General features: G+C 72.4%; 49 protein-coding genes and 1 riboswitch. Of the genes, 16 read left to right on the forward strand and 33 right to left on the reverse strand.

Annotated features, from left to right (window positions below; all coding sequences use genetic code 11):
- Nucleotides 1-216: 216 nt before the first annotated feature.
- Nucleotides 217-2,316 (reverse strand): DUF1996 domain-containing protein, encoded by a 2,100-nt coding sequence (locus tag ACFYYF_RS14915; RefSeq protein WP_388775453.1) that lies wholly within the window; start codon nt 2,314-2,316, stop codon nt 217-219.
- A 362-nt stretch (nt 2,317-2,678) separates the two neighbouring features.
- Between ACFYYF_RS14915 and ACFYYF_RS14920 the strand changes: the two genes are divergently transcribed.
- Entirely contained in the window at nt 2,679-3,908 is a 1,230-nt protein-coding gene (locus ACFYYF_RS14920; protein ID WP_388775455.1) for a PP2C family protein-serine/threonine phosphatase, read from the forward strand.
- Nucleotides 3,909-3,995: 87 nt separating this feature from the next.
- On the opposite strand, the gene ACFYYF_RS14925 is transcribed toward ACFYYF_RS14920, so the two are convergent.
- From ACFYYF_RS14925 to ACFYYF_RS14940, 4 genes are all read right to left on the reverse strand, one after another.
- Entirely contained in the window at nt 3,996-4,577 is a 582-nt protein-coding gene (locus ACFYYF_RS14925; RefSeq protein ID WP_388775457.1) for a hypothetical protein, read from the reverse strand.
- Nucleotides 4,578-4,846: 269 nt separating this feature from the next.
- Nucleotides 4,847-5,773: a hypothetical protein gene (locus tag ACFYYF_RS14930; RefSeq protein ID WP_388775459.1), complete on the reverse strand. Its 927-nt coding sequence runs from the start codon at nt 5,771-5,773 to the stop codon at nt 4,847-4,849.
- Nucleotides 5,774-5,898: 125 nt separating this feature from the next.
- The gene (locus ACFYYF_RS14935; protein ID WP_388775462.1) at nt 5,899-7,074 is read right to left on the reverse strand and encodes a DUF2306 domain-containing protein; all 1,176 of its coding nucleotides are present in this window, start codon (nt 7,072-7,074) and stop codon (nt 5,899-5,901) included.
- An 84-nt stretch (nt 7,075-7,158) separates the two neighbouring features.
- Nucleotides 7,159-7,689, reverse strand: a complete 531-nt coding sequence (locus tag ACFYYF_RS14940; protein ID WP_361680423.1) for a helix-turn-helix transcriptional regulator — start codon at nt 7,687-7,689, stop codon at nt 7,159-7,161.
- A 210-nt stretch (nt 7,690-7,899) separates the two neighbouring features.
- Between ACFYYF_RS14940 and ACFYYF_RS14945 the strand changes: the two genes are divergently transcribed.
- Nucleotides 7,900-8,217 carry a hypothetical protein gene (locus ACFYYF_RS14945; protein WP_361680426.1) on the forward strand — a complete coding sequence of 106 codons (318 nt, stop codon included), beginning with the start codon at nt 7,900-7,902 and terminating at the stop codon, nt 8,215-8,217.
- Nucleotides 8,218-8,351: 134 nt separating this feature from the next.
- On the opposite strand, the gene ACFYYF_RS14950 is transcribed toward ACFYYF_RS14945, so the two are convergent.
- The 5 genes from ACFYYF_RS14950 to ACFYYF_RS14970 all read right to left on the reverse strand — a co-directional run bounded on the left by ACFYYF_RS14950 (nt 8,352) and on the right by ACFYYF_RS14970 (nt 13,942).
- A complete protein-coding gene (locus tag ACFYYF_RS14950) occupies nt 8,352-10,493 on the reverse strand; it encodes an NlpC/P60 family protein (protein ID WP_388775466.1) in 2,142 nt (713 codons plus the stop codon).
- Between the two features lie 7 nt (nt 10,494-10,500).
- Nucleotides 10,501-10,672, reverse strand: a riboswitch (cyclic di-AMP (ydaO/yuaA leader).
- Nucleotides 10,673-11,452: 780 nt separating this feature from the next.
- Nucleotides 11,453-12,199: an alpha/beta hydrolase gene (locus ACFYYF_RS14955; RefSeq protein WP_388775468.1), complete on the reverse strand. Its 747-nt coding sequence runs from the start codon at nt 12,197-12,199 to the stop codon at nt 11,453-11,455.
- A gap of 85 nt (nt 12,200-12,284) precedes the next feature.
- Nucleotides 12,285-12,458: a hypothetical protein gene (locus ACFYYF_RS14960; RefSeq protein ID WP_361680436.1), complete on the reverse strand. Its 174-nt coding sequence runs from the start codon at nt 12,456-12,458 to the stop codon at nt 12,285-12,287.
- A 127-nt stretch (nt 12,459-12,585) separates the two neighbouring features.
- Nucleotides 12,586-13,290 (reverse strand): beta-glucanase, encoded by a 705-nt coding sequence (locus tag ACFYYF_RS14965; RefSeq protein WP_361680439.1) that lies wholly within the window; start codon nt 13,288-13,290, stop codon nt 12,586-12,588.
- A 277-nt stretch (nt 13,291-13,567) separates the two neighbouring features.
- Nucleotides 13,568-13,942, reverse strand: a complete 375-nt coding sequence (locus ACFYYF_RS14970; RefSeq protein WP_361680442.1) for a VOC family protein — start codon at nt 13,940-13,942, stop codon at nt 13,568-13,570.
- Between the two features lie 231 nt (nt 13,943-14,173).
- Between ACFYYF_RS14970 and ACFYYF_RS14975 the strand changes: the two genes are divergently transcribed.
- A complete protein-coding gene (locus tag ACFYYF_RS14975) occupies nt 14,174-14,767 on the forward strand; it encodes a DinB family protein (protein WP_388775470.1) in 594 nt (197 codons plus the stop codon).
- A gap of 60 nt (nt 14,768-14,827) precedes the next feature.
- Here the strand turns inward: ACFYYF_RS14975 and ACFYYF_RS14980 are convergent, their stop codons facing one another.
- Complete coding sequence (locus tag ACFYYF_RS14980; protein WP_388775473.1) at nt 14,828-15,391, reverse strand: exonuclease domain-containing protein; 564 nt, start codon at nt 15,389-15,391, stop codon at nt 14,828-14,830.
- 103 nt (nt 15,392-15,494) lie between these two features.
- Entirely contained in the window at nt 15,495-15,950 is a 456-nt protein-coding gene (locus tag ACFYYF_RS14985; protein WP_361680451.1) for a MarR family transcriptional regulator, read from the reverse strand.
- A gap of 191 nt (nt 15,951-16,141) precedes the next feature.
- Between ACFYYF_RS14985 and ACFYYF_RS14990 the strand changes: the two genes are divergently transcribed.
- Nucleotides 16,142-17,596: an MFS transporter gene (locus ACFYYF_RS14990; RefSeq protein WP_388775477.1), complete on the forward strand. Its 1,455-nt coding sequence runs from the start codon at nt 16,142-16,144 to the stop codon at nt 17,594-17,596.
- 61 nt (nt 17,597-17,657) lie between these two features.
- On the opposite strand, the gene ACFYYF_RS14995 is transcribed toward ACFYYF_RS14990, so the two are convergent.
- A complete protein-coding gene (locus ACFYYF_RS14995; RefSeq protein ID WP_361680457.1) occupies nt 17,658-18,281 on the reverse strand; it encodes a GNAT family N-acetyltransferase in 624 nt (207 codons plus the stop codon).
- Nucleotides 18,282-18,433: 152 nt separating this feature from the next.
- Between ACFYYF_RS14995 and ACFYYF_RS15000 the strand changes: the two genes are divergently transcribed.
- Nucleotides 18,434-20,707: an FUSC family protein gene (locus ACFYYF_RS15000; protein ID WP_388775479.1), complete on the forward strand. Its 2,274-nt coding sequence runs from the start codon at nt 18,434-18,436 to the stop codon at nt 20,705-20,707.
- Nucleotides 20,708-20,721: 14 nt separating this feature from the next.
- Here ACFYYF_RS15000 and ACFYYF_RS15005 read toward each other — a convergent pair whose 3' ends face one another.
- The 4 genes from ACFYYF_RS15005 to ACFYYF_RS15020 all read right to left on the reverse strand — a co-directional run bounded on the left by ACFYYF_RS15005 (nt 20,722) and on the right by ACFYYF_RS15020 (nt 25,196).
- Nucleotides 20,722-21,162, reverse strand: coding sequence for an Lrp/AsnC family transcriptional regulator (locus tag ACFYYF_RS15005; protein WP_361680460.1), 441 nt, complete (start codon nt 21,160-21,162; stop codon nt 20,722-20,724).
- 44 nt (nt 21,163-21,206) lie between these two features.
- A complete protein-coding gene (locus ACFYYF_RS15010; RefSeq protein ID WP_388775484.1) occupies nt 21,207-22,556 on the reverse strand; it encodes a transaminase in 1,350 nt (449 codons plus the stop codon).
- Nucleotides 22,557-22,767: 211 nt separating this feature from the next.
- The gene (locus ACFYYF_RS15015; protein WP_388775486.1) at nt 22,768-23,847 is read right to left on the reverse strand and encodes a dipeptidase; all 1,080 of its coding nucleotides are present in this window, start codon (nt 23,845-23,847) and stop codon (nt 22,768-22,770) included.
- Entirely contained in the window at nt 23,844-25,196 is a 1,353-nt protein-coding gene (locus ACFYYF_RS15020; RefSeq protein WP_388775488.1) for an amidohydrolase family protein, read from the reverse strand. Before ACFYYF_RS15020 ends, ACFYYF_RS15015 begins: the two co-directional genes overlap by 4 nt.
- 163 nt (nt 25,197-25,359) lie before the next feature.
- On the opposite strand from ACFYYF_RS15020, the gene ACFYYF_RS15025 reads away from it, so the two are divergent.
- From ACFYYF_RS15025 to ACFYYF_RS15045, 5 genes are all read left to right on the forward strand, one after another.
- Complete coding sequence (locus tag ACFYYF_RS15025) at nt 25,360-26,106, forward strand: IclR family transcriptional regulator (protein WP_388775491.1); 747 nt, start codon at nt 25,360-25,362, stop codon at nt 26,104-26,106.
- The gene (locus ACFYYF_RS15030) at nt 26,103-27,053 is read left to right on the forward strand and encodes an ornithine cyclodeaminase family protein (RefSeq protein ID WP_388775493.1); all 951 of its coding nucleotides are present in this window, start codon (nt 26,103-26,105) and stop codon (nt 27,051-27,053) included. Before ACFYYF_RS15025 ends, ACFYYF_RS15030 begins: the two co-directional genes overlap by 4 nt.
- Nucleotides 27,054-27,340: 287 nt before the next feature.
- Nucleotides 27,341-28,225 carry an oxygenase MpaB family protein gene (locus ACFYYF_RS15035; protein WP_388775495.1) on the forward strand — a complete coding sequence of 295 codons (885 nt, stop codon included), beginning with the start codon at nt 27,341-27,343 and terminating at the stop codon, nt 28,223-28,225.
- A 100-nt stretch (nt 28,226-28,325) separates the two neighbouring features.
- The gene (locus ACFYYF_RS15040; protein ID WP_388775498.1) at nt 28,326-30,353 is read left to right on the forward strand and encodes an ATP-binding protein; all 2,028 of its coding nucleotides are present in this window, start codon (nt 28,326-28,328) and stop codon (nt 30,351-30,353) included.
- A 234-nt stretch (nt 30,354-30,587) separates the two neighbouring features.
- Nucleotides 30,588-31,727 carry a MerR family transcriptional regulator gene (locus ACFYYF_RS15045; protein ID WP_388775500.1) on the forward strand — a complete coding sequence of 380 codons (1,140 nt, stop codon included), beginning with the start codon at nt 30,588-30,590 and terminating at the stop codon, nt 31,725-31,727.
- Nucleotides 31,728-31,805: 78 nt separating this feature from the next.
- On the opposite strand, the gene ACFYYF_RS15050 is transcribed toward ACFYYF_RS15045, so the two are convergent.
- From ACFYYF_RS15050 to ACFYYF_RS15095, 10 genes are all read right to left on the reverse strand, one after another.
- Entirely contained in the window at nt 31,806-33,014 is a 1,209-nt protein-coding gene (locus tag ACFYYF_RS15050) for a cysteine desulfurase-like protein (RefSeq protein ID WP_388775503.1), read from the reverse strand.
- A gap of 247 nt (nt 33,015-33,261) precedes the next feature.
- The gene (locus ACFYYF_RS15055) at nt 33,262-33,540 is read right to left on the reverse strand and encodes a GlsB/YeaQ/YmgE family stress response membrane protein (RefSeq protein WP_355773918.1); all 279 of its coding nucleotides are present in this window, start codon (nt 33,538-33,540) and stop codon (nt 33,262-33,264) included.
- Between the two features lie 78 nt (nt 33,541-33,618).
- Nucleotides 33,619-34,524 (reverse strand): YihY/virulence factor BrkB family protein, encoded by a 906-nt coding sequence (locus tag ACFYYF_RS15060; protein WP_388775505.1) that lies wholly within the window; start codon nt 34,522-34,524, stop codon nt 33,619-33,621.
- Nucleotides 34,525-34,664: 140 nt separating this feature from the next.
- The gene (locus ACFYYF_RS15065; RefSeq protein WP_388775508.1) at nt 34,665-35,096 is read right to left on the reverse strand and encodes an ATP-binding protein; all 432 of its coding nucleotides are present in this window, start codon (nt 35,094-35,096) and stop codon (nt 34,665-34,667) included.
- Entirely contained in the window at nt 35,093-35,464 is a 372-nt protein-coding gene (locus ACFYYF_RS15070) for an STAS domain-containing protein (RefSeq protein WP_388775511.1), read from the reverse strand. The genes ACFYYF_RS15065 and ACFYYF_RS15070 overlap by 4 nt, the downstream gene beginning before the upstream one ends.
- Before the next feature lie 100 nt (nt 35,465-35,564).
- On the reverse strand, nt 35,565-35,930 hold the full coding sequence (locus tag ACFYYF_RS15075; RefSeq protein WP_361680500.1) for a PRC-barrel domain-containing protein: 366 nt from the start codon (nt 35,928-35,930) through the stop codon (nt 35,565-35,567).
- Between the two features lie 138 nt (nt 35,931-36,068).
- Complete coding sequence (locus ACFYYF_RS15080; protein ID WP_388775514.1) at nt 36,069-36,452, reverse strand: STAS domain-containing protein; 384 nt, start codon at nt 36,450-36,452, stop codon at nt 36,069-36,071.
- Complete coding sequence (locus ACFYYF_RS15085; protein ID WP_388775517.1) at nt 36,449-37,558, reverse strand: B12-binding domain-containing protein; 1,110 nt, start codon at nt 37,556-37,558, stop codon at nt 36,449-36,451. The genes ACFYYF_RS15080 and ACFYYF_RS15085 overlap by 4 nt, the downstream gene beginning before the upstream one ends.
- Nucleotides 37,555-39,222: a PP2C family protein-serine/threonine phosphatase gene (locus ACFYYF_RS15090; RefSeq protein ID WP_388775743.1), complete on the reverse strand. Its 1,668-nt coding sequence runs from the start codon at nt 39,220-39,222 to the stop codon at nt 37,555-37,557. Before ACFYYF_RS15090 ends, ACFYYF_RS15085 begins: the two co-directional genes overlap by 4 nt.
- 144 nt (nt 39,223-39,366) lie before the next feature.
- Entirely contained in the window at nt 39,367-39,543 is a 177-nt protein-coding gene (locus tag ACFYYF_RS15095; protein WP_192582574.1) for a hypothetical protein, read from the reverse strand.
- 209 nt (nt 39,544-39,752) lie between these two features.
- On the opposite strand from ACFYYF_RS15095, the gene ACFYYF_RS15100 reads away from it, so the two are divergent.
- On the forward strand, nt 39,753-40,346 hold the full coding sequence (locus tag ACFYYF_RS15100) for a DUF4383 domain-containing protein (protein ID WP_388775520.1): 594 nt from the start codon (nt 39,753-39,755) through the stop codon (nt 40,344-40,346).
- Here the strand turns inward: ACFYYF_RS15100 and ACFYYF_RS15105 are convergent.
- Together ACFYYF_RS15105 and ACFYYF_RS15110 are read right to left on the reverse strand one after the other, a co-directional pair.
- Complete coding sequence (locus ACFYYF_RS15105) at nt 40,343-40,792, reverse strand: hypothetical protein (RefSeq protein ID WP_388775523.1); 450 nt, start codon at nt 40,790-40,792, stop codon at nt 40,343-40,345. The genes ACFYYF_RS15100 and ACFYYF_RS15105 overlap by 4 nt on opposite strands.
- A 98-nt stretch (nt 40,793-40,890) precedes the next feature.
- Complete coding sequence (locus ACFYYF_RS15110; RefSeq protein WP_388775525.1) at nt 40,891-41,244, reverse strand: DUF5133 domain-containing protein; 354 nt, start codon at nt 41,242-41,244, stop codon at nt 40,891-40,893.
- A 201-nt stretch (nt 41,245-41,445) separates the two neighbouring features.
- Here ACFYYF_RS15110 and ACFYYF_RS15115 point away from each other — a divergent pair, with 201 nt between their 5' ends.
- Nucleotides 41,446-42,015: a Dps family protein gene (locus tag ACFYYF_RS15115; protein WP_388775528.1), complete on the forward strand. Its 570-nt coding sequence runs from the start codon at nt 41,446-41,448 to the stop codon at nt 42,013-42,015.
- Between the two features lie 85 nt (nt 42,016-42,100).
- On the opposite strand, the gene ACFYYF_RS15120 is transcribed toward ACFYYF_RS15115, so the two are convergent.
- On the reverse strand, nt 42,101-43,036 hold the full coding sequence (locus ACFYYF_RS15120; protein ID WP_388775531.1) for an anti-sigma factor RsbA family regulatory protein: 936 nt from the start codon (nt 43,034-43,036) through the stop codon (nt 42,101-42,103).
- Between the two features lie 302 nt (nt 43,037-43,338).
- On the opposite strand from ACFYYF_RS15120, the gene ACFYYF_RS15125 reads away from it, so the two are divergent.
- The 3 genes from ACFYYF_RS15125 to ACFYYF_RS15135 all read left to right on the forward strand — a co-directional run bounded on the left by ACFYYF_RS15125 (nt 43,339) and on the right by ACFYYF_RS15135 (nt 51,372).
- Nucleotides 43,339-44,220: an RNA polymerase sigma factor SigF gene (locus tag ACFYYF_RS15125; RefSeq protein WP_388775534.1), complete on the forward strand. Its 882-nt coding sequence runs from the start codon at nt 43,339-43,341 to the stop codon at nt 44,218-44,220.
- 354 nt (nt 44,221-44,574) lie between these two features.
- Complete coding sequence (locus ACFYYF_RS15130; RefSeq protein ID WP_388775537.1) at nt 44,575-48,852, forward strand: HAMP domain-containing protein; 4,278 nt, start codon at nt 44,575-44,577, stop codon at nt 48,850-48,852.
- 102 nt (nt 48,853-48,954) lie between these two features.
- Nucleotides 48,955-51,372: a SpoIIE family protein phosphatase gene (locus tag ACFYYF_RS15135; RefSeq protein ID WP_388775539.1), complete on the forward strand. Its 2,418-nt coding sequence runs from the start codon at nt 48,955-48,957 to the stop codon at nt 51,370-51,372.
- 193 nt (nt 51,373-51,565) lie between these two features.
- Here the strand turns inward: ACFYYF_RS15135 and ACFYYF_RS15140 are convergent, their stop codons facing one another.
- Both ACFYYF_RS15140 and ACFYYF_RS15145 read right to left on the reverse strand, forming a co-directional pair.
- Entirely contained in the window at nt 51,566-52,282 is a 717-nt protein-coding gene (locus ACFYYF_RS15140) for an HAD family hydrolase (protein WP_388775541.1), read from the reverse strand.
- A gap of 121 nt (nt 52,283-52,403) precedes the next feature.
- Complete coding sequence (locus ACFYYF_RS15145) at nt 52,404-53,261, reverse strand: DMT family transporter (protein WP_388775544.1); 858 nt, start codon at nt 53,259-53,261, stop codon at nt 52,404-52,406.
- Between the two features lie 215 nt (nt 53,262-53,476).
- Here ACFYYF_RS15145 and ACFYYF_RS15150 point away from each other — a divergent pair, with 215 nt between their 5' ends.
- Nucleotides 53,477-54,649: a PP2C family protein-serine/threonine phosphatase gene (locus ACFYYF_RS15150; protein WP_388775547.1), complete on the forward strand. Its 1,173-nt coding sequence runs from the start codon at nt 53,477-53,479 to the stop codon at nt 54,647-54,649.
- Between the two features lie 10 nt (nt 54,650-54,659).
- Here the strand turns inward: ACFYYF_RS15150 and kstD are convergent, their stop codons facing one another.
- Nucleotides 54,660-56,471, reverse strand: a complete 1,812-nt coding sequence (gene kstD, locus ACFYYF_RS15155) for a 3-oxosteroid 1-dehydrogenase (protein ID WP_388775550.1) — start codon at nt 56,469-56,471, stop codon at nt 54,660-54,662.
- Between the last annotated feature and the right edge of the window lie 119 nt (nt 56,472-56,590).

Consider the following 56,590-nt stretch of genomic DNA (forward strand, 5'->3'; position numbering starts at 1 on the left):
ATATTCCGGGTCCAACCCCCTCCTTGTGTTTATGGGGCCCCCCCCGCGGGGCGGGGGGGCCGGCCGGCCCCCGCCGGGGGGGGGCGGCGCCCCCCCCCCCCCCCCCCCCCCCCCCCTCGAACTCGTCGTTCCCCACTCGTCCGTCAGGACGCGTCCGGCGGGTTTAGTCCGTCAGGACTCGACCGTCAGGGCGCCTCCCGTGGCGGACGGTCCGTGTCACCCGTAGGTGCGACGGATCCGGTAGAGCACGAAGATGCCGGCCAGGACGAAGATCCCGCCGATCACGCCCGGCCACAGGTTCGCGCCGGTCTCGGCGAGCCCCCCGGTCCCGACCGCCTGCGGCTCGATCCCCGAAGTGGCCGGCGGGTAGGACTCGGCCGGGGGCTGCGTCTGCGCGGGCGTCCCCACCTCTCCGCCCTGGTCGTCGCCCGAGGTCTCCCGCGGCGAGGACGTCACGTCGGACTTGGGCTCCACCGTGGCGGCGGGCGCGTCGTCCCCGGCCGGCTCGGTGGGCTCGGCGGTCTGACCGCCGCCGTTGTCCCCGGAGTCGTCTCCGCCCTTGCCGTCGTCACCGGAGTCGTCTCCGCCGTTGCCGTCGGACGGGTCGTCCGCGGTGGGCGCCGGCTCCTCGGAGGGGTTCTCGGACGGGTTCGGGTCAGCCTCCGACGGGTTCGGGTCGACGCTCTCCGACGGGTTCGGGTCCGCCTCGGACGGGTTCGGGTCGGCGGTCTGCGACGGCTCGTCGGTGGCCGGCGGGTCGTCCTGCTGCCCGCCCCCGTTGCCTCCGCCGTTGTTGCCGCCCCCGTCACCGGCACCCGCGCCGCACTTCTTGCCGCTGTTGATGCAGTCGACCACGTTGTTCATGGTGCCTTCGTCGAAGACGTTGATGAAGTCGCCGTGGTCCGTGATCGGCTTGTGCAGGTTCTCGGGGAAGGAGTCCACCGCGAACAGCGGCGAGGTACGGCCACCGTCCTGGAGGCTCGGCGCGTCGATGTCGTAGACGATGCGCTGCACCAACTGCGGAATGGCCTTGAAGTTGCCGGGGCAGTTGCCCTGGGCGTCCGCGAAGGCCACGTGGGTGCGGTGGTTGGCGCTGTCGATGTTCGCGCCGTCCCAGCAGCTCTGGAACTTGAAGGTGCGCACCACGTCGCTGCCCTGCGGGCAGAGCGGGTACTTGTCCTTCAACTGCCGGTCCTCGAAACCGGTGCAGCTCCAGGAGGCGTTGGCGTTCGCGGGCCCGTTGACGAAGGCCTTGGCGTCGCCGGTGATGATGCGCAGCAGCCGGGGCATGGCCGTGACCTTGCTGCGCGGGTTGCCGACGAAGGTCAGCGTGACCTGCTTGGGCGTGACGATCTTGCCGGAGTTGCCCTCGGTCCCGCCTCCGGGGGCGCCCGCGTCGCGCTCCTGGGTCCCGTCCTGGAGGCGCACCACGGGCCAGTAGTACGAGGACTTGTCGCCCTTGTCCGCACAGGAGGTGTCGGCCTTGCTCAGGTCGTCGTCACTGGCGAACGCGGTGTTGGACTGGTTGCCGATGTAGTCGTGGAAGTGGTGGGCGCCGTTGGTGACACCGGGAGCCACGATCACGTTGTCCGAGTTGAACAGGCCGTTCGCGTTCACTCCGCAGCTGGAGGCGAACTCGCCCCGGGAGGCGTCGGCCTGGGGCTGCGGGTTCTGCACGTTGGGCTGGACGGACTTGATGTCCGCGTAGTCGGCGGCGACGGGACCGTTGCCGGCCGGGGCGCCGCCCGCCTGCTGGCCGCCCTGGTTCTGGGGCGCGCCACTGGCGCTCGGCGACGCGCCGCCCTGGTTCGGCGGCGCGGTGTTCTGGCCGGTGTCGGCCCCGGTGCCGGGCTGGTTGCCGGAGGGCCGCAGGGTGCAGGCCGCGAAACCGTCGAGCCCGCTCGGCGGGTCGCCCGCGGCGTCGATGGCGGCCACGATGCGGCCGATCGACTCGGCTCGCTTCTCCTTCAGCGGATTCATGACGGCATCGGCGCCGCTGTCGCCGTTCTGCTGCATCTGGTCGGCCTGGGCCTGGAGTTGCCGGTACGCCTCGGCGATCTGCTGGTCCAGGTCCGCGAGTTCCTTGTCGACGCCCTCCTTCGCGGCGTCCGGGACCGTCTTCAACTGGTCGCCGACGTCGGGGCAGTCGATGGTGGCGGAGCCGGCGGACAGGACGTTCGCCTCCGTCGCGCCGGTCTCGGTCGCCGATGCGTAGACGTTGACTCCTACGAGTCCGCCTCCGCCCAGTATCAGTGCGAAAGCTGCAGAGGTCGCGCGGCGTGCGCCCGTTGGGCGTCTGCGCTTGTTGCGTCCCAAGGTGGTGCTCCTACGCGTCGTGGTCGGCTCGACATGGAAATCCCCCGGCCCTATACGCACACGGGTCGCGTTGTGTTCAGCCGTGTCTCGAATTCACAGAGACCCCGTATGGAGCAACTGCCCCAGGACGCTTCGGTGAAGGCCGGAAAGCGGCTCTCACCGGCGCACCGGGCACGGCGAGGCCGGTCCGAACGCTTCTGCGGTTGCACCGGGCCCGGACCGGTGGCCTGATGGGAACACTGCACCACGGGTGTGCCCTGGGCATGGCCCCGGCCATGCCCAGGGCCGGTGGGACAGGGCAGGGTGCTCCGCCGCTTTCGCCGTGGGCACGGCCAGGGCGGCGGCGTGAGGCGGGTGAACCGATGGCGGGAGCGGAGATCGACTTCCGCGGTGTCTTCCACGCCCTGCCCGGCATGGTCGCCCTGCTCACCCCGGACATGGTCTTCGTGGACGCCAACGACGACTACCTCAGCAACTCCGGGCGCTCCCTGGAGCAGCTGGTCGGCCGGTATCTCTTCGACGTGTTTCCCGACCGGCCGGGCGACCCCGCCGCCACCGGGATGCGGAACCTGGAGGCGTCCCTGCGCCGGGTGGTGGCGTCCGGGGAGCGCGACAGCATGGCCCTGCAGCGCTATGACGTGCAGTCCCCGGACCGGCCGGGTGTCTGGGAGGAGCGGTACTGGAGCCCGGTCAATTCCCCCGTGCTCCGGGAGGACGGCACCGTGGCGCTGGTGGTGCACCGGGTGGAGGAGGTCACCGAGTTCATCCGCGCCCGCGGCGGGATGGAGCAGGGCGACCGGAGCCCGGTGCTGGAGGCCGAGTTGTTCACACGGACCCGTGAACTCCAGGAGCTCAACGACCGCCTGCGGCGCGCCCACGCCCGTGAGCGGGAGGTCGCCGTCGCCCTCCAGGACGCGCTGCTGCCCTCACCGGACCAGACGGGACCGCACCACGCGGCCGTGCGCTACCGGCCGGCCACGCGTTCGCTGAACGTGTGCGGGGACTGGTACGACCTGGTGGCGCTGAGCGACGGGCGGATGGCGGTCGCGGTGGGCGACGTCGTGGGGCACGGGCTCTCCGCCGCCTGTGTCATGGGCCAGTTGCGCAGTGCCCTGAGCGCGGCCTCCCGGGCCGCCGAAGGTCCCGCGCGCGCTCTCGAGGTGCTCGGACTGTACGCGCGTTCCGTCGACGGCGCCGAGTCCACCACGGCGGTGACGGCCTGGATCGACTGGGAGACCCACACCATCAGGTACAGCAGCGCCGGGCATCCCCCGCCGGCCCTCCTGCGCGGCGACGGGAGCGTGGAGTTCCTGGACGGGGCGACGGACCCGCCGCTGGGAGCCCGGCCGGAGCACGTGGAGCGCCCCGAGGCCGCGACGGACTTCGCGGCGGGCGACACCCTGGTCCTGTACACCGACGGTCTGATCGAACGCCGCACCGAGGACATCGACGTGGGCCTCGGACGCCTCGCCGCCGCGCTGACCCGGCACCGGCGGGCCGAGCCCGAGACGCTCGCCGACGCCCTGCTGTCGGACCTGCTCCCGCCCGGTGGCGTCACCGACGACACGGCGCTGGTGATCCTGCCGCTGTGAGCCCGCCCGGCTCCGGAACGGCTGCGGCGCCCCGGGGCCGGGCGACGGCCCCGGCCGCCGACCCGCGGGGACGGCCGCCGGAGGGCGTCACGCGCCGGTGCCCGCCGGGGTGAGGCGGTGGGAGCGGACGACCGCGAGCACACAGCCGGCAAGGAGGGCGAAGGCCAGTGCGGCCAGGGCGCGCAGCGGCCCCGTCGTCACCGGTCCGGTGGCCAGGGCATGGGGCGGCATCCGCCCCTCGGGGTCGTAGACGACCGCGAGGACGTCCCCCGGCCGGGTGGTCCGCCCGCATCCCCGCAGGACACGGACCTTGACCGGTGCGCCGTCCCGGGTCACCACCGAGCAGCGGAAGCGGGTGCGGCCCGCGCCCCCGTTCCCCTCGCCCCCGACGGACGTGACGACCATGGGCGCCACCCGTTCGCCGTCCACCGGCACCAGGTCCGCCGCGGCCTGCGGAGCCTGGAGGGCGAGGCACACGCCGAGGGCCGCGACGATGCCGACCAGCGCCCGCCCCGCCCGCAGGCGGACCAGGTGCAGGACGAGGATCCCGGCGCAGACGAGTCCCGCCTCACCGCTCACCAGGACGGGTGCTCCGGTCCGGTCGCCGGCGACCCCCGCGCCGACGATCGATCCGGCCCCCAGCACCCCGACGAGAAGCCCCTCCCCCATCAGCCTCCGGGGCGGCCATCCGACGAACTCGGCGGGACCCCACACCGTGCTCCGCAGGTACTCCGTCAGGTCTGTCTCCTGGACGGGCGGAGGACGACGCCACCGGCGCATAGCTGTACCACCCCCGGCAACGTTCCTCGTCGGTCGACGCCTCGTATCGTGCCGCCCGCGCGCCGACCGCGGCCCTGCCTCCGTCCGGAACAGATGACGCGGACAACGTTTCCGGGAGTCGGCAGCCAAGCCCGCTCCGTCTCCCGGGCCGTCGCGTCTCAGCTCTCGGCGGCCCGGTCCTGCCGGGGTGGTGCCACCGGGGACCGCGCCAGCAGGACTCGGCCGCTGAGGCCCGCCATCAGGAGTCCCGCCACCATGGCGACGAGGCAAAGGGCGGGCCCCGAGGACCAGTTGACGGCGGAGGCGCGGCAGGCCAGTACGACGGCCAGGGCGACGGCGGTGCCGGGCAGGGCGATCAGGGCCGGGCCGGTGCGGCCGAGGTCGTCCTCGGCGAGCGCTCCGAGGACGCCGACGCCGAGGGCCAGCGCCCACACCCCGAGCGCCTGCGCGTCGGCGCGGCCGACACTCCACGGCACGAAGTCGGCCCAGAAACCGGGCCGTACGAGCAGGCCCGTACCGATGCCGAGCCAGGCCGAACCCAGCACGGCGAGCGCGGGTTTCGACCAGCCGGGCAGCGGAGCACCGCCCGGACCCGGCGGGTGTCCGGGGGTGAGGTACTGCCAGGCCAGCGCGATCAGGGCGCACACGCACAGCGCGCCGAGCACGAAGAGCCAGCCGAGGCTGAACAGCACCGGGACGATGGAGCCGCCCCGGGCGATGTACAGCTGCCCCGCGTTGAGCAGGCTCACCGTGAACAGGCCGACCAGCACCACGGCCAGCGGAAGGACGAGCGAGCGGGCCTCGTGCCAGACGCGGACCCGGTTCAGCGCGAACAGGCCGGGCGCCGTGCCAAGCATGGCCGCGCCGATCAGTCCCGGAGTCAGCGACTCCGGGGAATGCCAGGCGCCGAAGACGTGACCGGTGAGCGCCACGGCCGCCAGCAGGCCGCCGACGAGGACGCTGACCACGGCGACCGCGGTGGCCAGCATCGCCACTCCGGCGGTCAGCGGCCGCCCGCCCGCGGCGAGGGACGTGGGGTGCGCCGGGACGTCGTCGGTCCGGGGCGCGTCGGATGCGTTCGACATGAGGATTCCGTTTCCGGACGAGGGGCGCGACGGGGTGGACGACACGGTGCGGTGCACGGTCGACGCGGTGGACGAGTCGACCCGGGGACGAGTCGACCGCGGGCGAGGAGAAGCCGGAGCAGGGGCTACGGGACCGGTGCCGACAGGCGTCCGGCCGAACCGGGCGCCGGCAGGGCCCTCTTGAGGACCTCCCGTGCGTACATGACGCGGGCGCTCACCATCAGGGTCGCGGCGAACGCCATCACGCCCCAGCCGATCGCCGCCCCCGCGGCCAGCGCCGTGAGCCCGTCGAGCCCCAGCGACCGTTCGAAGAGCGGGGCGGCCCCGACCGACAGCACCGGCGCCAGGCACAGGGCCACCCAGTGCAGACGCCACTCCTCACGCGCCCAGAGGCGGCCCTCACGGCCCGCGTGCCGCGCGCGCAGTGCCGTCACCGCGTACGTGAGGGCGTACGGCAGCAGATAGGCGAGCAGGAGCCTGCGCCCCTGGGTGCCGTGCTCCAGCGTGCCGCGCGCGATCCAGGCCAGCGCGGCCGCCCCGACGACGTGCGCGAGGGCCAGGACGGGCACGGGCGCCCAGGACCCGGAGACCCCGGAGACCTTCGGGCGCCGGTCCAGGGAACGCGAGGCGATCAGGGCGCCGAAGGAGACGACGGAGCCCAGGTGCATGGTGGCGAGCTGGTTGATCTCGGCCATGGACAGTCCGGGCAGGAGCAGCGGCAGGCCACCCCACTCGAACCGGAGCAGTGGCGCGGTCATCAGGAAGCCGTAGCACAGCAGCATCCAGCGCTGGTGCAGGTCGGGGAACCCGCCGACGGCGGCGAGCACGCCGAACGTCACGCTCATCACGGTGCCCACCAGGATGGTCGCGAGCACGATCCAGAACGCGGCGCCGCTGAAGGCGTCCTCGGGTGCCGTGCGCGCCAGATACAGGGCGGCGCCCGCCATCGAGGCGTACACGGTGAGCGCGAAGACGACGCCCAGGGCCCGGTGCAGCCGTACGCGCCGCCGTACGGCGGTGAGCACCTGCGCGGGGCCCAGCAGCATCAGCACACCGCCGAGGACGGAGTGCACGATCATCGGGACGAGGCTGTGGCGGTACGGCCCGATCCGGGTGGCCAGCGCGTCGGCGACGTAACGCGGTGAGACCACGTGGGCCAGGATCCACTCACCGAACGCGGGCGCGCCGGGGCGCGCGTACGGCCACAGCTCGGTCATCGCGATCGGCGCGTAGCCCACGCACACGGCCGACACGGCGACGACGGCGAAGCGGCGCCAGGTGGTGCCCGTTGGACGGCGCACGACGGCTCCCTGCCCATGGCCGCGACCCGGCCATCGATAGTCTCGTTTGGACTATCGAGACGGTAGGGCCGTCCACCGCCGGGGTCAACGGTCCGGCGCGTCCTCGTCCCGGCGCTGCACCCACCGCCAGAAGTCGATCATCATGCGTTCGTACCGGATTCCGAACTCCAGCGCGTCCCGCTGCCCGCGCGTCAGCAATTCGCCCACGGTCTCGGCGAGTTCCTCGTACTCACCGAGGGTCCGGCGGTGCTCGTCGAGCTGTACGGGGCCGAGCACGTCGGGCTCGCCGCCGAACCACAGCTTGAGGATGCCGCGCTCGCGGGCCTCCACCGGGACGAACGCGGGGTCGTCGAGCCAGCCCCGCAGGGCGCTCCGGCCCTGGTCCGTCAGCGTCAGCACCCTGCGGTTGCGGCCGCTCTCCTGGCGTACCTGGGACAGCATCCCGGCGTCGAGGAGACGGTCGCACTGCGCGTACACCTGCGCGTGCGGCACCGACCAGAAGGGCGCGACCGTCCGCGCCGCCTCCCCCTTGACGTCGTACGCGCTGGCCTCGCCCAGCTTGTCGATGATGCCGAGGACGAGGTACGAGGCGGTGGTCAACCTAGCGTCAGCCATGGGCCGACCGTATCGCCACGCGATCACCGCGCGGCAGGGACCGCCGGACCCGGTCACCGCACGGCGGGCGGCGCCGGACGCACGGCCGCCGCACGTCGGGCTCCGTCCGACGCGAAGAAGATCCGGGTGCCCGGCACAATGCGGGGTATACGGGCGATCACACAACCGACCGCACTTCAGGCCCGCGCGCCGGCCGCACTAGGAGCTCCTGTGACCACCTACGTCATCACCGTTCCCGGGACGTTCGTCCACGGCCTCCCGGACGCCTCCCGGGCCGACGTGGAACGCAGGCTTCGCCCCCAGGACCCGCAGAACACGGACCTGGGCGAGAGCGAGGAACTGAGCCTGCTGACCGTCGACGAGGACAACCGGTTCTCCGTACGGCTGGAGGTCGAGGCCGCGGACCGGAAGAGCGCCGAGGCCGAGGCGGTGCGGCTCGTCTCCGGTGCGCTCCTGGACAGCGGTCTGTCCGCGGACGACGCGCCGCTGGGTCCCGCCGCCGTCACGGGGATCGACAGCGAGTTCTGACGGCCGGCGCCGCGGCACCGCTGCGGCGCCTTCACCGAGGACCACCCTCCGGACGGCCGCCGGTACGCCCCGGACGGCCGTACGCCCCGCGGGCCGGGACCGGTCAACGGCCTCCGGGGCATACGGGCGGCGGCTCAGACCGGACGGACGACGCTGTGGATGGCCGCCTGTCCGACGGACTCGACGGACTCCTCGCTGATGCGCGCTCCGGGACTCGGCGCGTGGACCATCATGCCGTCGCCCACGTAGAGACCGACGTGGCTCACGTTGGCGTGGAAGAAGACCAGGTCACCCGGCTGGATGGCGCCGAGGTCGACCGCCGGGCCGGCCTGTGCCTGCTCCTGCGTCGACCGGGGGAGCATGACCCCGGCGCTCTTCCAGGCCGCCTGGGTGAGACCGGAGGGGTCGTACGAACCGGGTCCGGACGCCCCCCACACGCACGGGCTGCCGATCTGAGCGCGGGCGAAGGCCACCGCCTCGGCGGCCCGGCTGTCCGGAGCGGCGGCCGGCGGAGCCACGGCCTGCGGGGCGGCCGCTCCGGCGACGAGGCTGTCGATGTCGAAGCCCGGGTTCGCGTCGACGGTCCCGGGAGCGGCGGGCCACGTCTGCTGCTGGGCCGCCGGCCGCAACGACTGCCGCCAGGCGTCGTCGGCCTGCGGAGGCGCCGGCTGGTTCACCGGAGGCATCGGGGCCGACGCGTACGCGGCCTGGGGCGGCGCGGACTCGTACGCGGGCGCCTGCGGCACCGGCTCAGTGACCGGCGGCATCGGCGGGGCCGCCTGGTACGCGGCGGGACGCGGCGCCGTCTCGTACGCCGGGGGCTGGGGCGCCGGTTCGTTCACCGGCGGCATCGGCGCCGGCTGATACCCGCTGGGGCGGGTCGGCTTGTCGTACGAGAGGGGCAGGAGCACGGACGTGTACTCGGGGGCCGGGGCCGGCGCTTCGTAGCCGGGGGGCAGGATGACCGCCTTGGACTCCACGGCCGGAGGCGGCGCCGACTCGTACACCTGGGGCATGGAGCCCGTGTCGAAGACCTGGGGCGCGGGCGCCGCCTGGAACGCGGCGGCCTGGGGCACCGCCTCGTACGGCGCGGGCTGGGGCGCCGCCTGGAACGCGGGCGCCTGAGCGACCGACGGGAACGAACCGGTCTGGCCGACCGAGGGGAACGAGCCCGTCTGACCCACCGACGGGAATGAACCGGTCTGAGCGGTGGACGGCAACGCGGCGGTCTGAGGAGCCGCCTGGAACGGCGCGGCCTGAGGGACCGACGGGAACGAACCGGTCTGGGCGACCGAGGGGAAGGTGCCCGTCTGAGCGACCGAGGGGAACGAGCCCGACTGGCCCACGGACGGGAACGAGCCCGTCTGACCCACCGACGGGAACGAACCCGAATCGCCCACCGCCGGGAACGAACCCGTCTGACCCACCGACGGGAACGAACCGGTCTGGCCCACCGACGGGAACGAACCCGTCTGAGCGGCCGACGGGAACGCCGCGGCCTGCTGAGGTGGCGGGAAGGACGGCAGCTGGGGCTCCGGCGTCGGCCGGTACTCGATCGCCGGCATCTGCGCGACGGGCATGCCCTGCCGTGCGGCGTGCCGCGCCATCAGCTCCCGCGCGGCGGCGAGCTTGAGCCGGGCACTCTGCTTCTTGAGGTGCGACGAGACCTTCTGGGGCGCGCCCGCCGGGGCGGCTCCGGCACGGAGCGCCGCACGGACCTCCGTGCGGGGGCCCGGTACCGCCGGGGCGCCACCGGCCATGGGCCCGGTCATGGAACCGGTCATGGAACCGGTCATCGGCCCGGCCGTCGGACCCGCGGTCAGCTCCAGCGCGGGGCGCGCGGCCGGCTCCGAGGCCGGACCGGCGGTCAGTTCGAGCACCGGGGCGGCCGTCAACTCGGCCACCGGCCGCACGAGCTGCTCCAGCTCGTAAAGCGTCGGAAGGTCCGACGAGGATCCCTTGGGCCCCTGCGGAACGGCCTTCGGACGGGCACCTCCGCCACCGCGCTCCGACTGCCTGTCGGCCGGGAGCGACGCCGGAGCAGAGGGCCCGAACCGGGACCGCGCCCCGTCGAACCACTGCCGCATCAGATCGTCCTGGGCGGCGTCGGAAACGCCACTCCCCTGACCCGCGCTCCCCCGGCCCGGCCTGCGGGCGGAATTCGCCGAGGCGCGGGTCCCGTTGAAGTTTCCGGTGGCGAGCTCCGCCTGGTCGTAGAGGGACGAGAGCCGTCGGGCGACTTCCTCGCGGCTGGGCGGGGTGCGTTCCGGCGCCATGGAGTGGTGCTCCTTCCGTCGTCCGCCTACCGGGTTAGCTGTCGGGTTCGGGCGGACGATTCCGGAAGGTATGCCCTACGACCCCTGCCCCGAAAGGCAGTTGGCCGATTCACCCCAGGTTCGGTGGGTCCCCGGCTCCCGCTGCCGCGTGGACAGGCAGGACTCGGCGGAGGCCGCGCCGCCCGGCGAGCTTCGCCGGAGGGAGTCGGGCGGCCTGGTCGCCAACTTAGCCATGTTGTGCACCGGATGTGAAGATCCACGTCCCAGATGTCCGATACATTTTCGTGACCTTCATCGCACCACCCCGCAGCGCGACGGTGAGGACACGGGCCGTGCTCGAAAAGGCGGCTGAGCACGGTCGTTGGGGCGATCCGGGCCCGTCCGCAGGTCCGCCGTCGACCCGAACTCCCGCGCGGCGGCCCCGCACCGCTTCGTCCTGATTACGTTCGGAGCGGACGGATCCGACCCTTCCGGGGTCTCGGGCCGGTGGGCCGGCCATCCCGGATGTGTCGGAAGTGTGCACAGAACTGGCTTTCCCTGGCACGTCGTTCAACATCGACGGCGCCCGCTGGTCACACCTTGACCGGTTCTGGCCGAGCTGGCCGGATCACCGCTGCGACCACGTGCCGCCCGTACGGTCGAGGCACGTCAGACCACGCGAGCGAGTCGAGGATCCCCACGTGCACGATGCGCCGATCTATGCCCAACTGATCTCCGAACGCGGCGACATACCGACGCTCGTGCGAAGCGAAGCACGTCGGCTGCAGCGCGACTTCGAGTGGATTCTGAGCTGGGATCCTTCGACGGGCGCCCCGCTACCCTCGTCCGCCTCCCGGCAGGCGTCCTCCGGCACTCGCCGCCCCTTCTCCCCCACCCCCGACCCCGACGACCGTCTCGACACACCCGGCCCCTGACCGACGGCCACCCCGGTGGACAGGGCACGGCGGGCCGGGCAGGTTCTAGAGAACGCCGGGTTCGCCACCGGACCGTTCGGCGGGAAGCGGGTCGAGCCCACCGCCGATCCGGGTGACCAGATCGGCCACCGTCGTACCCGTGGCCCGGTGCCAGGTCCGCGCGCGGCGGAGCATCGCGTGGTCACCTCCCTCGACCCGCACGGCGCTCGCGGAGGAACCCGCCGCCGCGGCCCGGCGCACGAGGGCGAACGACGCCGCCGGGTCGGTGATCCGGTCCCGGTCCCCGTGAAGCACGATCACGCGTTTGTCCCGGAGGTGGGCCACCGGCTCACCCTCCGGGCACCAGGGCGCCAGCGCCACCACGGCCCGGACCTGCGGTGCGGCGGCGGCCCGCAGAGCGGCGCGCCCGCCCATCGAGTGGCCCACGAGCACGACCGGCACCTCGCCGACCAGAGCGGTGAGTTCGTCCAGTGCCCGCAGGACGTCGGCGACGGGGTCGGCGTCCGCGCCGTTCCATCCCCGGTAGCGGTAAAGCACCTGCCCGACGAACGCGCCCTCGTCCGGCAGGGCCCGCGTCACGGAGCGCACGAACGGCCGCATCCGGGCGCGCGCCACGTTCCACGGCCGCAAGGGGGCCTTGCTGTCCGCGGCGCCGCCGTGAAGGATCAGTACGGCGACACGCGCCGGACCCGTCTCGGCAAGGGCGGCGCGACACGGCCGCAGCGCGACGGGAGCTCCCGTCGCTCCGGACCGGGACACGTCGTCGGCGGACATCCCCGCAGAGCCTCGCATGACGCCCCTCCACCTCACGGCGCTCTCCACGCCTCGCACGGACCGTGAGGGGGATCGTCTCATCGGCCGCGGGCCCGCCCCAAGCTCACTCCGGGGGCTCGGGCCGCGCACGGTGGCCGTTGCGCCACTCCTGGTAGTAGCGCCAGAGGCGGGCCGCCTGCGGGCACCGCCCCGCCTCCCGCTGACACGTACGGCAGTTGCCGACGTGACTGACGTAGGCGGTCTCGGGGGCGTCTCGCCCCGGCTGCGGATTCGGCATGACCCTCGGCACCTGTCGGCACGACGCGCACCGGCGCAGCGTCGCTTCTGATGCCGTACTTCCGCTCCAGGGCCCCCGGCGGATGCACCCGCACGGACGCACCTGCCGGGACATCCCCCTTCTGGTGTCAGTCGAGGAGGTCGACCTCGTACTCCTCCGTCGCGGGGAAGGGTCTGCCGACCGGGGGCCTGCGGACTGTCAGCCGGGCCACCTCGTAGTCCATCTCGGAGACCTCGGGAGGCGGCGGCGGGTGGTAACGCCCGGCGCAGACGGAGAGGTTGACGATGAGATAGGCGTGCCAGGACCTGCCCACTCCGCGCCGGTCGTCGAAGGCCCGGATCCCGTTGACCCACCACACGACCCGCAGGGCGCCGAACTCGACCACGAGGTCGACCCAGGCACCCGGCTGGATCGCGGGGTTCCGGTAGTAGCGGTGGGTGTTGCGTACGTGGTTGGAGAGCTCCAGCAGATCGGGGTTGTCGGGGTGATACTCGAAGACGTCGATCTCCTGCCCGCCGTCCCGCCAGGTCCAGATCGCCGGCCAGGCCCCGATCACCGTCGGCAGCTTGACCCGCGCCTCCAGCACGTCGCCCGTACGGACCATGAAGCCGTCCGCGCTGCCCTCGGTGGTGAGGAGGCCCGCGTTCCAGTCGCCGTCCCGGCGCCGAGTGGCCCGGAAACGGCCCGTACGGCAGTAGGCGGGGTCGGTCACCAGATGGTCGAGTTTGCCGTCGTCCGGGTTGACCGGACCGCCGTCGGGATAGGCCCAGGAATGGCCGGCGACCCATTGGCGGGTCGAGGCGAAATCCGCCGTGAAGACGACATCGGACACGCGGCACTCCTCGATGACGGCGTTTCGCGTACGTCCAGGTTCTCCCCAAGCCCCGGACATCAACGCCCTGTTCGCCCCAACCCGCCACAAAACAACCCATCGGGGTGAACCGGCCGTACTCCGGCGCGCGACGCCTTCCGCGCGCGGCGCCCGGACACCCGGCCCCCGCTCCCCTCACAGAGCGCGGCGCGCCCCCACGCACCTGCCCGGCCGACAGCCCGGCCGGGCGCCGCGTCCCGCGGTCCCGACCGGGCTCCCTGCGCCGGCCCTTGTCCTCCTAGAGGTACGGGCGGGTGATCAGCTCGATGGCGTGGCCGGCCGGGTCCTTGAAGTACACGCCTCGGCCGCCGTGTTCGTCGTTGATCTCCCCGGGGCGCCGCATCTGCGGGTCGGCCCAGTGCTCGACGCCGTCGGCGCGGAGCCGTCCGTACGCCCGGTCGAAGAGCTCGTCGTCGATCAGGAACGCGTAGTGCTGCATCTGGATGTCCACCGGAGGCTCGGCGAACTGCAGCAGCACGCCGTCCGTGAGCTGGACATTGATGAACGGCCCCCAGGACGGCGCTTCCGGCAGCTCCAGCAGTTCCCGGAAGAAGCGGGCCGACTCCTGGCGGTCCTTGGCTGCGACGATGGTGTGATTGAAGGTGACTGTCATACGGCTTGACCTCGGCAGTGCTCGGCACGGAAGACGGACTCACGGTGCTCGGGCTCCGGGAGGTCCACGCGCCGGACAGCGGCGGCGCCTTCGGCGCGCCCACCGCGCGATCAGTCGTCCACCGGATTGCCGATCCGTGTATGGCGAGACGCCGGTCCGGTATTCACGCCGGTGACGCTACTTGATCCGACAAGCCGCGACAACGCCCCCGGGGACGGCAGACTGGACCTCATGACGTCACCGGATCCCAAGGCCGACCTCCACCGCTACCTGCAGTCGGCTCGCGACGCCCTGGTCTGGAAGCTCGACGGTCTCTCGGAGTACGACATCCGCCGCCCGTTCACCCCGACCGGGACCAACCTCCTCGGCCTGGTCAAGCACGTGGCCACCATCGAACTCGGCTATCTCGGAGACACCTTCGGACGGCCGTCCGGCGAGCCGCTGCCCTGGCTGGAGGACATCCACGAGACGAACGGGGACATGTGGGCCACCGCCGACGAGACACGCGCGTTCGTCGTCGGGCTCTACCGCCGGGCCTGGGCGCACGCGGACGCGACGATCGCGGCGCTGCCGCTGGAGACGACCGGCACGGTGCCGTGGTGGCCCGCCGGGAAGAACGAGGTGACGTTGCATCACGCGGTCGTCCGCGTGATCGCCGACACCCAGCGGCACGCCGGGCACGCCGACATCATCCGCGAACTCATGGACGGATCGGCCGGGTTGAGCGAGGACAACGACAGCCTGATGCCGGGCGACTCGGCCCGGTGGGAGAACTACCGGGCACGGCTGGAGCAGGCGGCCCGGGACGCCGACAAGAACGGCTGACGCCGCACCCCCGTCCGCCTGGCCGGGATCCGGGTGGCCGGGATCCGGGTGGCCGGGCCGTCAGTCGCCCGGCCAGGCGCCGCGCCCCGCCAGGTCGAGGACGAGTGCGGCGATGTTCCACGCGTCGTCCTCACCCCGGTGGTGCCGCCCTTCCAGGGGCAGTTCGGCGAGGCGCAGGGCCTGTGCCATGCCGGGGCGCCTCCGCAGCCGGTGGGCGTCGGTGAAGACCGCCTTGGCGTTGGTGTGCCGGTGCCCGAAGGGGTAGGCCGTGCCCGTGGCGGCGCACTGGCGGGTGAACTGATGACGGTCGTAGTCGCCCCAGCTCGCCCACGGCCGCTCCCCCGCAGCGTGCTTCGAGGCCAACTCGCGGCAGGCCTCGGCGAATCCGAGTCCCTGCTGGACCTCGTCCTGCGTCAGGCCGGTGAGTTCGGTGCAGAAGGCGCTGACGGTCGACCGCGCGGGCCTGACCAGAAGGCGGTGCTTCTCCACCCTGACGCCCTCGTCCAGGTCGACGACCGTCAGGCCGATCTCGATGATCTCGTTGACCGCTCCGGGCGGAGGCGGTCCCTCCCAGCAGGTCGCCTCGACATCGACGACGTTCAGCAGTCCCCCGGTTTTTTTCATGCGGGCGAGCGTAGAGCGCCGCGCGTGACCCTGTCGCCGGGTTTTCCGCTCCGGCCGGGCCGTCCGGCACGAGGTGCCGGCGCCGCGGCGGCCGGGCCTCGGGTCACGGGCGCGGCCAGGGGCGGCCGCCGATGCGCTCGATGTCCGCGTTGAAGCGCCGCAGATAGGAGGCGAACGCGGCGATGTCCTCCTCGGGCCAGTCGGCCATGACGCGGTCCAGCGAGTCGATGAGCCCCTGCCGCTCCTTGTCGAGGAGCCGCGCTCCTTCGTCGGTGATGCGGAACTTGCGGGCCATGCCGCCGTCGGGGTCGGGGATGCGCTCGACGAGCCCGGCCCGCATCGCCGCGGCGGTCTGCCGGTTGAGGGTGGAGGCGTCGAGGCCGAAGGCGTCGCTCAGCTCACCGATCGACATCGGCCCCTGGATCCGGATCCGGCTGAGGAGGATGTAGGCGCTGCGCTCCAGGACGCCGTCCTTGGTACGGCCGCCCCGGTGGTTCATCCATCCATGGCGGCTGAGCAGCATCTGCTCGTACTCGACCTCGTGTGTGGGCCTGACCATCCGCCTGCCGCCTCCCGCCGTCACCTGGGCCGCGCGTCCCGCGTACATCGGTACGGCCCGCCTCCATGTTCCCACACCGCGTGCACAGGCCACATCACGTGCATAAACCACATCACGTGCGCGATACATAGGACATGTACGATGCACATCCCTTAGCCCGCAGACAGACAGATCCCCCCGAGGAGTCCCTGATGGACGCCCCCCAGCCTTCCGCCCGAGCGGGCGGTGTGGTCGCCACGCTCGCCTTCGCCGGCACCGTGGCGGCGATCATGCAGACGCTGGTCACTCCGCTCATCGCCGAGCTGCCCCAGATCCTGCACACCACCCCCGCGAACTCCGCCTGGGTCATCACCGTCACGCTCCTGGTCGCGGCCGTCTGCGTCCCGGTCTCCGGGCGGCTGGGCGACCTGGTGGGCAAGCGGCGGATGCTGCTCGTCTGCTCCGTCCCGCTCGTGGCCGGCTCGGTCGTGTGCGCGCTCTCCTCGTCCGTCGTCCCGATGATCGTCGGACGAGGTCTGCAGGGCATGGGCATGGGCATGGTGCCGCTGGGCATCGCCCTGCTGCGGGACGTGGTTCCGGCGGAGAGGCTGAGCTCGTCCATCGCGCTGGTCAGCGCCTCGATGGGGATCGGCGGCGGCCTGGGCCTGCCCATTTCCGCCGCGGTCGCCCAGTACGCGAACTGGCGCGTCCTCTTCTGGGGCTCGGCCGCGCTGGCCGTCCTCATCGGGACGCTGATCTGGTTCCTCGTCCCGGACGTGCCGGCCAGCGCCAAGGGTCAGCGCTTCGACATCCTCGGCGCGCTCGGACTCGGTGCCGGCCTCGTCTGCCTGCTCCTCGGCGTCTCCAAGGGCGCCGACTGGGGCTGGGGTTCCGCGACGACGCTCGGGCTGTTCGTCGCGGCCGTCGTGGTCCTGCTCGCCTGGGGCGCGTGGGAGATGCGCACCAAGGACCCGCTGATCGACCTGCGCACCACCGCCCGCCCCCGGGTCCTGCTCACCAACGTCGCCTCGATCTTCGTCGGCTTCGGCATGTACGCGAGCATGCTGATCATCCCGCAGCTTCTGCAGTTCCCCGAGGCCACCGGCTACGGCCTGGGCCAGTCGATGCTCGCGGCGGGTCTGTGGATGGCACCCGGCGGCATCATGATGATGATCGTCTCCCCGCTCGGCGGGAAACTGACGGACGCGCGCGGCCCCAAGTTCACGCTGATCTGCGGCGTCCTCGTCATCGCCCTCGGATACGGACTGTCGCTGGTCCTCATGAGCTCGGCCTGGGGTCTCATGGTGACCTGCATGGTCATCAACAGCGGCGTCGGCCTCGCCTACGGTTCGATGCCGGCCCTGATCATGAGTTCGGTGCCGCTCGCCGAGACCGCCGCCGCGAACGGCTTCAACACGCTGATGCGCTCACTGGGGACCTCGGTCGGCGCGGCGGTCATCGGCGTCGTCCTCGCCCAGATGACGACGAGCATGGCGGGCTACTCCTTCACCTCCGAGGGCGGCTTCCGCACCGGCCTGATCGTCGGTGGCTGCGTCGCCCTGGTGGCCGCGGCCGTCGCCGCCGTCATCCCGGCCGCCCACGCCGCCGCCGGGGACGACAGGACCGGCCCGGCGGCCACGCCCGAAGCGGCCACGGCCACGCGCTGAGACGCAGCACTCCCGCACCGGTTCCGGCGGCTCCCGTCCGCCGCAACCGGTGCGTCGGCGTTCACGCCACCGCGGTCGGCCTGCCCAGGTAGGTGAGCGGTCCCGGGTCGTCGACCGGAATCTCGTGGAAACCGAGCCGGTCGTAGAACGCGCGGGCCGGTTTGTTCTCGGTGACCATGCCCAGGTGGACCGCCGGAACCCCGCGGTCGTGCAGCGCGGTCAGGAAGGTGTTCATCAGCGCCCTGCCGTACCCGCGCCGCTGGTAGCCGGGCAGCAGGTCGATGTGCAGGTGCGCCGGATAGCCGGCGAGTTCGGGCAGGATCATGCGCTCGGGCGTGTGCAGCAGCCCGACCATCACCTCACTGGGCGTGCCGGGCGCCGTCGTGGGTTCGGGATAGCGGTGCGCGACCCGGGGGATCCAGGTGTCGCGGAACCGGGCGACGAAGTCCGCGGTGTCGCCGGTGCCGACGACATAGCCGACGGCCCGGCCGCTCCCGTCGTCGAGTACGAAGGCCAGTCCGGGCTCCAGATGGCAGTAGGGCGCGGCGAAGAGCGTCGGCATCAGCTCCTCGTCGGGATACAGGGCACGGGAATCGCCGCCGAGGTCGGCGGTGCTCACGCACACGTCCGCGACGGCGGCGCGGTCGGCGGGCCGGTAGGAACGAATGGTCGGCACTGGGTTCATGTGCGGCATCCTGACCTCTTGGGAGCGCTCCCACAAGAGGGGGGCGGGCTCGCCTCCGTACCGGGGCGCCCGGGCACCGAACGGCAGGGGGCGCCGCTTGATGCGATGCTGAAGTACCGGATCATGACCTGGGAGCAGGGAACGACGGCAGCGTGAGGACAGTGACACCCCCGAACCGCGCGGCGATCTGGAACCGGTTCGTGGCATCCGACCCGGGCCTGCTGCGGCTCATGGCCGGGCTGCGGACCGTCGGCGCGATCGCCCTCACCCTCGTCGTCCTCGGCATGATGGGATCCGGTCCCAGCCGGATGGTGACCGGGGCGATGACCGCCATGGTCGCCACGTTCTCCATCAAGGAGAAGCACCGGGGCGAACAGGCCGTCACCCTGGCTCTCGGGCTGCCCGTGGCCGTCGTCGCCATGTCGCTGGGCGCGCTGCTGAAGGGCCACACGGTCGCGGGCGACGCGTGTTTCATCGCCCTGATCTTCGCCGCGGTCTACTGCCGCCGGTACGGCGAGCGCGGTACGGCACTCGGGCTGATCGCCTTCCAGATCTACTTCCTGTCCCTGTTCGGCGGAGCGACGTACTCCGCCCTTCCCGAGCTCTGGGCGACGCTGGCCATCGGCTTCGTCTGCAGCGCCGTGGTGCGCTTCGCCGTGATCGCCGAGTCGACCGAACGGGTCCTGAGACGGCTGCGCAAGGCGTTCCGGGCGCGCGTCGCCCGGTTGGTGTCCGTCCAGATCGACCTGCTCGACGCCGGCAACGACGACGTCGAGAAGGCCCTGGACGACGTACGACTGCACACCGCGCGGCTGCACGAGAGCGCGATGATGATCCAGGACCGGCTGGACGAGGGGACCGCCGACCGCGCGACCGCCTCGCTGCTGCAGCGGCGGGTCGCCGAGACCGAGATCGCCGCGGAACGGCTCGGCATCCTCATTCTGACCGCGCGCAGCGCCGAACAGGCCGACACGCTCGCCCTGCATCTGCCGCACGCGCCGCTGCCCGCCGCCGGGGACCGGCTCCGCAAGCAGGACGACACCATCGCCACGCTGCACCGCGATCTCGAAGCACTTCAGGTGCTCGTCGCGGGCCCGGTCTCGGGTGAGCGCGGCGCCGGGGTGGCCCAGCTGCGCAACCGTCTGCTCGGCTACCGGGACGAGAAGAACCTGCCGCAGGCTCCGGCGGCCGTGCAGGACGTGTTCCGCGGCATCGGGGAGGCGACGCGCGCGGCCCTCGGACTGCGGCTGGCGCTCGACGGCCCCCAGGACGAGTCCGACGACTCCCCCGAGACGAAACGCTCCCGCGAGGAACTGGACGCCGAGGACGCCTCCATCGCCGCCGAGGAGGGCGAGGAGGAGGAGCCGAACCCCACGGGTCTCGACCGGCCGACGACCCGGGCGGCCGTGCAGGTCTCGGTGGGGTCGACCCTCGCCATCGTCGGCGGGGAACTGCTCTCCCCGCAGCGGTGGTACTGGGCGGTGCTGACCTGCTGGGTCGTCTTCCTGAACACCGCCTCGACCGGGGAGATCCTGGTCAAGGGCTACCGCCGGCTGTTGGGGACGGTCCTCGGCGTGGTCGCGGGTGTCCTGCTCGCGGGTGTGGTCGGCAGCCACACCTGGACCGCCTTCACGCTGGTCCTGCTGCTCATCTTCGCCATGTACTTCACCGCCCCGGTGTCGTACGTCCTGATGTCCTTCTTCGTGACGGCGATGCTGGGACTGCTGTACACGGTGCTCAACACCTACAGCCCGGCGGTGCTCGTCCTGCGGATCGAGGAGACGGCGCTCGGCGCGATCTGCGGGATGGTCGCGGCCGTCGTGGTCCTGCCGGTGCAGACCGACCGCCGTACGGACGAACTCCTCGCGACCGTGCTCGTCCGGCTCGGGGACGTCAGCGGCGCGGCGGTGGAACAGCTCAGCGGCGGAGTCGCCCTCGATCTGCTGGACAAGGCACGCGAGCTGGACGTGGCCCTGGACAAGCTGCGGGGCTCCACCAAACCGCTGACCCATCCGATCACTCCATGGCGGGCCCGCCGGCAGAACGCCCGCTACATCGTCGCCCTGCTGGAGACGTGCGCCTATCACGCGCGGTCCCTCGCGGCGACGGCCGAACTGCTCCCCTACAGCAGGTCGGTCGCGGCGGACCCCCGGCTCAAACTGGCGGGCCGCCGGATCGGCCACAACATCGACGTCCTCGTGGCCCGGGTGGCGGCGGACGCCGGGGACGGCGTCGCGGAGACCGGGGCGAGCCTCGCGGCCATGCTGGAGCCGGACACGCAGGACTCGCCGCGGCACGACCGCGTCACGGGCCGGGTGCTGCGCCATCTGCAGCGCCTCGACGAGGGCGTGATCGGTCTGGCCCGTCCGCTGGGGGTGCGGATCTCGACACCCGGCAAGAAGCCGGCCCGGAGCGCGGCACGCTAGGACTGTGGCGGTGCTCAGCCCACGTTCCACAGGAACCGGTGCGTGTGGATCCCGAAGTAGGGGAACGACTGCACCTGCCGGACGCCCTCGATCTGCCGTACGACGTCGTTGACGAAGTCCAGCAGATCGCGCGGTCCGGGGCAGACGACCTCGGCGAAGAGATCGAAGCCGCCCGAGGTCAGCACCTGGTAGACGACCTCGGGCCGCTCGGCGAGCGTGTCGGCGACCGCTCGCGGATCACCGTCCACGGCGATGCCGAGCAGGGCCATCGCCTGTCCGCCCATGCCCATGGGGTCGGTGACACCGACGACCTGGACCGCCTGCGAGTCGAGCAGGCGCTGCAGTCGCTGGCGGGCAGCCGAGGCGGACAGCCCCACCTTGGGGCCGAGTTCGGCATAGGCGATACGGCCGTCGATCTGCAGTTCCCGCAGGATGGCCCGGTCGATCTCGTCCATGCTGTTCCTCTCCGCCCGGCAGGGTCCAAGATTATCGGCGCCGCTCAGCCGGCCAGTTCGGCCAGGGCGGCGGCGAAGACCTCGGTGTGCCGGTCCACGTCCTGTTCGGTGGTCACCGGGCACATGAGCGCCATGTTGTGGAACGGGGTCAGCAGGATGCCCCGGTTGGCGAGGTACAGGTGGAGGAAGTCCTCCAGCTCGGTGTCGGCCACCGCGGCCGATTCCGTTCCGGTGCGCGGGGCGGGGTCGGCGAACCGGTATTCCGTACGGGCTCCGAGCCGGCTCACCGACCACGGCAGCCCCCAGGCGTCGATGCCCGCCCGCACCCCGGCCTCGAAGCGTTCGGAGAGCTTCGCCATCGCGCTGAACGCGGCGTCGGTGAGGACGTGTTCCAGGGTGGCGCGCGTCGCCGCCGTGGAGAGGGCGTTTCCGGCGAGGGTGCCGCCGACGCCGCCCATGTCCACCAGGTCCAGATCGGCGCGGCCCAGCAGTTTGTCGGCGAGTTCGGCGGAGAGCCCGTACGCCCCGGCCGGGATGCCTCCGCCGATCGCCTTGCCGATGGTGAGCATGTCCGGCTCCAGGCCCCACGCGGCGGTGCAGCCGCCGGGACCGGCGGAGAAGGTGTGCGTCTCGTCGTTGATGAGCAGGGTTCCGTACTGACGCGTCAGGGCGCGGACGCCTTCCAGGTAGCCCGGCTCGGGCAGCACGATGCCGATGTTGGTGAGCGCGGGCTCCATGAGGACGGCGGCGACGTCGCCGTGGGCGAGCTCGCGTTCCAGCTGCTCCAGGTCGTTGAACTCCGCGACACGGCTGGTGAGGGTGACGTCGCAGGGCGCTCCGACGTTTCCGGGGCGGGCGGCGCCGTGGCCGTCCGGGCCGACGACGATCAGCGACTCGTCGACGCTGCCGTGGTAGCTGTAGCTGTTCACCAGGATCTTCGGGCGTCCGGTGACCGCCCGCGCCAGGCGGATGGACCAGCGGTTGGCGTCGGTCGCGGTGAGCGAGAAGCTCCAGCGCGCGAGTCCGAAGCGGCGGGTCAGTTCGGCGCCCACCCATTCCGCGTCCTCGGTGGGCAGCATCGCGGTCGCGCCGCCGCTGTCGGCGAACCGGGCCCGTACCGCCTCGGCGACCACCTCGGGCGAGTGACCGGCCATGGCGCCGGTGTCGCCGAGACAGAAGTCGATGTACTCGTGACCGTCGATGTCGGTGACGCGGGCGCCGCGGGCGCTGTCCAGATAGCGCGGGAAGGCCCCCGCGGTCTTGTTCATCCAGGTCATCGGGACCCTGCCGAACAGGTGCTCGGCACGCTCGTACGCGGCCCTCGACCGCGGGTTCCGACGCTCGGCCTCGGCGCTCTCACGAGCCAGGAGCTGTGTGAGTCGAGTGCGGTCCATCGAGGGCTCCTCTGTCCGTGGATGCGATCACCGAGCTCGGTCGACGACGTGTCGACGAGCGCGTACGGCGAGCGAATACAGCCAGAGTACGAACGTATGCGGCATCAAATCAAGATCTGACGCTCGATTCGACTGCATGGACAACTGATTCGAGCGCCTAGGGTGCTCGAATCAGTTGTCACCCGTGTCGAATCCACGGGACGGGGTCCCGCTACCGAGGGACCTCCGGGGTCCACACCCGGTCGGCGTAGTCCAGGAAGTTCCTGCCGAGGATCTTCTCGATGCGCTCCGAGGTGTAGCCGCGCCGCTCCAGCAGGCGGACGAGTTCCCGGAACTGGTCCACTCCGCGCAGGTCGAGCACGAAGGGAAGCGTGTCGTCGCGCTCCCCCGTCGCGCCGACCCCCGCCTGGCGACGCAGGGCCACGTGCTCGGCCAGATGCGCGCGGTAGGTGTCGAGGTCGTCGATGGACGTCACGGTCCCGTCGGTGCCGATGCCGACGGCGTCCTCGCCGCACACGTCGACCGCGTGGACGATGTGTTCCACGACGTCGGCGGCCGACGCGTGACCCGACACGTTCAGGTACGGCATGAAGTAGATGCCCACGAAGCCGCCGCGCGAGGCCACCAGACGCAGTTCCTCGTCCGTCTTGTTGCGCGGGAGGTCGGCGATCGCGCGGCAGCCGGTGTGGTTGATCGACACCGGGAGCCGCGCCGCCTTGGCCGCCTCCAGGCAGGTGCGCTCGCCGCTGTGCGAGAGGTCGACCATCAGACGGTGCTCGTCCAGGGCCTCCACGACGCTCCGGCCGAAGTCGGTCAGCCCCCGGTTCTCCGGGGCCATGGAGCCGTCACCGATGTGGTTGGCCTGGTTGTACGTGAGCTGGACGACCCGGACACCGAGATCGGCGAAGGTGCCGACGCGCCCGACGTCGTCGCCCACCGCGACGGCGTTCTGGAAGCCGTAGATGACACCGATCCGGCGCTCCGCGCGGGCCCGGTGGATGTCCGCGACCGTGGTGACCTTCAGGAGGTCGGCCGCGTTGTCCCGGATGATCCCGTCCCAGACGGCGATCTCGTGCAGCGTGTGCTCGTACGGCGGCAGATCGCCCATCGTGTAGCCGAGGGTGATGTTGACGGCGGTGAGTCCGGAGGCGTGGGCGTCGGCCAGCGTGCGGGCGTCGACGGTCATCTGCTCGCTGGAGGGGTTGAGCTGCGCGGCGGCCTCGGCCGACTGGGGGGCGTTCGGATTGTCGAGCTGCCCGAGCGCGTTGATGATCATGGGAAGGTCGGTCATCGGGTCTCCTCGGCGGGGTGGGTCGGGGCGGCGGAGCCGGGGGCGGTGCCGTCGAAGTCCCGGCGCTCGAAGCGCCGGCCGCGCTTGACGGTCAGCGTGAGGCTCCGCAGATGCGCGATGTCCCGCAGCGGATCGTCCTCCAGGACCACGAAGTTCGCGAGCTTGCCCGCCTCGACGGTGCCCATGACGTCCTCGGCCCCGGCACTCCGGGCGCCGATCAGCGTGGCCGAGCGCAGCACCTGCGCGGGCGACATCCCGCAGCGGTCCACGAGGAAGGCCAGCTCGTCGTACAGGGCGGGGAAGGGGTCCTCGGCCGCGGTCTCGTAGTCCGTGCCGGTCGCGATCTCCACCCCGGCGCGGTGGGCCTGGGCGGTGAGCACGGCGGCGAGTTCGGTGTTCGACGCCGCGCGCGCGGCGTCCTCGGGGCCCTCGCCCGCCAGGGCCTCGCTCACCCACATGCCCGCGGTGGCGTCCAGGACGGTGCCCCGCTGCCGCATCAGGGCGAAGAGTTCCTCGACTCGCGGGTCGTCCCCGGCGGCGAACCGCTCGTAGTCGACCTTCGGCTTGGTCTTGTAGCTGGTCAGGGGCTCGTCGGTGCCCTCGAAGGCGAGCAGGGTGACGTGCGAGACGCTGTCCGCGCCGGCTTCGACGATCTCGCCGGGCGCGGCCGGGAAGACGGTGGCGTGGGCCCAGACGGGGATGCCCTGGCGGTGCGCCTCCGCGGTGATCGCGGCGACGGTGGTCCGGTCCAGGTCCGCGTACACCTTGATCGCGGAGGCGTGGGTGCCGCGTGCCAGAGCGACGGCGATCGGCAGGTCGGTGTCCTTCGTGACCGCCTGCATCCACGGAACGGCGCCGGGCGTCTCGCCCTGGGACACCTGGTGGGTGCGCGGGTCGTCGAAGAAGCCCGGTCCCGCCATCAACGCGGCGTAGCGGATGTCGGGGCCGGGGATCTCGCCGACGAGCGTCGCCCTCGCGAGGTCGCCCACCTGGCGCAGGTCGTCGGCCATGTCACGGATGGCCGTGACGCCGCTGTGGACGAGCCGGCGCAGCACCGCCTCGGCGACGGGCCGGTCGGGGGGCGTCGCGATGTGCTGGTGACTGTCGATCAGACCGGGGATGACGAAACGTCCGCCGAGGTCGAAGACCTGGGCGTCCGCGGGCAGGGTCTCGGCGATCACGGCGTCGTCGCCGACGGCGCGGATGACCGGGCCGTCGAGCACGATCGAGGTCGAGCTCCGGGCCGGAGCGCCGGTTCCGTCGAACAGTGTCGCGCCGCGGTAGACCGCGACGGTGCCCTTCACCGCGGGCGCGTGGGGGGCCGGTGCGCCCGAAGTCTCGTCCGTCATCTTCACCTCAGTAGTCGCCGTGTGCGGGCCTCGGCGGTCGCCGCCGCCGGGCCGATGGGCCGCTCGATGGATCTTGTTACGCTCTACGTAACAGACGTATCGTGTCTCGCAACATGCGCTACCGTACGCTCACATCTCACGACGTCACAAGGAGGGGCCGGAATTGCCCGAGGCACCCCGCAGCGCGGTGGACAAGGCCCTGGACCTGGTCGAGGCCGTGGCCCGCGCGTCCCAGCCACCGCGTCTCACCGACCTCGCCGAGGAGGTCGGGCTGCATCGCGCGACCGCCTACCGCGTGCTCGTCGACCTGGTCAGGCGCGGCTGGGTGCTGCGCGCCGGCGACCGCTATCTGCCGGGCACGGCCGTCCTGCACCTCTCGTCCTCGGCGGCCCGGAACTCGCTCGGCGCCCTCGCCGCGCCGGTCCTCACGACGCTGTCCGAGCACACCGGCCTGATGGTCAACCTCCAGGTGCCCGAGGCCGACCGGTCCCGCGTGATCGACGTCGTACGGCCCGACCGGCTGGCGATGATCAGCAGTCTGAACGGCCAGAGCCTGCCCGTTCACCGGTTCGCCGGCCCGCTCGCCCTCGTCGCCGCGCTGGCACCCGCCGACCGGGTCCCGTATCTGCGCGCCGCGGAGGAGTCCGGGCATCCGCTGGACGGACCGGACGGGCTGCTGGCCGACATCGAGGAAGCCGAACGCACCGGGTTCGCGGTCGAGTACGGGCGCAACGAACAGCCGGTCGCCTCGCTCGCCCGGGCCGTGGTCACCCGCCCGGGCGCGCCGGTCTGCGCCCTCACGCTGGTGGGGCTCGGCCCTGACTTCGGCGAGGCCCGGCTGCCCGGTCTGCGGGAGCGGCTGCGCGAGGCGACGGACGAACTGGCACGGATCCTGGAAGGCCCGGCATGAGCGAGATCCTCTTCCTCGACGCGGCGCGGACGCGCTCCGCACTCGACCCGCACCGGGTCCTGGCCGCCGTGACCACGGCCCTCGTCGCCATCGGCCGCGACGAGGTCTCCGTACCGCCGCGGATCGCCGCCCACACCCCGCACGGCCTGCTCGGCGCGATGCCCGGACATGTGCCCGGTCTCGGGCTCGCGGCCAAGCTGGTCTCCGTGTTCGCCGACCCCGCGCGGCCCGGTCGCAGCAGCCACCGGGGGATCGTCGCGCTCTTCGACGAGACCGACGGCCGCCCGCTGGCCCTGATGGACGCGGAGCCGCTGACCGAGATCCGTACCGCGGCGACCGCGACGCTGAGCGCCCGCGCGCTGGCCCGTCCGGACGTCGACCGGGTCGCCGTCGTCGGAACGGGCGCCCAGGCACGGGCCCAGATCGCGCTGCTCGCCGCCCTGGACCCGCAGACCCCCGTCTCCGTCGCGGGCCGTGATCCCGGGCGGGCCGGGAGCGCCGCCGCGCTGCACCCCGCCGGACGGGTCGCGGTGAGCATCGAGGAGGCGGTACGAGGGGCCGGCACGGTGTTCTGCTGCACCGGCGCCGTCCGCCCGGTGATCGACCGGGCCTGGCTCGCCCCCGGCACGCACGTCAGCTCGGTGGGCGGCTCCCACGGACCCGAGCTCGACCCCGGCACGGTCCGGGACGCCACCCTCTTCGCCGAGTGGCACGGCGCCGCCACGACCCGGCCCCCCTCCGGCGCCCACGAACTGCAGGACCTCCCGGCCGGGCGGAGCGTGACGCTGCTGGGCTCGGTCCTCGGCGGCGAACATCCCGGCCGGCGCGACGACGGCGAACTCACCCTGTTCAAGTCGACCGGCCACGCCGCTCTGGACGTCGCGGCCGCCCATGTCGCCGACTCCGTCGCCCGCGCCGAGGCGTGGGGCACCCGCGTCGCCCTGTGAGACGGCGGCGGGTGACGCCGGTCCCGGTCGTCCGGGCCGGCGTCGCGCGCAGGTCCGACGCGGGGCCGGGTCCGACGCGGGCCCGTGGACTTTCCGGCCTCGGTTCGGCCATGCTGAAGGTGTTTCCGCCGGTCCGGAGCGCGGCCCGGATCCCGCGGTCGGCGCCCGAGGTCGCGGCCCGGGGCCGGTCGCGATCCCGGACCCCGCGTTTCGCGGTCCACGACGGACGGCCGGGCCAGGACGGGCCACGGGCGCGACGGAGCACGACGCGGAGGAGGCCGGTGCCCATGAGACGGACCGGAACGGACGGCGGCGTCCGGGAACGGCTGGGCAGCGCTCTGTTCTCCCGGGTCGCGGGCCCGGAGGGACCGAAGAACCGCGCCCTCATCCACGGCACGCCCGGACCCCGCTGGTTCGGCCCGGACCGTCCCATCCGCACCGTGCACGGGGACGCGTCGATGTTCATCGGCGGCCTGTCCGCGCTGCTGCTCCAGTCGCTGCACCCGCTCGCCATGGCCGCCGTCTCCGCGCACTCGGGCTTCCGCGGCGATCCCTGGGGCAGACTCCAGCGCACCAGCACCTTCCTCGCGGTCACGACGTACGGGACGGCCGAGAGCGCCCAGGACGCCTGCGACCGGGTCCGGGCGGTCCACGAGCGGGTGCGCGGCGTGACCCCGGACGGGACGCCGTACCACGCGGCGGATCCCCACCTCCTCGCCTGGGTGCACGTCGCCGAGGTCGACAGCTTCCTGCGCGCGCACCAGCGGTACGGCGCGCGGCCGCTGGACCGGGCCGGGTGCGACGCCTACGTGGCGGACACGGCCCGTGTCGCCGCCGCGCTGGGCGTCCTCGACCCGCCCACGACAGTCGCCGGGCTCACCGACCGCCTGGCCTCCTACCGCGGCGAGGTCCGGGCGACGCCGCAGGCCCGGGACGCGGCGCGGTTCCTGTTGCTGAACCCGCCGGTGCCGCTCGTGGCACGGCTGCCGTACGGAGTGCTCGCCGCGAACGCGGTGTCCCTGCTGCCGCCCTGGGCGGCCGCCGAACTCCGGCTGCTGCGGCTGCCGTTGGTGGACAGCGTCTGCGTGCGCCCCCTCGGCAGCGCCTTCACCTCGGCCGTGCGCTGGGCGATGGCACCCCAGCGCGCTCGGACCGTCCGGGGGGTCGCCTGAGGGGCGCGCCGGCCCCGGCGCGCCTCCGCCCGCCCACGAACGCGGTACGGAGTCGGCGAAGTCGGCACACAGCGGACGTCAAGCCCGAAAGACTGTGCGTGTGCTGAGAAATCTGCCGTCCGTTCCGCCTGGATTCGTCGGTCGCCGGGGCGAACTCGCCCACCTGGAAGAAGCGTTGCGCGAGGAACGTGTCGTGACCCTCACCGGCGCGGGCGGTGTGGGCAAGAGCCGGCTGGCGCTCGAAGCGGCGGACCGGACGCTGGGCTCGGGGGAACGCGGGGTGGCGTGGGCCGATTTGTGGCCGTTGCGGGACGACCGGCTGCTCGTCGCGACCGTGGCCGACGCGGTGGACTTCGCGGACCACACGACCGACAAGGCGCTCGACTCCCTGACCGAATGGCTGGCCGACCGGGACGCGCTGCTCGTCCTGGACTCCTGCGAGCATCTGGTCGCCTCCTGCCGCCGCCTGGTCACCCGTCTCACCTCGGACTGCCCGCGCGTGACCGTTCTCGCGACGAGCCGGGAGCCGCTGGGCGTCACCGCTGAACACGTCGTCGCCGTGGACCCGTTGCCGGCGGCCACCGACGCCGTGGAGATGTTCCGCCTGCGCGCGGCCGCGGCGGGCACCCCGCTGTCCTCCCCGGCGGACCTCGTGGCCGTCGCCCGCCTGTGCGAAAGGCTCGAAGGCATGCCCCTGGCCGTCGAGTTGATCGCGGGCCAGCTCGCGCACCGCGGGGTCGAGGAGGTCGAGCTGGAGCTCGGCCGGCGCCTGGACATCACGGCGGAGGGCCCGCTGCCGGGGCCGCCGCGCCACCGGGCGGTACGGACGACGATCGGCTGGAGCCACGAACTGTGCGCGCCCGCCGAACGCCTCCTGTGGGCACGGATGTCGGTGTTCCGGGAGCCGGTGGACGCGCATACGGCACGCCTCGTGTGCGGCGGGGGCCCGCTGCCCGTGAACGACGTCGACCGGGCGCTGACGGGCCTGCTGCGGAAGTCGGTGCTGTCGAGCGCCGGTTCCGGGTACCGGATGCTCGACACCGTCCGGGAGTACGGCCGTATGTGGCTCGACCAGGTGGGCGAGGGCCAGGAGTCGGCGGACCGGCACGCCTCGCACTTCCTGGCGATGGCCCGCGACGCCCACGCAGGCTGGCTGGGAGACCAGCAGGAGCGGTGGTACGAACGGCTCGGCTCGGCGCACGCGGATCTGTGTGCGGCCCTCGACCACCTGCTCTCCGGGCAGCCGGACGCCGCTCTCGAACTGATCGGTCTGCTCGCGTTCCCGTGGAGCTGTTGCGGACATCTCAGGGAGGCGGCGGAGTACCTGGAGGACGCGCTGGCCCTGTCCGCCGCGTCCGGCCCGGTCAGGACGAGGGCCCTGTGGGCCCTGGGCGTCACCCGTGTCCTGCGCGGCGAACACGAACACGCGGGAGCGCTCGCCGTGTTCTGCCGGGACCGCGCGGCGCTCCAGGAGGACGTCGGGGGCATCCTGCACGCCGCCTACCTCCTGGGCCTGACCCACCTGCTGCGAGGGCGGCCCATGACGGCCAGACACGAGGTCGAGGGCGCTCTGCGGGAAGCAGGCGGGACGGCGTTCACCTCCGCGGGGCACGTTCTGTGCCACCTGGTCCGGGTGTTCGCGCTCACCGCGGAGGGGCTGCTGGACGAGGCACGCCGGGCGGCACAGGAGCTGCGGCGCGGCTGTGTCGAGCGCGGTGAGTGGTGGACGCGCTCGTACACCGACTACCAGCTCGCGCTCATCGCCCTCTTCGAGGACCGCGCGGAGGACGCCACCGCCCACGCCCTGTCGATGCTGGACGGCAAGCGGCACATCGGGGACAGCTTCGGCCTCGCGCTCGGCCTGGATCTGCTGGCTTCCGCCCTCGCCGCCCAGGGCGCGGGCGAAAGGGCGGTCGCCGCCTACGGCGCCGGGGAGACGTACTGGAGCGCGGTCGGCCATCCGCAGCGCGGCACACCCGAACTGGGTCCGGTGCGTGAACGCTACGAGGACACGGCCCGCTCGCTCCTCGGCGACGACCGCTACGAACAGGCCCTGCTGACCTCGGCGCTCAGCGATCCCGAGACGATCCTGCACCGCCTCCTCGACGGTCCCCGCGGGGGTTCCTGAAGGAGGGGCCGGACGGCCCCCGGGTGTCACGGCGGGCCGTTCGCTGCATCCGGGGGGCCTCCCCGGGCCGAAGCAGGGGTGAGCCCGGTGGACCGGCCGGGTCCTCTGCACGGCTCCCGAAAACGAGGCGAGGCCCGTCATGAACTGCCCCCACCGCGCACCGGGCCCCTCCGCCCCCGGGTGGGGCGTCGCCGCCGGGGCGTCGTCGCACCGCGTTCACACGGGAGCCGCGCCGTGGAACTGAGCGCCGAGGGCGAAACGGAGACCTCCGGTGCGGGGGTGACCACCGGATTCCTGGCGCGCAAACTCGGGGTGTCGCCCACGACGCTGCGCTCCTGGGACCGCCGGTACGGTCTGGGACCCGCCGTGCGGGCGGACGGCCGGCACCGCCGCTGGTCGCCAGACGACGTGGCCATGGTCCAGGAGATGTGCCGTCTGACCGCCGCCGGGCTGCCCCCCGCCGAGGCCGCCCGCGCCGCGAAGGAGACGGCCCGCGGCCGGGTCGCCGCGTCGCCGGCCCTCGCGGGCCCCACGCGAACCGCCGCTCGTGCGCGGACCGCGGCCCGTACACGGACACACGCTCCTGCCCGGACCGGTGCCCGGGTTCCGGAGGCGGCGTCGACGGCCGCTCCGGGCACAGGGACACCGGGATCGAAGCCGGGCGCCGGGCCGTCGGGCACCGGGAGCCCGCCGTCGGGGGACGCGGCCCAGGAGAGCCGGGGTCTGGCGCATGCCGCCGTACGGCTGGACGCCCCCGCCGTACAGGAACGGCTGGCGGCGGCGGTCCGCGCGCACGGACTGGCCCGGGCCTGGGAGGACGTGATGGTGCCCGCCCTGCGGGTGGTGGGCCGCAAGTGGGAGTCCTCGGGAGACCGTTACGTCGAGGTCGAGCACCTTCTGACCTGGCACGTCTCCGCCACCCTGCGGCACGCCTACGTGTCCGCGGCGCGGCAGGCACCGCCCGCCTCGGCATCGCCCGTCCTGCTGGCCTGCGTCCCGGGCGAACAGCACACCCTGCCCCTGGAGGCGCTCAACGCGGCGCTCGCGGAACGGGGCGTGCCCGCCGTGACCCTCGGCGGGGCCGTCCCGCCCGAGGCACTCATCGCGGCGGTGCAGCGCGTGGGTCCCCCGGCGGTCGTCCTGTGGTCGCAGTCGTGGTCCACGGCGAACCTGCCGCTCGCCCGGCACATCGCCGCCACGCGCTGGGGCGTACGCGGGGCCCGGACCCGGAGCCGGATCCTGCTGAGCGGTCCCGGATGGAGCACCGAGCCCGACCCGGGACTCCTGCGTCCGCACCACCTCGCCGATGCGCTGCGTCTGATCACCAGCCCGGAGGACGGGCCCGGCGAGGCCGGCGGCCACCCGACCGGGTGACATCACGTCGGACCGGGTGCCGTCGCGTCGGACGGCGCCCGGGACCACGGCCCTCCGGGCACGGACATCGCCCCGGGTCTACGAGCGCAGGAAGGCCGCCAGCCCCTCCAGCAGCCGGTCGACGTCGTTCGCGTCGTTGTACGGCGAGAGCCCGACGCGCAGACCCCCGGTGTCCCCGAGACCGAGGTGCCGGGACGCCTCCAGCGCGTAGAACGATCCGGCGGGCGCGTGCACACCACGGCCGGCCAGGAACACGGAGGCGTCCGCCGCCTTCCGTCCGTCGAACGTGAGCAGCAGGGTGGGGGTGCGCTCGGCCGCCCGGGAGCGGACGGTGACGCCGGGCAGTTCGGAGAGGCCCGCCTCCAGCCGCTCGCACAGCGCTCCTTCATGGCGCTCGACGGCCGCGAAGGCCGTGCGCAGACGGTCCCTGCGCCCGCCCGCCGTCTCGCCCGAGAGTCCGGCGAGAACGTCGATCGCGGCGATGGTGCCGGCGAGCAACTCGTAGGGAAGTGTGCCCAGTTCGAACCGCTCGGGAACCGTGTCGGTGGACGGCAGCAGCTTGTCCGGGTGCAGTCGCTCCAGCAGTTCCGGGGAGGCGGCGAGGACACCGTGGTGCGGGCCGAGGAACTTGTAGGGCGAGCACACGAAGAGGTCGGCGCCGAGCCGGGCGACGTCCACGAAGGCGTGCGCCGCGTAGTGCACCCCGTCCACGTGGAGCAGTGCCCGGGGGTGACGGTGGACCAGGTCGGCGATCGCGGCGACGTCGGGCACGGTCCCCGTCAGGTTCGAGGCGGCGGTGACCGCGACCAGCCGGGTGCGCTCGGTCAGCAGGGCGCCCACCGCCGAGGGCGCGAGTTCGGCCGACTCCGGGTCGAAGTCCGCCCAGCGCACCTGGGCGCCCGCCCGCTCGGCCGCCTGGATCCAGGGCCGGATGTTGGCGTCGTGGTCGAGACGGCTGACGACGACCTCGTCCCCGGGTGCCCAGTCCTTGGCGAGCGCCCGGGCGAGGTCGTACGTGAGCTGGGTGGCGCTGCGGCCGAAGACGACACCGGACGGATGACCGCCCACCAGGTCGGCCACGGCCTGCCGAAACCCCTGGACCAGGTTCTCCGCGTTCACCTCTCCCGGTGTCAGGCTCCCCCGGATCGACAGCGGTCCGGTGAGCGCGTCCGCGATCGCCCCCGCCACCCGGGCCGGGGTCTGGGTTCCGCCCGGCCCGTCGAAGTGCGCGACACCGGAGAGCAGGGCGGGGATCTCGGCACGCAGCGCGCCGACGTCGTACGTCACTCGGACTCCTCACTGGCCGCGTCGCGGTCCGTGCCCTTCGGCCCGGAACGGGTCCGCCGGGCGGGAGCCCGTGACCGGGCCGGCCCGCGCGTTCTCCGGTGATCATGACAGGAGGCCCGCCGCGGTGGGAAGGCGCGGAGCCCCGGGCGCGCCCCGAGGCGTGCCGAACGGCCTGGGGCCGGCACCGGAGTTCCCGGTGCCGGCCCCAGGCCGTGGGTGATGTCGTACCGAACGGGCCAAAGCCCGTTCACGCGTGGCGGTGCGACCGGCTGTTGCCCGTCAGGACCCGGTACAGAACCAGGAGGATCAGCGATCCCGCGATGGCGGCTATCCAGGTCGACAGGTCGAAGAACCCGTCGATCGAGTCGACGCCGAAGATGACCTTGCCCAGCCAGCCGCCGAGCAGACCGCCCGCCACGCCGATCAGCATGGTGATGATGATCCCGCCCGGGTCCTTGCCCGGCAGGAGCAGCTTCGCGATGGCACCGGCAAGCAACCCGATCAGAATCCAAGCGATGATGCCCACAGTTCCTCCATCGTCCGTACGTTCATGTGGCTTCCTCACTCCGTGTGCGCCGTCCCGGCCGGAACAAACCTGTGAACCTCAGACCGTCGCCTGATTCCTCGCCGCCGCGGCCTTGTCCAGTTCGGCCGTGAACTGCGCGCCGGCGAGCAGCGCGAGGTTGGAAAGCCACAGCCACACGAGGAAGACGACGAGGCCCGCGAGAGAGCCGTAGAGCCGGCTGTAGGCGCCGAAGACGGAGGCGTACAGGGCGAATCCGGCCGAGACGGCGAGCCAGAGGACGGCGGCCAGGACACCGCCGGGAAAGCTGTGCCGTCGCCGGCGGGCGGGCGGCGGTCCGGTGTGGAACACGACGAGGACCAGAAGGACCACCAGGCACGTCAACAGGGGCCAGCGGAGCAGGTTCCAGACCAGCGCCACCGTGCCGTCGACACCGAGGACACGGCCGGCAGCCTCGGCCACGGGTCCGGTCAGCAGCAGGAGGAGCGCGCTGACGACGAGCAGGCCGAGGAGCGCCAGCGCGGTCAGCACCAGCCGGGGCGCGGTGCGCCAGGCCGAGCGGTGGTCCGCCGCGTCGTGCATGCGGTGCAGGGCCCGCCGGAACACGGCGAGGTAGCTCGACGCCGACCACAGCGCGCTCGCCGCGCCGGTGACCAGCAGCGTCCAGGCGGCGGACCGCTGCCGCAGCATCTCCCCCAGCGCCCGGTGCAGCTCGGTCCCCGACTGCGCGGGCGCGTACGCCGTGACGTGGGCGATGAACTGCTCCGCGGTGCCCGGACTGATCAGGCCGAAGGCGATGACCATGACCAGCAGGGCCGGGAGCACCGCGAGGATCGCGTAGTAGGTCAGCGCGGCCGCCCAGTCGGACACGTCGTCGTTCCACATGGAGACCGGGGTGCGGCGCAGGGCCGGCCACCAGGAGGTGGGCAGCCGGGGCCCGTACCGGCGCCGCCGCGCGGGGCGGACCGCCTCGATGACACTGTTCATGCCTCACCTCTCCGCGCCGGTCCGGCCGGCGTTCCGGACCCCGTGTCCGGCGGAGTCGGTCGAGGCTCTTCTTCCACGCGCGCGTCCCCTTACGCCCACTGACCTCGCACGCGGCGACCGGCGGGACGCGTGGGACCGCTTCAGGTCAGCGGGACGAAGACGTGGATCGTCTTGCCGCCCCCGGGGCACGGCTCGACGGTGACGGCGGCGGAGAGGCGGATGATCAAGGGCCAGCCGTATCCGCCCGTCCGGTTCGTGTGCGGGATCTCACCGGTGCCCTGGGCCTCGGCCGGCACGACGTCGCTGTTGTCGCGCACGGCGATGCGTATGCCCCCGTCGGCCGGCGTCGCGTCGAATCCGGCGAGCCCGCCGCCGTGCCGGATCGCGTTGGTGACCAGTTCCGAGACGACGAGCAGCAGGTCGACGACGGCGTCCGGGTTCGGTCCGCCCGTCCGGCCGTCCTCGCGCACCAGGGCCCGTACGTGGTCGCGTGCGGTCGCGGCGCTCGTGACCGCGACGACACCCGCTCCCGGACTCGGCCCGGCCTGCGCCCGGTGGTTGACCGGGTTCATCGCCCGGTCGCCGGGTCCGGGAGTTCCAGCGCCGCTCCGACACTGTCCGCGAGGACGAAGAAGGCATCGGTCCCCGTCACGTCGAACAACCTCCGGACGATGTCGCTGAAAGGTCCGCAGACCACCATGAGCGTGCCGCGGGCCCGGTGCGCGCGCTGCGCTTCGAGGAGGACGTGCAGGATCGACGAGTCGGCGAACTCGGTGCCGGACAGATCGACCACCGTGCGTTCCGGGCCCGCCCGGTCCGCCAGGCTCAGGGCCTCTTCCAGCCGGAAGGCGCTCGCGTGGTCGATGTCGCCGCCGACGCGCACGACGAAGGCGTCCTCGGCCGCCCCGAGCGTCACGGTGGCTTCCAACCCGTCGGACATGTGCACACTCTTTCTCGTCCGCTCCCACCAGGGAGCCAGGTCTTCCAGGTGCGGTGGCCGGCCGCCGCACGCACACCACCGTATGTCGTCATGCGAGGGATCATGCGGGCTGCCTCGGCGGGAGGCCCCGGTAGTAGGTCCCCACGCTGGACAGGTACGCGGGGTCCGAGGTCTCGCGGTCGGTCCTGAACACGGGCGCCGACTTGATCTCCTCGCGGGTGCAGGCGACGGTGATCTTCTGGGACTCCGTGTCGATGCCGGCGACGACGCCCACGGGCACGAGCACGCTCTTGCCGAACACCCAGACGCCGGTGTCGACGACCAGGTGACGCATCCCCGAGTCGTCGGCCTGCCGGTCGACATGCCCTATGGTCCCGTCGGTCGCCTCGACGCTGTAGCCGGCCAGTTCGTGCGCCTCGGGGTGGTTGAACTCCGGTGCGTACGCCCAGATTCTGTCGATCGTCATGTCTTCCTCCGTCAGCTCGCCGGGTCGCTCAGGGCCCCCAATACCCCACTATCCGGCGGGCATTCGGCGGAATGCGGCGAATCGACGGGGAGTCCTGTGCCGTTCACCCGCGTGCGTGACGGTTGGGACGGCGCGGTGTCAGCCGGTCCCGGGACTGCGCTCCCCGCCGCTCTCCTCGCGGAGTGCGGTGAGGTGCTCCAGCGTTCCCGTGATCTCCAACAGCCTGTCCATGCCGCGGGGCCGCTGGTCGAGGTACAGGCGCACACCAGCGGCGTCGGTACGGCGACGGATCATCAGCAGGGCGGACAGGCCCATGGAGTCGATGCTGCCGAGACCGGCGAAATCGACGCGCAGCTCGCTGATTTGTCCCTCGGGGTTCCGAGGGGGGACGAGGTACTGGTCGACGGTCCTCGTCAGCTCGTCGCACGTCTCGTGGTCGAGGTCTCCGCCGACGTGGATCACGAGCGCGGAGGGCTGGACGTCGACGGTCAGCGTGAAGGCGGGGGGATGCGAAGTGGTCATGCGGGCTTTCCGGGGCCGGGGATCGTGGATGGCGGCGTTCGGTCTCCGAGCGCCTCCCGCGCGTGGGCCAGTGTGTGGCAGGCGCGCGGGAAGTCCTTCAGTTGCAGGGTCAGCAGGTCCAGGGCGGGGTCCAGGCTCCGCGCGGGGACACCGCGGGCGGTGAGGATGTCCGCGGTCCAGAGGATGAATCGCGTGAACAGTTCCTCGTCGGCGACGTACAGCGACGTGGCCAGGTACTCGACGATGTGCGCGAGGTCCTCGGCGGTGTGCCGCCGCTGCCGTTCGGTGTAACGGCGCATCGGCTCGAACCGGTCCTCCAGGTCCGCCAGTGTCTGCTTGACGAGCTGGTGGGTCGACCCGGCGACGATCGTGTACTCCTGGTCGGCCAGGTGCGGCAGGTCGTCCACGGTGTGGTGGACACCCGGAGGGCCCGGACGGTCGAGGCCCCGTTCCAGGACCTCTGCCGCGCCCCGGGCGTCGGGCGCCCAGCCGTCGGCGCCCAGGGCACGGGCGTACCTGCCGTCGGGGCCGAAGGCGGCGCCGCCCGCGATGACGGGCACGCCGGCCGCCTGGCAGGCCGTGACCGCCATGTGCGCGGTGGGCAGATGGGTGGGGATCGAGGAGGACAGCGCCACCGCACGCGGCCCCGTCCGGTGCAGGTGCGCGATGAGGTGCGGGGTGGGCACGTGCGCTCCGAGGAAGTCCACCCGCCAGCCGCGCAGCCGCAGCACCTCCGCGAGAAGCCTGGCGGGCAGGGCGTGCCACTCGCCGTCGACGCAGGCGACGGTGACCCGGGGACCGCTCGGCGCCACGGCCGGGCGGTCGGGACGGTGGGCGAGGACCGCGATGACCCGCTCGTGGATGGCTGTCGCGGTGTGCTCCTGCGCGACGGTGAGCCGGTTGGCCGCCCACTCCGTGCCGACTCTGGCCTGCACCGGTGCGATCAGGTCGAGCAGCACGGTCTCGGCGTCGGCCGACGCGTCCAGCGCGTCGAGGACGACGGCCGCGGCCCGGCCCTCGTCGCCCTGGAGGACCGCCGACCACAGGTGTTCGCGGGCGGCACCGAGCGACAGGGCGCCGGGGTGCTGTCGGGGAGGTGAGCTCATGCTGTGTACCTGCCCCGAGTGTGGCCGTTCACCGCACTCAGGTGCGCGTGGTGGGGTGCGGTGATCGCGACCGTGGCCATGTCGTCGTGGCCGCCGCGTCCGACCCATTGCGCGGCGAGCATCTGGATGTGCTCCACGACGGCCTCGGCGGGCATGCCGGCACATTCCGCGAGTGCCGTCTCCAGCCGCCGGACGCCGAAGAATTCGTCTCCGAGCGGGCCTCCCCTGGCCTCGGTGATGCCGTCCGTGAAGAAGAGACAGGTCTCGCCGGGCGCCAGTTCCACACCGACCGTGGTGGAACTGACGTCCCAGAACGCGCCGATGAGGGTCCCGCGTGTCCTGGCCTGCTCGACCGCGCCGTCGGCCCGCACGATCAGCGGAGGGGGGTGTCCCGCGCTGGTGACCCGCAGATGGACGATGCCCGCGCGGCGCACCACGGAGGCCATGGCCAGGGTGGCGAAGCGGGTGTGGTGGGAGTTCATGAGCGCGCCGTTGAGCAGTCCGAGCAGCCGCTGGTGGTCCTCGGCGAGCGGCAGGAGCGCCTGCACCGTGTTGCGGATCTTGCCGGTCAGGACGGCGGCCTCGAGTCCCTTGCCGCAGACGTCACCGAGGACGACGAGGGATTCCTGTCCCTCGTCGGCCGCGGGGTGGACGTCGTAGAAGTCGCCGCCGACGCGTTCGGCGTGGCCCGCGGGGCGGTAGCGTCCGGCGAACTCGACTCCGTGCACCGCGTGCAACTGGGGCGGCAGCAGCTCACGCATCAGCGTCGCGGTGATGGCGGCCTGTTCGGCGTACATGCGGGCCGCGGACATGGCGGCTCCGGCGCGTGAGGCGAAGAGCCGGGCGAAGATCTCCTCGCTCTCGGTGAAGGCGGCGTGCCGGCTCGACCGGAGCAGGATCAGGGCGCCGGCGGGCACGCCGTGTCCGGGCAGCGGTGTCACGACGGCCGAGCCGACGGGTTCGGTGAACCCCTCCGGCACGACCCATCCGGGAACCGTGGCCGGGTCGATCCAGCGGGACGGCACGGGAGGGAATCCGCGCAGGGCCTCACCGAGCCCCGGCAGCTGCTGTACGTCGTTCTGCACCGTCCGGTGCACGACGGCGCCGTCGGGTCCGCAGAACGTGAGCTGGACCTTGCGCCCGCGCGGCGGGGCGACGATCACGGCTGCGTCGGCGAGGTGCTCGGCGGCCAGCTCCGCCGTCACCTCCATGCACCGTTCGACGTTCAGCGAGGAGAGCAGGGCGCTGGAGGCACCGGCGAGGAAGGTGGCGCGCTGCCGCTCGGTCCTCAGGGCGTCCTCCGCCAGGCGCCGGTCGGTGTCGTCGACCAGCCACCAGACGACGTCGCCGTCACCGGTGCGGGTGGGGTGCGCCTCGAAGGTACGGTCGCCGACGGCGCCGTGCACGAACGCGACGGGACCGGGGTCCCGGGGGCCGGGCACGACGGCCCGCAACCGTGTGTGGGCGTCGGCGATCCACGCGGGGACCACGTCCTGCAGCCACGCCCCGGCGATCGCCTCGGGGAAGAGCCTGGCCGCGGCGTCGTTGGTGTCGACCACACCGCCGGACCGGTCGGCGACCACCACGGGGTAGGGGGCGGCACCCCACGTGGCGGCCTTGCCGGCGCCCGGCGGGCCGGGGGGAGGTTGCTGGGAAGTGTCCACGAGCAAGGGCCCGCTCCGCGAGCCCACCACCTTTCCGCGCGACAGATTGTTTCCGTCCGACAACCATCTCCCGAGGGAGTGCGTCACGGCAAGTCACCCCCGCGAAGTCACACGAAAAGAGGCCGCTGCGGCCGGTGACGTCCGTCAGCGCCGACGGCTGCGCGTCGTCCAGCCGCCACCGACGCCCGAAAGGTGAAGAGCCAGCAGGGCAAGGCCTATGAGCATGACATTGGTCGACGTGAACACGTGGTTCGTCGAGACGTCGCCGGCGTTGATCAGGAAGGCGATGAACAGCAGGACGGCGGCGGCTATGCCGAGCATGGGGACTCCTTGTGAAGATCCGGTCGTCGAGTGATGGAGTCCGGATGCCCCGATATGGCATTCCGACACCGCGCCGTGCGCGAAATCACCGCAGTCGCCACCCCGAACAGAGTGCAACCGCTCAGCGGCATTTCACGGAAGAGAAGGACGAAAGACGTGAAACGGACACCGTGTGACGGTGTTCCTCCCTGCGTACGAAGGGACGGGCGATGAAGCTCCAGGACGAACTGCCCCTCGACCACCACCTGGCCTCCGTGTACCGGTGGGGCGCCGCCTTCTGCGGGGTGGTCCTGCTCGTCTTCGGCGTCCTCGGCTTCGCCGACGAACTCAGTCCGTTCAACACGAACGGGGACAGCATCGCGGGCATGTCGACCAACGGCGCCCTCAGCCTGATCTCCGTGGTCATGGGCGTGATCCTGATCGCCGGTGCCGTCGTCGGCGGGAACGTCGCCTCCACGCTCAACATGACGGTGGGAACCCTGTTCCTGATCAGTGGATTCGTCCACATCTTCATCCTCGACCGGCCCGCCAACATCCTCGACTTCGGCATGACCAACGTCGTCTTCAGCTTCGTCATGGGGCTGGTGATCCTGACGTTCGGCATGTACGGGCGCGTGTCGAGCAAGCTGCCGCACGACAATCCGTACTGGCAGCGCCGCCACCCGCACGAGGCCGCCCGGGAATCCCTCGCCCGAAGCGGCCCGGCCCCGCAGGGCGCGCTGCCGGCCGGCCCGGGGCACGGCGGGCGGCACTTGACCGGGGCGGATTCGCCCGCCAAGCGCCGCCACGGGCCGCCGTCCTAGGAAACGCTCCCGGCCGAAGCCCCCGCGTCCTCCCGGGCGACCGGACCCTCCGCCGGTCCGGTCGCCCGCCACACGCTCTCGTGGTCCTCGGCCAGTCCGAGTCCGGCCAGGCCCTTGAGATGCCCCAGCACCGTGGAGCGCCGGAAGCCCACGGCCTCGGTGAGCTCGGCGACCTCGACCCCGCCCGCGCCCGCTTCCGCGAGACGCTCCCACGTGCGTACGGCATGACGGCTCAGACCGCTCTCGGTCACCGTCCTGGACACGGCCTCGGCCCGTTCCCCGTTCGTGTCCTGCCCGGGAATGGGAGGCTTGGCACGCGCCGGCCGCGGGTCGGCCGCGGCGGCGCTCACCTGCTCCCGGGCCTCACGCGGCGATCTGCTCGGTCCGACCGGACGCGGCGTCATGTTCACCTTGCGGTGCCTGCGGCCCTTGCTGTGTCGGCTCATCGATTCCTCATCTCCGCCTCGACGATGCTCACAGCAGGAGAACGAGCGGGAGACGACTAGGTAGTTCAGCCGTTCGACGGACAGGAACCGCGCGGTGCTCAGTGGAGCGGACCGGACAGATCCAGCGACCGGCCGTTCAGCGTCCGCACCTCGGTGTGCGGCCGGGCGAGCGGAGGGACGGCCGCGGACACCGCCTTGGGCGCCGGGGACGGCGCGCCGGCCAGCGACGGGGCCTGCCGCGCCTCCCGCCGCTTCTCCCCCGCCGCGAGCAGGGCGTCCGCCGCGGCGACGGCCTCCCGCACTCCGGTCGTTCCCGTCATCACACACAGGGTGTACGTGACGTCCTCCAGGCCGCGGGCCGTCTCGGGGGTCTCCTTCTCTGCATACGCGATCTTCAGGGCCGCGTAGCGGGTCAGCAGCCTCCGGACAACCTTCGGGTCGGGCACGAGCACGGCGAGGGCTCCTCTCTCGAGTTTCCGACCGTGTGCCCGGGTTCGCGACGGTTCATTCGCAACAGCCGCACCGGACAACCTATTTGGCCCAACGCCGTCCCATTGAAGGGATTCCGTCACCCTGCGGTCCGCCGTCCGCGGGAGGGCCCGCCGACCGGGCGGAAGGTGTGGCACGGGGAAACCAGGGCACTTGGAGCCACCATGACGACCTCCACGACTCCGCACTACACGGTCCCCGGCGTCAGCACGCAGGACGGCGGCCGGATCATCGACGTACTGAGCATGCGGCTGCACGCTCTCAACGACCTGTCGCTCACGCTGAAACACATCCACTGGAACGTCGTGGGCCCTCACTTCATCGCCGTGCACGAGATGCTCGACCCGCAGGTGGACCGCGTCCGCGCCATGGCGGACGACACCGCCGAGCGGATCTCCGCCCTCGGCGGGGTTCCGCACGGCACACCGGGCGCGCTCGTCGCCGAACGGACCTGGGACGACTACAGCGTCGGCCGCGCCGACGCCATCGCCCACCTCGGCGCCCTCGATCTCGTCTACACCGGGATCGTCGAGGAGCACCGCGCCGCCGTGGCCGAGGTCGGCAAGATCGACCCGGTGACCGAGGACCTCCTCATCGAGCAGCTGCGCGCGCTCGAACAGTTCCAGTGGTTCGTCAGGGCACATCTGGAGAGTTCGGGCGGTTCCCTGTCGCAGGCCGGGGCCCGCACGGAACGCGAGGCCGCTCGTTCGGCCGAGCGGGGCGCCGCGGGCTAGCGGGCCAGAGGACCGAACACGCGGGCGAGGGGGCCCGGCCCGGAGCACGGTCCGGGCCCCCTCGCCCGCGCTCGTACCGGGCCGGTCAGGCGCGTCCGATGTAGCTGCGCACCGTGGTTCCCGCGGCGTCGGTGTGCACCCGGACGAGGTCCGAGAGGAAGTTCACGAGGAACAGGCCCCGTCCGCCGATCTGGTCGGGACGCACGGGATGCCGGCCGGCCAGGGGATCGCCGATCCGTCCGCCGTCCCGTGTCTCGCACACGATCTGCTCGCCCTCGGCCCAGAGCCTCAGGGTTCCCGAACCGCCCCCGTGCACGACGCTGTTGGTCGTCAGTTCCGAGACGACCAGGTTCAGATCGTGCAGCCGGACCGCCGTCATCCCCAGGCCCCTGGCCTCGGCCAGGGCGAAGTCGCGGGCGACGGGCAGGAGTTCGGCGTCGAAGGCGACCGTCGCCGCACCGGGCGGATGGCTCAGCACGCGGTTGAAGCGGGCCAGTGCGCCGTCCGGGTCGTAGGCCGAGCTGACGCACTGCCGCCCGGCACCGATCACGACGGGGTGGGTGGCGTGGGCGTCGGCGATCACGCCCTGGGCGAGGGCACGGGCGTCGTACGGGCACAGGATGGTCACGTCCCGTCCGGCGAACGCCCTGTTGATCAGCGCTTCGTGCTGGACGCAGGCCGGGTACTCCGCCTCCGTGCGGCCGGCCCAGACGGGCTCGCCGATGATCCGTACATGGACGTCCCGGTGGTCGTCGGCGAACGCCCGCAGGACGGAGGGGATGATCCGGCCGGGGTTCCGGCCGGCCCGCTCCATGTCGATCCAGCGGACGCCGGCGCCGAGCGGTCCCATCGCCTCGCGGACGAGTCCGAGCCGCCGGGCGGGAACGGCCACCGCCACCGGCTCACCCGCGGCTACGCCGTCGGAGACGAACCGTGTCATCTCCTGCACGTACTCGAGGTCGTCGCGGTAGACGAGCGCGGGGTGGACGAAGGGATCGCCGCGGAGTGTCGCCGTCGTCATGCCCCGACCACCGGGCCCCGGGGCCGGATTCCGGCGCGTTGTGCCGCTTCGGGGCACGCCAGGGACGAGCGCGTCTGCGCCCGGCCGACTCCCCGTTCGATGCTCACGGACTCACCCCGGAACTCATTTTACGTCGCCGCATCCGAACGGTGTCCCCGGGACGAAGTAATCGCTGACCCGGGGTCAGGGGGAGGCGGGACGTACGCGTTCCGCGGAATTCCGAAACCGGGTGGCATGAGCGGTGTGAGGCGGGGCAGACGGGCCCTGTCATCAATTCCTTAGGACGATGTGGGGTGGACGGCATGGCAGCCGTGACGGCAGTGCGGGCGACGGACACGGCGCACCAGGCAGTGACGGCCACGGAAGGCGTCCTTCCGCAGATCGACGAGCCGCTGAAGATCAGCCCGAAGGACGCGCGGGAGCTGTCCCGTCAGTTCTTCGACCGGCTGGCCGTCCTGGAGGAGGGCACGCACGAGCACCAGTACGCGCGCAACACCCTCATCGAGATGAACCTCTCCCTCGTCCGGTACGCGGCCGCGCGCTTCCGCAGCCGCAGCCAGGGCGAGATGGAGGACATCGTCCAGGTCGGCACGATCGGGCTCATCAAGGCCATCGACCGTTTCGAGCTGTCCCGCGAGGTCGAGTTCACCTCCTTCGCGGTTCCCTACATCGTCGGTGAGATCAAGCGGTTCTTCCGCGACACGAGCTGGGCCGTGCACGTGCCCCGGCGCCTGCAGGAGGCCCGCGTCGAGCTCGCCAAGGCGACGGAGGAACTGCGCACCCGCCTCGGCCGCACCCCCACGACGCGTGAACTGTCCGCGTTGATGTGCCTGTCCGAGGAAGAGGTCATCGAGGCCCGCAAGGCCTCGAACGGCTACAACTCCTCCTCGCTCGACGCCGCCCTCACGGCCGACGGCGGCGCGGACGGCGAGGCGGTCCTCGCGGACTTCATCGGCGAGGAGGACGCGGCGCTGGAACTCGTCGAGGACTTCAGCTCCCTGGCTCCCCTGATCGCCCAGCTCGACGACCGGCAGCGCCGGATCATTCACCTGCGTTTCGTCGAGGAGCGCACCCAGGCGCAGATCGGCGAGGAGCTCGGCATCTCGCAGATGCACGTCTCCCGGCTGATCACGCGCATCATCAAGCGGCTGCGCGCCGGGCTCCTCGATCCCGCGGTCGCCTGACGTCTCAGCACGTCACGGCCCGTACGCATCTCCCGTGGGCCCGCCCCGGACTCCGGTCCGGGGCGGGCCCACGGGATTTCGCGTACGCGGTCCCCCCGACCGGGAACGAGAGGGTCCTGTGTATCCCGTTCACGCGAGGTTATTCCTGCGACCGGCGACATTTTCGGGCCCCCGGAGAATTCCCTCCCACGCTTTGTTCCGTCCTCGCTCCCTGGGTTAGCCTGCGGCGTATTTTCTTGATGGGATGACCCGTGATCTGCGGGAATCCCACGGGCAGGCACCGGCCGTCCGTGGGCCCGGCGCGGTTCCGAGTTCCGTGACACGGGACTCCAGGGGAGCGGAACGAGGGTGGCCATGACCAGGGCAGCGAGCGGGACGTCCGTACGGACTCCGGGTGAGCAGGAGTTGCGGCAACTGCTGGCCGGCCTCACCGCCGTGCGCGACGGCGACTTCGGCACCCGGCTCCCCGACGAGGCCGGCGGCCTGCTGGGGGACATCGCCACCGTCTTCAACGGCATGGTCGACCAGCTCTCGGTGTTCACCTCGGAAGTGACACGCGTGGCCCGTGAAGTGGGTACGGAGGGGACGCTCGGCGGCCAGGCGGAGGTGCCGGGGGTGTCGGGCACCTGGGCCGACCTCACCGACTCCGTCAACGCCATGGCGGGCAACCTCACCACGCAGGTCCGTGACATCGCGCAGGTCGCCACCGCGGTCGCCAGGGGTGACCTCTCGCAGAAGATCGACGTACCCGCCCGCGGCGAGATCCTGCAGCTCAAGGAGACCGTCAACACGATGGTCGACCAGCTCTCCGCGTTCGCCGACGAGGTCACCCGCGTCGCCCGCGAGGTCGGCACCGACGGACGCCTCGGCGGTCAGGCCCAGGTTCCCGGTGTCGGCGGCGTGTGGCGCGATCTCACCGACTCGGTGAACTTCATGGCCGGCAACCTCACGGCCCAGGTACGCAACGTGGCCCAGGTCACCACGGCGGTGGCCCAGGGCGATCTCTCGCAGAAGATCACCGTGGACGCCCGCGGCGAGATCCTGGAACTGAAGAACACCATCAACACGATGGTCGACCAGCTCTCCGCGTTCGCCGACGAGGTCACCCGCGTCGCCCGCGAGGTCGGCACCGACGGACGCCTCGGCGGCCAGGCCGACGTGAAGGGCGTCAAGGGCACCTGGCGCGATCTCACCGACTCGGTGAACTTCATGGCGGGCAACCTCACCGCCCAGGTCCGCTCGATCGCCCAGGTGGCCACCGCGGTGGCCAAGGGCGACCTGTCGCAGAAGATCACCGTGGACGCCCGGGGCGAGATCCTGGAGCTCAAGGAGACCATCAACACGATGGTCGAGCAGCTCTCCGCGTTCGCCGACGAGGTGACGCGCGTGGCCCGCGAGGTCGGCACGGCGGGCAACCTGGGCGGGCAGGCCACCGTGCGGGGTGTCTCGGGCACCTGGAAGGACCTCACCGACAACGTCAACGTCATGGCGTCGAACCTGACCGGTCAGGTCCGCTCCATCGCGCAGGTGGCGACCGCCGTGGCCCGCGGCGACCTCTCGCAGAAGATCACCGTGGAGGCGAAGGGCGAGGTCGCGGCCCTGGCCGACGTCATCAACACCATGGTCGACACACTGTCCGCGTTCGCCGACGAGGTCACCCGCGTCGCCCGTGAGGTCGGCACCGAGGGGCGCCTCGGCGGCCAGGCGCACGTGCCGAACGTGGCGGGCACCTGGAAGGACCTCACCGACAACGTCAACTCGATGGCCAACAACCTGACCGGCCAGGTGCGCAACATCGCCCTGGTGACGACGGCGGTGGCCAAGGGCGACCTGTCCAAGAAGATCGACGTCGACGCACGCGGCGAGATCCTCGAACTCAAGACGACCATCAACACCATGGTCGACCAGCTCTCCGCCTTCGCCGCCGAGGTCACCCGCGTGGCCCGGGAGGTCGGCAGCGAGGGCAGGCTCGGCGGTCAGGCGGAGGTGGAGGGCGTCTCGGGCACCTGGAAGCGGCTGACCGAGAACGTGAACGAACTGGCCGGCAACCTCACGCGCCAGGTGCGCGCGATCGCCGAGGTCACCAGTGCCGTGGCCGAGGGCGACCTGACGCGGTCCATCACCGTGGAGGCCTCCGGCGAGGTCGCCGACCTGAAGGACAACATCAACTTCATGGTGGAGTCGCTGCGGGAGACCACGCGCGCCAACCAGGAGCAGGACTGGCTCAAGACGAACCTGGCCCGTATCTCCGGTCTGATGCAGGGATACCGCGACCTGGACGTGGTGGCCGACCTCATCATGGACGAGCTCACCCCGCTGGTCGCCGCGCAGTACGGCGCCTTCTACCTCGCCGAGGAGACCGCGAAGGGCACGGAACTCAGGCTGGTCGGCTCGTACGGCTATCCCGACGAGGACGGGCGTCCCACCCGTATCCCGCTCGGCCGCTCGCTCGTCGGGCAGGCCGCGCGCAGCCGGCGGGCGATCACCGTGGACGAGGTGCCGCCGGGGTACGTCACCATCTCCTCGGGTCTCGGGCAGACCGCGCCGACGGCGCTGGTGGTCCTGCCCATCGTCGTCGAGGAGCAGGTGCTCGGCGTCATCGAGCTGGCCTCGGTCACCCGCTTCAAGCAGGGTCACATGACGTTCCTGGAACAGCTCATGGAGACGATCGGCGTCAATGTCAGCACCATCGTGGCCAACGCCCGCACCGATGAGCTGCTGGGCGAGTCGCAGCGCCTGACCGCCGAACTCCAGGCCCGCTCGGAGGAGTTGCAGGTCCAGCAGGACGAACTCCAGCGCTCCAACGCCGAGCTGGAGGACAAGGCCTCCCTGCTCGCGACCCAGAACCGCGACATCGAGGCGAAGAACCTCCAGATCGAACAGGCCCGGCAGGAACTGGAGGCGCGGGCCCAGCAGTTGTCGCTGGCGTCCAAGTACAAGTCCGAGTTCCTCGCCAACATGAGCCACGAGCTGCGGACCCCGCTCAACAGTCTCCTCATCCTGGCCCAGCTGCTGGCGCAGAACCCCTCGCGCAACCTCACGCCGAAGCAGGTCGAGTACGCGGGCATCATCCACTCCGCCGGCTCCGACCTGCTCCAGCTCATCAACGACATCCTGGACCTGTCGAAGGTCGAGGCGGGCAAGATGGACGTGACCCCCGAGCGGGTCCCGTTGCGCCAGCTCCTCGAATACGTCGAGGCCACCTTCCGCCCCATGACCTCGCAGAAGAGCCTGGAGTTCACGGTCAGCACCGCTCCCGGCGCGCCGGTGGACCTGCTCACCGACGACTCACGGCTGCGGCAGGTGCTGCGCAACCTGCTCTCGAACGCGGTCAAGTTCACCGAGCGGGGCCGGGTCGAACTGCGCATCGAACCGGCGTCCGACCAGGAGATCCCCGCGGGCGTCCACCGTGGCGGGACGATCGCCGCCTTCCGGGTCAAGGACACCGGCATCGGCATCCCCGAGCAGCAACTGGAGACGATCTTCGGCGCCTTCCAGCAGGCCGACGGCACCACCAGCCGCAAGTACGGCGGCACCGGTCTCGGTCTGTCCATCACCCGGGAGATCGCCCATCTGCTCGGCGGTGCGGTCACCGTGGACAGCACACCCGGACAGGGCAGTACGTTCACCTTGTTCCTCCCCGTCGCCCGGCCCGAGTTCGAGGAGCTGCTGGCCGGCGGCCGCCTGCCCGAACCGGCGACCGCCGAGGACGCCTCGGCGCACTCCGAGCCCCGGCACACCGCTCCCGGTCCGACGGGCCTGCCCCGCCAGCGACGGCGGCGGCTCCTGGTCGTCGAGGACCGGCCCCGGGGGCTGCTGACGCTGGTGGCCGAGAGCGCGGTGGCGGACGTGGCGCGCAGCCGTGACGAGGGCGACGCCCGGGAGAGCGTCGACGTCGTCACCGTCGTCGGGGCGCAGGAGGCGGCCGGCGCCCTGGCCGCGGAGCCGTGGCACTGCGTCGTGCTCGAACTCGGCATGCCGGAGGGCGAGACGGCCCGGTTCCTCGAAGCGGTGGAGGGCGACTCGGCCCTGGCGACCGTGCCGGTCCTCGTCCACAACGGCAGCCGGGTCGACTTCGCGCAGGAGCGGGCGCTGCAGTCCCGCTCGGGTGCCCGGTCGCTGGAGTTCCTGTCCAGTCTGGACGAGTTGCGCGAGCGGATCGCGCTGCACCTGTCCGCGGACCAGCCCGGCGACGTGGTGCCGCTGGTCCGCGCCGAGGAGGCCAGGAGCCGGCCCGCGCGGCCGATCGACAGCGCCTTCGAGGGCCGTACGGTGCTCGTCGTCGACGACGACGCCCGCAACCTCTTCGCGCTCAGCGGCATTCTGGAACTGCACGGATTCCAGGTGCTGCACGCGGACAACGGCAGGAAGGGCATCGAGACCCTGCTGAGCCGGCCGGAGGTCGCGCTGATCCTGATGGACGTGATGATGCCCGAGATGGACGGCTACACCGCGACCGCCGAGATCCGCAAGATGCCCCAGTACGCCGACCTGCCGATCATCGCGGTGACGGCGAAGGCCATGCCCGGCGACCGGGAGAAGAGCCTGCTGTCGGGCGCCAGCGACCATGTCACCAAGCCGGTCGACACCGACGACCTGATCGCGTGCGTCCGGCGCTGGCTCGGGGCGTGACATGAGACCCGGTCCCCTCCGCCGCGGCCGCGCGGCGGGACACCCTCCGCCGACTCCCCTCCCCCGTGCCCTCCGGGGCCGCCGCCGAGGAGCGGCCGCACGATGAACAGTCCAGAGGAAACCGGCGCGCACGTCCCCGAGCCCACGGAGGACGCCACGGACGCCGGGCGGTCCGTCGAGCTCTCGGGCGTGTCCCGGACATCTCCGGTGGGCAGGCTGGCGGCAACCGTCGAGCGGCTGCGCCGCGAGGTACGGGACGCGCAGGCGGAGGCCGACGGGCGGGCCCTGGTCGAGCTGGCCAAGGGCATCCTGGTCGAGCGGCTGGGCTGCGGACCGGTCCAGGCCGCCCGCCAGCTCGCCGAACTGGCGGAACAGGCCAAGGTGCCGCAGCTCCAGCTCGCCGTCGAGATCATCAACCAGGCGGCGCACGACCGGCTTTCGGAGGTGACCAGCACCTTCCTCTCCGCGACGGCCGAGCGGCCGCCGAAGGACGGCGCCCCCGCGGTGGGGCTGCGCGCGGCCGAGAGCGGAGCGCTCGCGGCGGGTGACACCCAGGCGGTGGCGGACTCCCTGCTCCAGCACGCGCTGACCCCGCTCGGGGCGGTCGCCGTGGCCATCTGGGCGGCGGACACGGACGGTTCGCTGTCCCTGGCGGGCAGCGCCGGTTTCCCGCCGGGCGAGGCCAGGCGCTGGCGGTACGTCCCCCCGGGCGTGGCGACGATGGCACGCCGTGCGCTGTCCGACCGTACGGCGCAGTGGGCCGGCTCCCTGGCGGAGACCGGGCTGCCGTCCATCGGGCACGCCGAACATCCGGACGGCGGACGGGTCGCGGTGCCGGCCGGATCGGGAGGCCGGATCCACGGCGTCCTGGAGATCGCGTGGCCGTCCGCCCTGGGACCGCAGCCACCGCAGGTGGTCCGGCAGGTCGAGGCGCTGGCCGAACTGTGCTCGCACACCCTGGAGACCCACGTGCTGCCGGGCGACTGCGCCCAGGCGCGGGGGACGGCCGACGTCGGTGAACTGATCGACCTGGTGGACGGGTTGCACGATCCCGCGCTGGTCCTGGTGCCCCAGCTCGACGACCAGGGACGGCTCGCCGACTTCCGTATCCGTCATGTGAACGGCCGTTTCCTCGATCCGGCCGGCCGGCCGCGCGGCACCGTTCACGGGGCGCTGCTGCTGGAGGCCTATCCGCTGGCCGCGGGAGACAGCGGTCTCTTCCAGTGCGTCGAGCGCGTCTACGCCACCGGTGAGCCGTTCCGGGCGCGGCGCATGGATCTGACCGCGCTGGTCGACCAGGTGCGGCTGTCCGCCGTGGCCGACATCAACATCAGCCGGCACGGCGGAACCGTCCTGCTCATCTGGCGCATAGAAGACGAGACGGCCCGGCTGGCGAGCCTGCTCCAGCACGCCCAGCGGCTCGGCAGGATCGGCGGTTTCGAGGAGAACCTGCTGACCGGCGAGACGATCTGGAACGAGACGCTCTTCGATCTGTACGGCCGCCCGCCCTCGGACGCCCCCGTGCCGCTTGAGGACCTGGCGGCGCACGCCCACCCGGACGACGCCGTCACCATCGGCCGCTTCCTGCGGACCGTCCTGCACCACCGGCGTCCGGCGTCGGCCGCGTTCCGGCTGCAGCGCCCCGACGGCGTGACCCGGCACATCCGCATGGTGGCCGAGCCGGTTCTCGACGCCGACGACCGGCTGTTCGCGGTCCGCGGTGCCTACCAGGACATCTCGGCGCAGCACTGGACCGAGGTGGCCCTGGCGGTCACCCGCGACCAGCTCGCGCACACCGAACAGCAGGCGCACGAACGCAACCGGCTGACCCTTCAGCTCCAGCACGCGATCATGCCGCCGGACCGGGCGCCGCTGCGCGCTCCGGGTCTCGACGTGGCGGTGCGCTACCGCCCCGCGGAGACCGAGCAGCTCGTCGGAGGCGACTGGTACGACGCCGTCGTGCTGTCCTCCGGTCTGGTCCTGGTGTGTGTCGGTGACGTGGCCGGTCACGGGATAGAGGCGGCGACCAGCATGGTGGTGCTGCGCAACGCCCTGCGCGGGCTCGCCGTGACGGGCGCGGGGCCCGGGCAGCTGCTGTCCTGGCTCAACGTCGTGGCGCACCATCTCACCGGCGGTGTCACGGCCACCGCGGTCGTCGGGCTCTACGATCCGCGCCGCCGCGTCCTGCGCTGGGCGAGGGCCGGGCATCTGCCGCCCGTTCTGGTCCGGGACGCGGACGCGACCCCGCTGCCGCTGCTCAAGGGCATCCTGCTCGGTGCGGTGCCCGAGGCGACGTTCGCGGAGGACGAGGTGCAGCTGGAGGTCCACGACACGCTGCTGATGTACACGGACGGTCTGGTCGAGAGGCGTGACCGCTCGGTGGAGGTGTCGCTGCGCCAGCTGCTCAGCGCGGCCCGTACGACGTCCGGAACCCTCGACCACCAGCTCGACCGGCTCCTGACGTACAGCAGGTCCGACACCGACGACGACACCTGCATCGTCGGTATCCGGGTGGAGTAGGGGCGAACGAATGCGGCCCCGCCGGCAGCCGGGGGGAGTGACTGCCTGCGGGGCCGTGCAGCCCGGGTTTCGCCAGGGGGGTAGCTTCCCGAGCTGTCTCAGGATGTCTGGTGCCCCGCTCCCGGCGATGCATGCACACGAGTTTCCGGCGGCTTTCCCCTCGTATGGCGCAGTGATCGGCGCGGTGACCGGCTCAGGGGAGTTCGCGCAGGCCGCGCAGCAGGGGTTCCAGGGAGTCCGTGACGCACCGCGCGGGTACACCGGCCTCCCGCAGTGCGCGCGCTCTGGCGGGCCGGCGGGCGTATCCGAGGAAGCGGACACCGGCCCGGTGCGCCGCCGCGTGGTCCTCGGGAGCGGCGCCGATCATCAGTGAGGCGTCCGGTTCGGCGCCCATGGCGCCGAGGGCCAGTTCCAGGGGGGCCGGACGGGGAAGGGAGGTTCCCCGGTGCGGTGCGCGGCCGAAGATGTACGGGGCGAAGCGGTGGGTGAGCCCGCGTGTGTTCAGGTACGAGGTGACGGCCTGGGCCGACGTACCGGTCGCCACGGCGAGTCTCGCCCCGACCGCCGCCCAGGTGTGCAGGAGCGGATCCGCGTACGCGGTCGGCATCGCGGTGGGTACCGCCGCCAGCTCGGTCCGGGTAAGCCACGCGTCGAGCCGGGCGAGGGCTTCACCGTCCGGGTGCCGGCCGGCCACCGCCGTCAGGGCGCGGTAGGGGTCCGTGGGGTCGCGTTCCTCCTCGGCGAGCAGGGCGTCGCGCAGGTCCGGTTCCGTCAGCCGGTCGAGCCGGGCGCGCGCGAGGGCCGTCGCCGAGGGCCCGGAGAACAGCTGGCAGATCGGGCCGTCGAAGCCGAGGACGACGTACCGCGTCCGCGCGACCAGTTCCCGAACGTTCTCGATCCGACTCGTCACCACAAGGGTCTGTCCAGTCCCGGCCGTCACCAATCGAGCGAGTGCCGGCCAGTCGCCGGGCACGTCGGCGGCTTTGGCCCCACCGGCGGACCCGGGCCCTGGACGGCCGGCTCGACCGGCGTCAATGGGCCATGTCCGCGAGATGCGGGACCACGCGGGTCAGCCGCAGGACGCCCCACAGGACCAGTCCCGCGCCGATCAGCTCGGGCAGCAGCCACCAGCCCGTACGGATCGTCTCGTCGAAGAGCGTGACACCGAGGACGAGACTGAGCGTCGCGTCGCCGATGGTCAGCGCGGGCTGCGAGGCGGCCAGCGGGCCCGCCTGGAGCGCGTTCTCCAGGAGCAGGACGGCAGCGATGCCGGTCACGGCGAATCCGTAGGTCTGCCACACGCTGAGGAAAGCGCCGAACCCGTCCTCGCGGAGGGTGCCCACGGCCGATTTGAGCAGAGCGGCGGTGAGCGCGTTGCTGATGGCCGACGCCGATCCCAGCACGGCGGCGCGGAAGAGCGGCGGGCGGCCGGGTCGGGCGACGACGACCGCGACGGCCACGCTTCCCAGGCAGACGATCAGGACCGGGATCCAGCGTTCCATGGAGGCGTCGGACCGTGCTCCCGAGGGCGCGGCCGCGAGGAGGACGAGGCCGAGTCCGGCGACCACGCCCACGACGGCCTGCCATCCAGCCCGCGACAGACGGCGGTGCAGGAGCGGGACGGCGATCATCAGGGCGAAGGGCAGTTCCAGGATGAACAGGGGCTGCACCAGGGACAGCGGCCCGTTCGCCAGGGCAAGGGCCTGGAAGAGCGCCGCCCCGATCACCCCGCCGACGCCGATCAGCCAGGCCGGCTGACGGGCCAGCCGGACGATGAGCCGCAGCCCGCCGCCCTCGCTGACGCGGGAGGCGGCCTTGCGCTGGAACGCCGTGCCCATCGCGTTGCTGGCGGCCCCGAGGAGCGCGAACAGCACGGCCAGTCCTGTCACCCCTCCACCATGCCCCGGGTCGGGTGCCGGGGCCTCTCCCGGACGCCGGTGGGATGAAACGCCGCCGCCGGGGCACCCGCCCTGTGGAGCCCCGTCATCCCATCCCCGTGATGGCGGGGCTCCGTGCCGTTCGTCTCCCCCGCCCGCGTCCCCGAGCCGATCAAAGTGCGCGACGGCGGGGAAGGGAGGAGCGTGGTGGCGAAGGGAGGAGTGCCATGGCCACGAAGGCCGCGTCCGGTCGGCGGGACGACTACCCGGGATGGCTGCGCGGCTCGCCGCCTCCGCGCTGGGTACGGCTGCTCCCCCCGGTCCTGCTGGTGGGCGTCCTCGTAGCGGAACTCGTGAGCAGCGAGCCACCGGACATCGGCTTCCTGCTGGGCGCGATCCCCTCGCTGGCCGTCCTGTCCTACGGGCCCCTGGCGACGGCGGTCTTCGGCGCGGTCGTCGTGGTCCTGCTGAACGTCCCCGCCCTGCACCTCAACCATCCCGGCAACGCGGACCTGCTCACCATCGCCTTCATCGCCGTGCTGAGCGTGTTCGTGTCGCTCGTCCGCAGCCGCAGGGACGCCCATCTGGTCACCGTGCGGTCCGTCGCCGAAGCCGCTCAGCTCGCGGTGCTGCCGCCGCTGCCCGAACGCGTCGGGCCGGTCCGCTGCGTCGGGCTCTACCGGCCCGCCCAGCGGGAGACGCTGGTCGGCGGTGACTTCTTCGAGGTACGGGACGGGCCGTTCGGAGTCCGGGCGGTCATGGGCGACGTACAGGGACACGGGCTGTCGGCCGTGGGAACGGTCGCCTCGCTGCTGGGGGCGTTCCGGGAGACGGTGCTGGACCAGCGTGATCTGGAGGCGGCCGCGGCCCGGCTCGACCGCAGGCTGGTGGTGGACTCGGCGTCGGTCGATCACGCCGAGCTGTTCGCCACCGCGCTGCTCCTGGAGTTCCCGCCGGGCACGGGCACCGTACGGATGGTGTCCTGCGGGCACCCCGCGCCGGTGCTGCTGCGCGGTGCGAAGGCCCTCGAACTGGACGCCGATCCGGGGCCCCCGTTGGGTCTGGGCTTCTTCGAGCTGTCCCCGCCGAAGGGACGGACGGTCGAGCTGGACCCCGGTGACCGGCTGTTCATGGCGTCGGACGGCGTGAGCGAGAGCCGGGACGCCGGCGGCTCCTTCTACCCGCTGCCCGACCGGCTCACCGCGTTCGCCGAGGAACCCTCGGACGCGCTCGTCGCCCACCTGTGGGAGGACCTGGTCCGGTTCTGCCCCTCGATCCGCGACGACGTCTCCGTCCTGGTCCTGTCGCCCGAGCCGCGCGCGGACCGGGACGCGGACGCCGGCGGGGACGCGGACACCGGCGCGACCGCAGACAGTCACAGCGAGCGCACCGGCGGCTGACTGCTGCCCGTCAGGTCGCCGCGAGGTCTAGGGCCGCGATGTAGCCGAACGTCATCGCGGGACCGATCGTCGAACCCGCTCCCGCGTAGCTGTGGCCCATCACGGCGGCGCTGGCGTTGCCCGCCGCGTACAGGCCGGGAATCACCGTGCCGTCCGGGCGCAGGACGCGGGCGCGGGCGTCGGTGCGCAGGCCTCCCTTGGTGCCGAGATCGCCCGGGACGATCTTGAAGGCGTAGTAGGGAGGGAGCCACAGCGGGGCCAGGCAGGAGTTCGGGAGGACGGCGGGGTCGGTGTAGTAGTGGTCGTAGGCGCTGTCGCCGCGGTGGAAGTCGGTGTCCTTGCCACTCAGGGCCAGGCCGTTGAAGCGGCCGACGGTGGTGCGCAGCGCGGCCGCGGGGACTCCGATGCGCCGGGCGAGGTCGTCCAGGGTCCACGCCTTGTACGCGGCCCCGGAGGTGTACCAGGAGTCGGGGAACGTGAAGGTCGGCGCGACGTCCTTGAACAGGTAGCGGTTGCGGTAGTTCTGGTCGACGACCAGCCACGCGGGGATGTCCGGAGCGCTCGGGTCGCGGTCGTACATGGTGTGCACGACGTCGCTGTAGGGTCCGGCCTCGTTGACGAAGCGTGCGCCGGCGGCGTTGACCAGCAGGCCGCCGGGCAGGGTGCGCTCGGCGAGGCAGAAGTAGGGCTCGTCGGGCAGCGGGACGGCCGGGCCCCACCAGGCGTCGTCCATCAGGTCGAGCGCCGCCCCGGCCCGGCGGCCGGCCTGGATGCCGTCGCCGGTGTTCTCCTTGGCGCCCACCGTCCAGGCGGTCCCGATGGGCTGCCGCTGGAACTCGGCGCGCATGGCGGCGTTGTGCTCGAAGCCGCCGGAGCCGACGACGACCCCGCGCCGGGCCCTGACGAGTCCGGTCGTGCCGTCGCGGGTGACCACCGCTCCGGTGACCGCGCCGTTCTCCAGGAAGAGATCGGACATCGGGGTGTTCAGCCACACCGGGACCTGGGCGGCGAGCAGTCCGGCGCGCAGCCCGGCCGCGAGGGACTGGCCCATCGTCAGCGGTTTCTGGCCGAGGAGCGCCGCCTTGGTGCCGCGCGCCAGGCACTCGGTGGCGACGGCCGCGCCCTTCACGCTCACGGCGGAGAGCGTGAGCCACTTGTAGTCGGCGCTGAAGACGACCATGCCGGCCGGGACGGCCATGTACGGGGGGTTCAGGCGGGCCAGTTCGGCTCCGAGGATCGTGCCGTCGAGTTGGTCGGGCTCCATGGAGCGTCCGCCCGGCAGGCCGCCGGGGAGTTCGGGGTAGTAGTCGCTGTACCCCTCCATCCAGCGGAAGCGCAGCGGGCTGTTGGCCATGACGAAGGAGACCATGGCCGGTCCGTGGCCGAGGAAGGCCTGCTGCCGGTCGGCGGAGACGTCCGGGCCGACGACGGCCGCGAGGTACGCGGCGGCCTTCGCGGGGGTGTCGGGAACGCCCGCGGCGAGGATGACGGGGTTGTTGGGGATCCAGATGCCCGCACCGGAGCGGGCCGCCGACCCTCCGAAGGTGGCCGCCTTCTCCAGGACGACACAGCTCAGCCCGCGTTTCGCGGCGGTGAGCGCCGCGGTCATCCCGGCGGCTCCGGAGCCGACCACGACGACGTCGTACGTGCCGAGTACGGGCAGGTCGGCCGCCGTGGCCGGAGCGGCGGCGACCGCGGCACCGGCGGCACCGGCGGCGAGCGCGAGGGAGGCGCCCGTGGCCGCGCCGAGCACACGGCGCCGCGACGGGCCGGGGGCCGGGAGGGAGGAGGCGGATCTGGCGGGCTCGGCGCTCGGGGACATGGCAGGGCTCTCCAGCAGGGCGGGGGATGTGTGGCGTTCCGTTGCTCCGGGAGCCCGACTGGCCCCCGCCGTACTGGTTCTGATGCAGCGCCAGGAATGTCGCGCGAGGGTCTTGTGAA

Origin of the sequence: Streptomyces sp. NPDC001914, from assembly GCF_042891215.1 — a bacterium.
GTDB lineage: Bacteria > Actinomycetota > Actinomycetes > Streptomycetales > Streptomycetaceae > Streptomyces.

What these genes read in the sequence shown, in the direction of transcription:
- ACFYYF_RS14950 (WP_388775466.1), bottom strand. Translation starts at nt 10,493, where the DNA reads ATGGCGCCGGAACGCACCCCGCCCAGCCGCGAGGAAGTCGCCCGACGG.
- ACFYYF_RS15015 (WP_388775486.1), bottom strand. Translation starts at nt 23,847, where the DNA reads ATGACCGACCTTCCCATGATCATCAACGCGCTCGGGCAGCTCGACAAT.
- ACFYYF_RS15150 (WP_388775547.1), top strand. Translation starts at nt 53,477, where the DNA reads ATGGCCACGAAGGCCGCGTCCGGTCGGCGGGACGACTACCCGGGATGG.
- ACFYYF_RS14995 (WP_361680457.1), bottom strand. Translation starts at nt 18,281, where the DNA reads ATGAACCCAGTGCCGACCATTCGTTCCTACCGGCCCGCCGACCGCGCC.
- ACFYYF_RS15005 (WP_361680460.1), bottom strand. Translation starts at nt 21,162, where the DNA reads ATGGACGAGATCGACCGGGCCATCCTGCGGGAACTGCAGATCGACGGC.
- ACFYYF_RS14970 (WP_361680442.1), bottom strand. Translation starts at nt 13,942, where the DNA reads ATGACAGTCACCTTCAATCACACCATCGTCGCAGCCAAGGACCGCCAG.
- ACFYYF_RS15105 (WP_388775523.1), bottom strand. Translation starts at nt 40,792, where the DNA reads ATGAGCCGACACAGCAAGGGCCGCAGGCACCGCAAGGTGAACATGACG.
- ACFYYF_RS15115 (WP_388775528.1), top strand. Translation starts at nt 41,446, where the DNA reads ATGACGACCTCCACGACTCCGCACTACACGGTCCCCGGCGTCAGCACG.
- ACFYYF_RS15130 (WP_388775537.1), top strand. Translation starts at nt 44,575, where the DNA reads ATGACCAGGGCAGCGAGCGGGACGTCCGTACGGACTCCGGGTGAGCAG.
- ACFYYF_RS14940 (WP_361680423.1), bottom strand. Translation starts at nt 7,689, where the DNA reads ATGGCTGACGCTAGGTTGACCACCGCCTCGTACCTCGTCCTCGGCATC.
- ACFYYF_RS15070 (WP_388775511.1), bottom strand. Translation starts at nt 35,464, where the DNA reads ATGTCCGACGGGTTGGAAGCCACCGTGACGCTCGGGGCGGCCGAGGAC.
- ACFYYF_RS15075 (WP_361680500.1), bottom strand. Translation starts at nt 35,930, where the DNA reads ATGACGATCGACAGAATCTGGGCGTACGCACCGGAGTTCAACCACCCC.
- ACFYYF_RS15125 (WP_388775534.1), top strand. Translation starts at nt 43,339, where the DNA reads ATGGCAGCCGTGACGGCAGTGCGGGCGACGGACACGGCGCACCAGGCA.
- ACFYYF_RS14960 (WP_361680436.1), bottom strand. Translation starts at nt 12,458, where the DNA reads ATGCCGAATCCGCAGCCGGGGCGAGACGCCCCCGAGACCGCCTACGTC.
- ACFYYF_RS14955 (WP_388775468.1), bottom strand. Translation starts at nt 12,199, where the DNA reads ATGCGAGGCTCTGCGGGGATGTCCGCCGACGACGTGTCCCGGTCCGGA.
- ACFYYF_RS15030 (WP_388775493.1), top strand. Translation starts at nt 26,103, where the DNA reads ATGAGCGAGATCCTCTTCCTCGACGCGGCGCGGACGCGCTCCGCACTC.
- ACFYYF_RS15120 (WP_388775531.1), bottom strand. Translation starts at nt 43,036, where the DNA reads ATGACGACGGCGACACTCCGCGGCGATCCCTTCGTCCACCCCGCGCTC.
- ACFYYF_RS14985 (WP_361680451.1), bottom strand. Translation starts at nt 15,950, where the DNA reads ATGGTCAGGCCCACACACGAGGTCGAGTACGAGCAGATGCTGCTCAGC.
- ACFYYF_RS15010 (WP_388775484.1), bottom strand. Translation starts at nt 22,556, where the DNA reads ATGGACCGCACTCGACTCACACAGCTCCTGGCTCGTGAGAGCGCCGAG.
- ACFYYF_RS14930 (WP_388775459.1), bottom strand. Translation starts at nt 5,773, where the DNA reads ATGTCGAACGCATCCGACGCGCCCCGGACCGACGACGTCCCGGCGCAC.
- ACFYYF_RS15095 (WP_192582574.1), bottom strand. Translation starts at nt 39,543, where the DNA reads ATGCTCGGCATAGCCGCCGCCGTCCTGCTGTTCATCGCCTTCCTGATC.
- ACFYYF_RS15020 (WP_388775488.1), bottom strand. Translation starts at nt 25,196, where the DNA reads ATGACGGACGAGACTTCGGGCGCACCGGCCCCCCACGCGCCCGCGGTG.
- ACFYYF_RS14980 (WP_388775473.1), bottom strand. Translation starts at nt 15,391, where the DNA reads ATGAAAAAAACCGGGGGACTGCTGAACGTCGTCGATGTCGAGGCGACC.
- ACFYYF_RS15100 (WP_388775520.1), top strand. Translation starts at nt 39,753, where the DNA reads ATGAAGCTCCAGGACGAACTGCCCCTCGACCACCACCTGGCCTCCGTG.
- ACFYYF_RS15065 (WP_388775508.1), bottom strand. Translation starts at nt 35,096, where the DNA reads ATGAACCCGGTCAACCACCGGGCGCAGGCCGGGCCGAGTCCGGGAGCG.
- ACFYYF_RS15060 (WP_388775505.1), bottom strand. Translation starts at nt 34,524, where the DNA reads ATGAACAGTGTCATCGAGGCGGTCCGCCCCGCGCGGCGGCGCCGGTAC.
- ACFYYF_RS15135 (WP_388775539.1), top strand. Translation starts at nt 48,955, where the DNA reads ATGAACAGTCCAGAGGAAACCGGCGCGCACGTCCCCGAGCCCACGGAG.
- ACFYYF_RS15080 (WP_388775514.1), bottom strand. Translation starts at nt 36,452, where the DNA reads ATGACCACTTCGCATCCCCCCGCCTTCACGCTGACCGTCGACGTCCAG.
- ACFYYF_RS14975 (WP_388775470.1), top strand. Translation starts at nt 14,174, where the DNA reads ATGACGTCACCGGATCCCAAGGCCGACCTCCACCGCTACCTGCAGTCG.
- kstD (WP_388775550.1), bottom strand. Translation starts at nt 56,471, where the DNA reads ATGTCCCCGAGCGCCGAGCCCGCCAGATCCGCCTCCTCCCTCCCGGCC.
- ACFYYF_RS14925 (WP_388775457.1), bottom strand. Translation starts at nt 4,577, where the DNA reads ATGGGGGAGGGGCTTCTCGTCGGGGTGCTGGGGGCCGGATCGATCGTC.
- ACFYYF_RS15085 (WP_388775517.1), bottom strand. Translation starts at nt 37,558, where the DNA reads ATGAGCTCACCTCCCCGACAGCACCCCGGCGCCCTGTCGCTCGGTGCC.
- ACFYYF_RS14920 (WP_388775455.1), top strand. Translation starts at nt 2,679, where the DNA reads ATGGCGGGAGCGGAGATCGACTTCCGCGGTGTCTTCCACGCCCTGCCC.
- ACFYYF_RS15035 (WP_388775495.1), top strand. Translation starts at nt 27,341, where the DNA reads ATGAGACGGACCGGAACGGACGGCGGCGTCCGGGAACGGCTGGGCAGC.
- ACFYYF_RS14990 (WP_388775477.1), top strand. Translation starts at nt 16,142, where the DNA reads ATGGACGCCCCCCAGCCTTCCGCCCGAGCGGGCGGTGTGGTCGCCACG.